Annotated in this window: 68 protein-coding genes; 55 read left to right on the top strand and 13 right to left on the bottom strand. The window is 72.3% G+C overall.

Translation table 11 applies throughout. From position 1 onward, the window contains the following. Positions 1-23: 23 nt before the first annotated feature. From ACI8AX_RS20195 to ACI8AX_RS20185, 3 genes are read right to left on the bottom strand one after another with little or no spacing between them, the layout of a single operon-like run. Positions 24-1508 (bottom strand): recombinase family protein, encoded by a 1485-nt coding sequence (locus ACI8AX_RS20195; RefSeq protein ID WP_456551651.1) that lies wholly within the window; start codon positions 1506-1508, stop codon positions 24-26. Then, on the bottom strand, positions 1492-1950 hold the full coding sequence (locus ACI8AX_RS20190; RefSeq protein WP_456551650.1) for an ImmA/IrrE family metallo-endopeptidase: 459 nt from the start codon (positions 1948-1950) through the stop codon (positions 1492-1494). Before ACI8AX_RS20190 ends, ACI8AX_RS20195 begins: the two co-directional genes overlap by 17 nt. Then, on the bottom strand, positions 1934-2302 hold the full coding sequence (locus ACI8AX_RS20185; RefSeq protein ID WP_456551649.1) for a helix-turn-helix transcriptional regulator: 369 nt from the start codon (positions 2300-2302) through the stop codon (positions 1934-1936). Before ACI8AX_RS20185 ends, ACI8AX_RS20190 begins: the two co-directional genes overlap by 17 nt. A gap of 195 nt (positions 2303-2497) precedes the next feature. Between ACI8AX_RS20185 and ACI8AX_RS20180 the strand changes: the two genes are divergently transcribed. The 16 genes from ACI8AX_RS20180 to ACI8AX_RS20105 all read left to right on the top strand — a co-directional run bounded on the left by ACI8AX_RS20180 (position 2498) and on the right by ACI8AX_RS20105 (position 9359). Further along, entirely contained in the window at positions 2498-2752 is a 255-nt protein-coding gene (locus ACI8AX_RS20180) for a helix-turn-helix domain-containing protein (protein ID WP_456551648.1), read from the top strand. Beyond that, complete coding sequence (locus ACI8AX_RS20175; protein ID WP_456551647.1) at positions 2749-3507, top strand: phage antirepressor KilAC domain-containing protein; 759 nt, start codon at positions 2749-2751, stop codon at positions 3505-3507. Before ACI8AX_RS20180 ends, ACI8AX_RS20175 begins: the two co-directional genes overlap by 4 nt. Then, positions 3504-3689, top strand: coding sequence for a hypothetical protein (locus ACI8AX_RS20170; protein ID WP_456551646.1), 186 nt, complete (start codon positions 3504-3506; stop codon positions 3687-3689). The genes ACI8AX_RS20175 and ACI8AX_RS20170 overlap by 4 nt, the downstream gene beginning before the upstream one ends. An 89-nt stretch (positions 3690-3778) precedes the next feature. After that, on the top strand, positions 3779-4165 hold the full coding sequence (locus ACI8AX_RS20165; RefSeq protein ID WP_456551645.1) for a DUF6197 family protein: 387 nt from the start codon (positions 3779-3781) through the stop codon (positions 4163-4165). Then, entirely contained in the window at positions 4162-4389 is a 228-nt protein-coding gene (locus ACI8AX_RS20160) for a hypothetical protein (protein WP_456551644.1), read from the top strand. The genes ACI8AX_RS20165 and ACI8AX_RS20160 overlap by 4 nt, the downstream gene beginning before the upstream one ends. A 109-nt stretch (positions 4390-4498) precedes the next feature. Further along, entirely contained in the window at positions 4499-5122 is a 624-nt protein-coding gene (locus tag ACI8AX_RS20155; RefSeq protein WP_456551643.1) for an ERF family protein, read from the top strand. Further along, positions 5119-5448 (top strand): hypothetical protein, encoded by a 330-nt coding sequence (locus tag ACI8AX_RS20150; protein WP_456551642.1) that lies wholly within the window; start codon positions 5119-5121, stop codon positions 5446-5448. Before ACI8AX_RS20155 ends, ACI8AX_RS20150 begins: the two co-directional genes overlap by 4 nt. After that, positions 5445-5639 carry a hypothetical protein gene (locus tag ACI8AX_RS20145; RefSeq protein WP_456551641.1) on the top strand — a complete coding sequence of 65 codons (195 nt, stop codon included), beginning with the start codon at positions 5445-5447 and terminating at the stop codon, positions 5637-5639. Before ACI8AX_RS20150 ends, ACI8AX_RS20145 begins: the two co-directional genes overlap by 4 nt. Continuing rightward, positions 5636-5842 carry a hypothetical protein gene (locus ACI8AX_RS20140; protein WP_456551640.1) on the top strand — a complete coding sequence of 69 codons (207 nt, stop codon included), beginning with the start codon at positions 5636-5638 and terminating at the stop codon, positions 5840-5842. Before ACI8AX_RS20145 ends, ACI8AX_RS20140 begins: the two co-directional genes overlap by 4 nt. Further along, positions 5839-6336: a hypothetical protein gene (locus ACI8AX_RS20135; protein WP_456551639.1), complete on the top strand. Its 498-nt coding sequence runs from the start codon at positions 5839-5841 to the stop codon at positions 6334-6336. Before ACI8AX_RS20140 ends, ACI8AX_RS20135 begins: the two co-directional genes overlap by 4 nt. A 95-nt stretch (positions 6337-6431) precedes the next feature. Continuing rightward, the gene (locus tag ACI8AX_RS20130; protein ID WP_456551638.1) at positions 6432-6902 is read left to right on the top strand and encodes a WhiB family transcriptional regulator; all 471 of its coding nucleotides are present in this window, start codon (positions 6432-6434) and stop codon (positions 6900-6902) included. Between the two features lie 52 nt (positions 6903-6954). Continuing rightward, complete coding sequence (locus ACI8AX_RS20125; protein WP_456551637.1) at positions 6955-7659, top strand: helix-turn-helix domain-containing protein; 705 nt, start codon at positions 6955-6957, stop codon at positions 7657-7659. After that, a complete protein-coding gene (locus tag ACI8AX_RS20120; protein WP_456551636.1) occupies positions 7656-7925 on the top strand; it encodes a hypothetical protein in 270 nt (89 codons plus the stop codon). The genes ACI8AX_RS20125 and ACI8AX_RS20120 overlap by 4 nt, the downstream gene beginning before the upstream one ends. Beyond that, on the top strand, positions 7922-8485 hold the full coding sequence (locus tag ACI8AX_RS20115; protein WP_456551635.1) for a hypothetical protein: 564 nt from the start codon (positions 7922-7924) through the stop codon (positions 8483-8485). Before ACI8AX_RS20120 ends, ACI8AX_RS20115 begins: the two co-directional genes overlap by 4 nt. Beyond that, entirely contained in the window at positions 8482-8961 is a 480-nt protein-coding gene (locus ACI8AX_RS20110) for a hypothetical protein (RefSeq protein ID WP_456551634.1), read from the top strand. Before ACI8AX_RS20115 ends, ACI8AX_RS20110 begins: the two co-directional genes overlap by 4 nt. Next, complete coding sequence (locus ACI8AX_RS20105) at positions 8958-9359, top strand: WhiB family transcriptional regulator (RefSeq protein ID WP_456551633.1); 402 nt, start codon at positions 8958-8960, stop codon at positions 9357-9359. The genes ACI8AX_RS20110 and ACI8AX_RS20105 overlap by 4 nt, the downstream gene beginning before the upstream one ends. A 5-nt stretch (positions 9360-9364) precedes the next feature. Here ACI8AX_RS20105 and ACI8AX_RS20100 read toward each other — a convergent pair whose 3' ends face one another. The 3 genes from ACI8AX_RS20100 to ACI8AX_RS20090 all read right to left on the bottom strand — a co-directional run bounded on the left by ACI8AX_RS20100 (position 9365) and on the right by ACI8AX_RS20090 (position 10795). After that, entirely contained in the window at positions 9365-9697 is a 333-nt protein-coding gene (locus ACI8AX_RS20100) for a hypothetical protein (protein ID WP_456551632.1), read from the bottom strand. A gap of 87 nt (positions 9698-9784) precedes the next feature. After that, positions 9785-10318 (bottom strand): hypothetical protein, encoded by a 534-nt coding sequence (locus ACI8AX_RS20095; RefSeq protein ID WP_456551631.1) that lies wholly within the window; start codon positions 10316-10318, stop codon positions 9785-9787. A gap of 12 nt (positions 10319-10330) precedes the next feature. Then, a complete protein-coding gene (locus ACI8AX_RS20090) occupies positions 10331-10795 on the bottom strand; it encodes a hypothetical protein (protein ID WP_456551630.1) in 465 nt (154 codons plus the stop codon). A gap of 275 nt (positions 10796-11070) precedes the next feature. Here ACI8AX_RS20090 and ACI8AX_RS20085 point away from each other — a divergent pair, with 275 nt between their 5' ends. From ACI8AX_RS20085 to ACI8AX_RS20065, 5 genes are read left to right on the top strand one after another with little or no spacing between them, the layout of a single operon-like run. Beyond that, positions 11071-11532 (top strand): hypothetical protein, encoded by a 462-nt coding sequence (locus tag ACI8AX_RS20085; RefSeq protein ID WP_456551629.1) that lies wholly within the window; start codon positions 11071-11073, stop codon positions 11530-11532. Further along, positions 11529-11987: an XF1762 family protein gene (locus tag ACI8AX_RS20080; protein ID WP_456551628.1), complete on the top strand. Its 459-nt coding sequence runs from the start codon at positions 11529-11531 to the stop codon at positions 11985-11987. Before ACI8AX_RS20085 ends, ACI8AX_RS20080 begins: the two co-directional genes overlap by 4 nt. Continuing rightward, positions 11984-12670 (top strand): hypothetical protein, encoded by a 687-nt coding sequence (locus ACI8AX_RS20075; RefSeq protein WP_456551627.1) that lies wholly within the window; start codon positions 11984-11986, stop codon positions 12668-12670. The genes ACI8AX_RS20080 and ACI8AX_RS20075 overlap by 4 nt, the downstream gene beginning before the upstream one ends. After that, a complete protein-coding gene (locus ACI8AX_RS20070; RefSeq protein WP_456551626.1) occupies positions 12667-12972 on the top strand; it encodes a hypothetical protein in 306 nt (101 codons plus the stop codon). Before ACI8AX_RS20075 ends, ACI8AX_RS20070 begins: the two co-directional genes overlap by 4 nt. After that, positions 12969-13316, top strand: a complete 348-nt coding sequence (locus tag ACI8AX_RS20065) for a hypothetical protein (RefSeq protein WP_456551625.1) — start codon at positions 12969-12971, stop codon at positions 13314-13316. The genes ACI8AX_RS20070 and ACI8AX_RS20065 overlap by 4 nt, the downstream gene beginning before the upstream one ends. Here the strand turns inward: ACI8AX_RS20065 and ACI8AX_RS20060 are convergent. Next, positions 13313-13546 (bottom strand): hypothetical protein, encoded by a 234-nt coding sequence (locus ACI8AX_RS20060; protein ID WP_456551624.1) that lies wholly within the window; start codon positions 13544-13546, stop codon positions 13313-13315. The two genes, ACI8AX_RS20065 and ACI8AX_RS20060, sit on opposite strands and share 4 nt — an antisense overlap. Positions 13547-13630: 84 nt before the next feature. On the opposite strand from ACI8AX_RS20060, the gene ACI8AX_RS20055 reads away from it, so the two are divergent. Genes ACI8AX_RS20055 through ACI8AX_RS20040 form a run of 4 tightly spaced genes read left to right on the top strand, consistent with a single transcriptional unit; the run spans position 13631 to position 14944 of the window. After that, complete coding sequence (locus tag ACI8AX_RS20055; protein WP_456551623.1) at positions 13631-13756, top strand: hypothetical protein; 126 nt, start codon at positions 13631-13633, stop codon at positions 13754-13756. Next, the gene (locus ACI8AX_RS20050) at positions 13753-14007 is read left to right on the top strand and encodes a hypothetical protein (RefSeq protein WP_456551622.1); all 255 of its coding nucleotides are present in this window, start codon (positions 13753-13755) and stop codon (positions 14005-14007) included. The genes ACI8AX_RS20055 and ACI8AX_RS20050 overlap by 4 nt, the downstream gene beginning before the upstream one ends. Beyond that, entirely contained in the window at positions 14004-14702 is a 699-nt protein-coding gene (locus ACI8AX_RS20045; protein ID WP_456551621.1) for a hypothetical protein, read from the top strand. Before ACI8AX_RS20050 ends, ACI8AX_RS20045 begins: the two co-directional genes overlap by 4 nt. Continuing rightward, positions 14699-14944 carry a MerR family transcriptional regulator gene (locus ACI8AX_RS20040; protein WP_456551620.1) on the top strand — a complete coding sequence of 82 codons (246 nt, stop codon included), beginning with the start codon at positions 14699-14701 and terminating at the stop codon, positions 14942-14944. The genes ACI8AX_RS20045 and ACI8AX_RS20040 overlap by 4 nt, the downstream gene beginning before the upstream one ends. On the opposite strand, the gene ACI8AX_RS20035 is transcribed toward ACI8AX_RS20040, so the two are convergent. Next, on the bottom strand, positions 14941-15222 hold the full coding sequence (locus ACI8AX_RS20035) for a hypothetical protein (RefSeq protein ID WP_456551619.1): 282 nt from the start codon (positions 15220-15222) through the stop codon (positions 14941-14943). The two genes, ACI8AX_RS20040 and ACI8AX_RS20035, sit on opposite strands and share 4 nt — an antisense overlap. Before the next feature lie 145 nt (positions 15223-15367). Between ACI8AX_RS20035 and ACI8AX_RS20030 the strand changes: the two genes are divergently transcribed. The 29 genes from ACI8AX_RS20030 (at position 15368) to ACI8AX_RS19890 (ending at position 39033) form a co-directional block, all read left to right on the top strand. Further along, positions 15368-15559, top strand: a complete 192-nt coding sequence (locus tag ACI8AX_RS20030) for a hypothetical protein (RefSeq protein WP_456551618.1) — start codon at positions 15368-15370, stop codon at positions 15557-15559. A 528-nt stretch (positions 15560-16087) separates the two neighbouring features. Continuing rightward, positions 16088-16636: a hypothetical protein gene (locus ACI8AX_RS20025; protein WP_456551617.1), complete on the top strand. Its 549-nt coding sequence runs from the start codon at positions 16088-16090 to the stop codon at positions 16634-16636. Further along, positions 16623-17729 carry a hypothetical protein gene (locus tag ACI8AX_RS20020; protein WP_456551616.1) on the top strand — a complete coding sequence of 369 codons (1107 nt, stop codon included), beginning with the start codon at positions 16623-16625 and terminating at the stop codon, positions 17727-17729. The genes ACI8AX_RS20025 and ACI8AX_RS20020 overlap by 14 nt, the downstream gene beginning before the upstream one ends. Then, positions 17716-18360, top strand: coding sequence for a hypothetical protein (locus ACI8AX_RS20015; protein WP_456551615.1), 645 nt, complete (start codon positions 17716-17718; stop codon positions 18358-18360). Before ACI8AX_RS20020 ends, ACI8AX_RS20015 begins: the two co-directional genes overlap by 14 nt. 25 nt (positions 18361-18385) lie before the next feature. Further along, the gene (locus ACI8AX_RS20010) at positions 18386-19861 is read left to right on the top strand and encodes a phage portal protein (protein ID WP_456551614.1); all 1476 of its coding nucleotides are present in this window, start codon (positions 18386-18388) and stop codon (positions 19859-19861) included. Beyond that, positions 19839-20810: a VG15 protein gene (locus tag ACI8AX_RS20005; RefSeq protein ID WP_456551613.1), complete on the top strand. Its 972-nt coding sequence runs from the start codon at positions 19839-19841 to the stop codon at positions 20808-20810. The genes ACI8AX_RS20010 and ACI8AX_RS20005 overlap by 23 nt, the downstream gene beginning before the upstream one ends. Before the next feature lie 31 nt (positions 20811-20841). Continuing rightward, a complete protein-coding gene (locus ACI8AX_RS20000) occupies positions 20842-21420 on the top strand; it encodes an HNH endonuclease (RefSeq protein ID WP_456551612.1) in 579 nt (192 codons plus the stop codon). 50 nt (positions 21421-21470) lie between these two features. Next, a complete protein-coding gene (locus tag ACI8AX_RS19995; protein WP_456551611.1) occupies positions 21471-21746 on the top strand; it encodes a hypothetical protein in 276 nt (91 codons plus the stop codon). Beyond that, positions 21743-22423 (top strand): hypothetical protein, encoded by a 681-nt coding sequence (locus tag ACI8AX_RS19990; protein WP_456551610.1) that lies wholly within the window; start codon positions 21743-21745, stop codon positions 22421-22423. Before ACI8AX_RS19995 ends, ACI8AX_RS19990 begins: the two co-directional genes overlap by 4 nt. Before the next feature lie 57 nt (positions 22424-22480). Continuing rightward, complete coding sequence (locus ACI8AX_RS19985; RefSeq protein WP_456551609.1) at positions 22481-23437, top strand: major capsid protein; 957 nt, start codon at positions 22481-22483, stop codon at positions 23435-23437. Positions 23438-23454: 17 nt separating this feature from the next. Continuing rightward, entirely contained in the window at positions 23455-23748 is a 294-nt protein-coding gene (locus ACI8AX_RS19980; protein ID WP_456551608.1) for a hypothetical protein, read from the top strand. A 22-nt stretch (positions 23749-23770) separates the two neighbouring features. Beyond that, positions 23771-24262 (top strand): hypothetical protein, encoded by a 492-nt coding sequence (locus ACI8AX_RS19975; protein ID WP_456551607.1) that lies wholly within the window; start codon positions 23771-23773, stop codon positions 24260-24262. After that, positions 24259-24609, top strand: coding sequence for a hypothetical protein (locus ACI8AX_RS19970; RefSeq protein WP_456551606.1), 351 nt, complete (start codon positions 24259-24261; stop codon positions 24607-24609). The genes ACI8AX_RS19975 and ACI8AX_RS19970 overlap by 4 nt, the downstream gene beginning before the upstream one ends. Then, positions 24609-24947, top strand: coding sequence for a hypothetical protein (locus ACI8AX_RS19965; protein ID WP_456551605.1), 339 nt, complete (start codon positions 24609-24611; stop codon positions 24945-24947). The genes ACI8AX_RS19970 and ACI8AX_RS19965 overlap by 1 nt, the downstream gene beginning before the upstream one ends. Further along, positions 24944-25387, top strand: a complete 444-nt coding sequence (locus ACI8AX_RS19960; protein WP_456551604.1) for a minor capsid protein — start codon at positions 24944-24946, stop codon at positions 25385-25387. The genes ACI8AX_RS19965 and ACI8AX_RS19960 overlap by 4 nt, the downstream gene beginning before the upstream one ends. Positions 25388-25403: 16 nt before the next feature. Next, entirely contained in the window at positions 25404-25880 is a 477-nt protein-coding gene (locus ACI8AX_RS19955; RefSeq protein ID WP_456551603.1) for a phage tail tube protein, read from the top strand. Further along, complete coding sequence (locus ACI8AX_RS19950; protein WP_456551602.1) at positions 25880-26347, top strand: DUF7426 family protein; 468 nt, start codon at positions 25880-25882, stop codon at positions 26345-26347. Before ACI8AX_RS19955 ends, ACI8AX_RS19950 begins: the two co-directional genes overlap by 1 nt. A gap of 212 nt (positions 26348-26559) precedes the next feature. Next, the gene (locus tag ACI8AX_RS19945) at positions 26560-29844 is read left to right on the top strand and encodes a hypothetical protein (RefSeq protein WP_456551601.1); all 3285 of its coding nucleotides are present in this window, start codon (positions 26560-26562) and stop codon (positions 29842-29844) included. Next, positions 29841-31037, top strand: a complete 1197-nt coding sequence (locus ACI8AX_RS19940; RefSeq protein WP_456551600.1) for a hypothetical protein — start codon at positions 29841-29843, stop codon at positions 31035-31037. Before ACI8AX_RS19945 ends, ACI8AX_RS19940 begins: the two co-directional genes overlap by 4 nt. Further along, the gene (locus ACI8AX_RS19935) at positions 31034-34099 is read left to right on the top strand and encodes a hypothetical protein (protein ID WP_456551599.1); all 3066 of its coding nucleotides are present in this window, start codon (positions 31034-31036) and stop codon (positions 34097-34099) included. Before ACI8AX_RS19940 ends, ACI8AX_RS19935 begins: the two co-directional genes overlap by 4 nt. Then, positions 34096-34338: a hypothetical protein gene (locus ACI8AX_RS19930; RefSeq protein ID WP_456551598.1), complete on the top strand. Its 243-nt coding sequence runs from the start codon at positions 34096-34098 to the stop codon at positions 34336-34338. Before ACI8AX_RS19935 ends, ACI8AX_RS19930 begins: the two co-directional genes overlap by 4 nt. Beyond that, positions 34331-34606 (top strand): hypothetical protein, encoded by a 276-nt coding sequence (locus tag ACI8AX_RS19925; RefSeq protein ID WP_456551597.1) that lies wholly within the window; start codon positions 34331-34333, stop codon positions 34604-34606. The genes ACI8AX_RS19930 and ACI8AX_RS19925 overlap by 8 nt, the downstream gene beginning before the upstream one ends. Continuing rightward, the gene (locus ACI8AX_RS19920; protein ID WP_456551596.1) at positions 34606-35547 is read left to right on the top strand and encodes a hypothetical protein; all 942 of its coding nucleotides are present in this window, start codon (positions 34606-34608) and stop codon (positions 35545-35547) included. The genes ACI8AX_RS19925 and ACI8AX_RS19920 overlap by 1 nt, the downstream gene beginning before the upstream one ends. A gap of 24 nt (positions 35548-35571) precedes the next feature. Further along, positions 35572-35856 carry a hypothetical protein gene (locus ACI8AX_RS19915; RefSeq protein ID WP_456551595.1) on the top strand — a complete coding sequence of 95 codons (285 nt, stop codon included), beginning with the start codon at positions 35572-35574 and terminating at the stop codon, positions 35854-35856. Then, positions 35853-36047 carry a DUF7620 family protein gene (locus ACI8AX_RS19910; RefSeq protein ID WP_456551594.1) on the top strand — a complete coding sequence of 65 codons (195 nt, stop codon included), beginning with the start codon at positions 35853-35855 and terminating at the stop codon, positions 36045-36047. Before ACI8AX_RS19915 ends, ACI8AX_RS19910 begins: the two co-directional genes overlap by 4 nt. A gap of 2 nt (positions 36048-36049) precedes the next feature. Continuing rightward, the gene (locus ACI8AX_RS19905) at positions 36050-36364 is read left to right on the top strand and encodes a putative phage holin (protein WP_456551593.1); all 315 of its coding nucleotides are present in this window, start codon (positions 36050-36052) and stop codon (positions 36362-36364) included. Next, positions 36361-36603, top strand: coding sequence for a hypothetical protein (locus tag ACI8AX_RS19900; protein WP_456551592.1), 243 nt, complete (start codon positions 36361-36363; stop codon positions 36601-36603). The genes ACI8AX_RS19905 and ACI8AX_RS19900 overlap by 4 nt, the downstream gene beginning before the upstream one ends. After that, a complete protein-coding gene (locus ACI8AX_RS19895; protein WP_456551591.1) occupies positions 36603-37100 on the top strand; it encodes a DUF1353 domain-containing protein in 498 nt (165 codons plus the stop codon). The genes ACI8AX_RS19900 and ACI8AX_RS19895 overlap by 1 nt, the downstream gene beginning before the upstream one ends. Positions 37101-37116: 16 nt before the next feature. Continuing rightward, positions 37117-39033 (top strand): GDSL-type esterase/lipase family protein, encoded by a 1917-nt coding sequence (locus ACI8AX_RS19890; protein ID WP_456551590.1) that lies wholly within the window; start codon positions 37117-37119, stop codon positions 39031-39033. 3 nt (positions 39034-39036) lie between these two features. Here the strand turns inward: ACI8AX_RS19890 and ACI8AX_RS19885 are convergent, their stop codons facing one another. Continuing rightward, the gene (locus ACI8AX_RS19885; RefSeq protein WP_456551589.1) at positions 39037-39252 is read right to left on the bottom strand and encodes a hypothetical protein; all 216 of its coding nucleotides are present in this window, start codon (positions 39250-39252) and stop codon (positions 39037-39039) included. Between the two features lie 54 nt (positions 39253-39306). Between ACI8AX_RS19885 and ACI8AX_RS19880 the strand changes: the two genes are divergently transcribed. Next, positions 39307-40248 (top strand): beta-1,6-N-acetylglucosaminyltransferase, encoded by a 942-nt coding sequence (locus tag ACI8AX_RS19880; RefSeq protein ID WP_456551588.1) that lies wholly within the window; start codon positions 39307-39309, stop codon positions 40246-40248. On the opposite strand, the gene ACI8AX_RS19875 is transcribed toward ACI8AX_RS19880, so the two are convergent. The 4 genes from ACI8AX_RS19875 to ACI8AX_RS19860 form a co-directional block, all read right to left on the bottom strand. After that, a complete protein-coding gene (locus ACI8AX_RS19875) occupies positions 40238-41317 on the bottom strand; it encodes an acyltransferase family protein (RefSeq protein ID WP_456551587.1) in 1080 nt (359 codons plus the stop codon). The two genes, ACI8AX_RS19880 and ACI8AX_RS19875, sit on opposite strands and share 11 nt — an antisense overlap. A 63-nt stretch (positions 41318-41380) precedes the next feature. Continuing rightward, positions 41381-41833: a hypothetical protein gene (locus ACI8AX_RS19870; RefSeq protein ID WP_456551586.1), complete on the bottom strand. Its 453-nt coding sequence runs from the start codon at positions 41831-41833 to the stop codon at positions 41381-41383. Between the two features lie 151 nt (positions 41834-41984). Further along, positions 41985-42236: a DUF3263 domain-containing protein gene (locus tag ACI8AX_RS19865; RefSeq protein ID WP_456551585.1), complete on the bottom strand. Its 252-nt coding sequence runs from the start codon at positions 42234-42236 to the stop codon at positions 41985-41987. 37 nt (positions 42237-42273) lie between these two features. After that, on the bottom strand, positions 42274-42471 hold the full coding sequence (locus ACI8AX_RS19860) for a hypothetical protein (protein ID WP_456551584.1): 198 nt from the start codon (positions 42469-42471) through the stop codon (positions 42274-42276). Positions 42472-42570 lie beyond the last annotated feature (99 nt).

Raw genomic sequence — 42570 nt, 5'->3', positions numbered from 1 at the left:
CGAACAGCACCGTGCCGAGAAGGTCAAAAGGGCGGCTGCCACTCCCAGGCGGGCACGACCTGGACGTCGGACCGCCAGGCGCCGCGGGTGACGACGACCCGCAGGAGGGGACGGCAGATGCGGTTGCGGGTGGCGACGGCGACAGTGGGCCAGTCGGCGACGAGGTCGGCGATGTCGCGGCGGCTCGGCAGGTTCGGCGGGGTGCTGGTGATCGCCTGGTCCAGCGCGGCCTGGGCGATGGAGCGCTCCTCCGCCAGCTGGGCGCTGGTGGCGGTGTAGGCGGCTTCGGGGATGACGCCGCGGGTGTACTCGCGGGTGAGCTTGGTGAGCTCGCTGTCGAGCTGGGTGACCGCCCGGGCGAGGCGGGTGACGGCGGCCTTGCCGGCGACGCGGGCGGCCTGGTCGGAGACGTCGAGGGCGGCGTGGTGTTCCACGTCGTGGGCGTAGGCGGTGAGCCACTGCAGCGCGGCTTCCTCCGCGCGGGCCTTCACCACGGAGCTGGGCTGCGGGCAGCCGGCGGTCTCGCACTTGTAGTAGACGCCGGGGCCGCGGGACTGCTTGACGCGCATCCCGTAGCCGCAGGCGCCGCAGCGCACGAGCCCGGCCAGCGTGGTGGTGGGGGTGAGCAGCCGGCGGGGTGTGGTGGCGCGGCGCTCCCGCTCCCGCCGGTACGCGGTCCACGTCTTCGCGGTGATCACCGGCTGGTGGGCGCCGTCGATCCAGGTGCGGCGGCGGCAGGTGTCGGCGTTGCGGCAGCCGCAGGTGGGGTCGTGGACATGGAGGAGGCCGGCGGCGAAGCCGTTGTCGAGGAGGGACCCGACGCCGCGGTGGGTCCAGGCGGTGCCGGTGGCGCGTGAGGGGACGCCGACGGCGGTGAGCCACTCGGCGAGGGTGCGCAGGCCGACACCGTCGATGAACCGCCGGTACGCCTCGGCCACCAGCGGCGCCGTCTCCGGGTCGGGGGCGTAGGTCTTGTCCTCGAGGTACAGGTAGCCGGGCCGGTAGCCGCCGCCGTGCGGCAGGCCCTTGGAGCGGCGCCGGGCGTGGGTCTCCTTCCACTGCTCGCCCTTCACCTCGGACTCCCAGGCGGCGAGCTCGGCCAACATGCCGCGCTGCAGCCGGCCAGCGGCGGTGGACACGTCGACGGGTTCGGTGGCGGACTCGATCGCGCCGCCGGCGACCTCGACGCGGTCGACGGCGACGGCCCAGTCCTTGCGGGAGCGGGACAGGCGGGACCAGCGCCACAGCACGATGACGTCGGCGGCGCCGCTCTCGACGAGGTCGAGGGTGCGCTGCACGCCTGGGCGGTTCCAGGTGCGGCCGGAGATGCCGGGGTCGGCGATGACCTCGGTGACGGTGTAGCTGCGGCGGGCGCAGTAGTCGCGGCAGGCGGTCTCCTGTAGCTCGAGGCTGATGGAATCGTCCCGGGACACCGACTGCCGCAGGTACAGCACCGCCCGGGGGGCGGTCTGCGGGACCGCCCGGAGATTGCTACGCCGCGTGGTCACAGCCGGCCAGCTCCTGCCGCAGCCACGTCTCCTCCGAGGGGCGCAGCGTCTCCAGGCGCAGCTGTAGCACCGGCAGGGTGACGTCGAGCTCGTGGGCGACGGCCTGCGGGTTCCGCGGGTGGGTGAGCATCGCCGCGGCCAAGTCCCGGACGTGCAGCAGCCGGCGGGCGGCTTCCCGGTCGGCGCGGGTCTCCTGCCGTCGGGCCATCCGCGGCCCGTCGGGGCCGATGTGGGCGACCTGCCGGTCGTCGTGGTCGACGTGCACCAACTCGTGCGCCAGCGCGCACCGCTGCTCGACCGGCGCCAGGGAGGCCCGCAGGACGATCAGGCGCAGCCATGGGAGCCACCACGCGTGCCCCTTGCCGTCGGGCAGCTCGTCGAGGAACAGGTCGATGTCGCCGCGCCGCTCCAGATCCGCCCACGGGTCATACCTGCTCGCCACCCCTGTCGTCCCCCCGCTGTCGTTCGAGCCTCTTGACGAGGCCGCGCACGTACTCCTGGTCCTCTGGACTCAGGTGGCTGATATCCACTGGGTCCACCCCCGCACCGACGGGGAGATCGGCCGAGGGTTCGGGATCCTGCGGAGCGGGTGTGACAGTTCCTGCCTCGCCGGGTTCCTGGTCGCCGCGGTCGCGCAGCTTCACGCCGAGGACCTGCTCCAGGCGGGCGAGGCGGTTGCGGGGCACGGACTCGCCGCGCTCCCAGTTGCCGAAGGTCCTGCTGGAGACGCCGACGCGGGCAGCGACCCACTGCTGCGTCTTGCCGGCGCGCTCGCGTGCCTCGCGGATGCGCATGGCAAGCGGTGTGGACACGGCCGGAACACTCCCAGGCAACTAGAGGAAAGCCAAACGGCGTGGCCATAGGAAACAGGCCCGAGCGGAGGGAAACAACAGGCATGTAAGCCAGGCAAAAGCCCTGGTGACACGCTGGTTCAGTCTCTTTCCTGCTCCACCTTGACGTTGCTTCCTGTTCCTTCCTACAGTGTCCTCATGTCACTCCGACGGGCCAACGGATCAGCCATCCGGGCCATCAGAGAGGCCGTCGGCATCAAGCACGGCGACCTCGCTCGCACCGCCGGGATCTCGGCCGGCTACCTGTCCAACATCGAGGCCGGGCGCAAGCAACCCGCCCCCGACGTCATGCGCGCCCTGGCCGACCGCCTCGGTGTCCCGCTCGACGCCATCACCTACGTCATCCCCGAGGCGCGCGAGACCGTCCGGGAGCCCGTCGGGGCTGGCCGATGACCGCCCAGCTCGCCCCGTACCAGTTCGGCGGTCACGAGGTCCGCGTCGTCGTCGGCGCCGACGGTGAGCCGTGGTTCGTCGCCGGCGGCGTCTGCGCGGTGCTCGACCTCCCCAACGTCAGTCAGGCAGTCAGTCGTCTCGCCGAGGACGAGAAGAGCACCATCACCAGTGGTGAGGGTGGCCCGGGCCGCCTGATCGTGAATGAGGCGGGCCTGTACCGGCTGATCTTCACCAGCCGCCGGCCCGAGGCCGAGGCCTTCCGCCGCTGGGTCACCCACGAGGTCCTGCCGACCATCCGCCGCACCGGCTCCTACGGCACCGCTCCGGCGGTGCCCGAGATCGGGCCGGCGTTTTTGCGGCAGATCGCCGAGGCGATGGAGGCCAAGGACCAGCAAATCGCCGAGCTGGAGCCGCGGGCCGCGGTCGCCGACACGCTCATGACCGCCGACGGCGACTACTCGCTGCGGGAGGCCGCGCAGATCCTGTCCCGCGACCACGGCATCGACACCGGACAGAACCGGCTCCTGCGGACGCTGCGGGACCTGGGCTGGGTCGACTACCGCGGCAAGCCCTACCAGCGGTCCATCGAGAACGGGCGGCTGTCCGTGCGGACCCGCACCTACGACCACCCGCACACCGGCGAGCCGACGATCACCACGCAGGTGCGGGTGACCGGCAAGGGCCTGGCGTGGCTGCACGGGAACTGGCCGCAGCCTCGGCAGCCGCTGGCTGTGCTCCCCGGGGGCATGGCGTGACCGCCCCGGCCGAGGCGCTCGCCGAGGCCGGCCGGGCCCTGGCCGCCGGCGTGGCCCGCCGGGACTCCCTCGACCCGCACACCGCCGCCCTCGAGGCGTACGAGCCGGGCGGCCCGTCGGTGGCCGAGATCGAGGCGCTGATCCGCGCCCAGCGGGGCGAGTCCGTCCCGCTCGCGTCCTGACTCACCCCGCAACGACGACGACCCGCCCGGTGGAAGCGGACGGGTCGTCATGCGACCGAACCACCCACCTACGACAGGAGTTCGATCTGATGCAGGTTACGGCCTCTCCCCCGACCACGGCGCCCGGCGTGCTGTACGCCGCGGCCGACTACCTCGAGCAGCCAGGCCACTGGGGCAAGGGCTTCTACGCGCAGGGCGACGGCGCCTGCCGGTGCGCCCTCGGCGCGATCGCCGCGGTGGTCGACCCGGCGTCGGTCGACGTCGACCCGGCGTTCGTGCACCACCCGCTCGACCCGCGCCGGCATCTGGCCAACGACGCCGTGTGGCTGCTGGAGGCGTACCTGGCGCTGCAGGTCGGCTACGTGCAGCCGGAGGACTCCGGCCCCTTCGTGGGCGCGTGGAACGACGAGCAGGAGTCCGCGGACGTCGTCGTGCAGACGATGCGGGACGCCGCCGCGTGGGGGTCGCACCTGTGACCGCCTACGACTGGGTGTGCATGGTCGGCGGCGCCTGGCTGCTGGCCGCGGTCCTGCTGGCGCCGAGCCTGGGGCAGCTGCTGCGCCGCACCACAGCGGCCGCGGAGCCGGCCGACGCCGGCCTGGACGTCCTCGGCGACGCCTTCGACACCCTGCCGCTCGCGGTGCTGCCGCCGGCGGAGCAGGTGCGCCGCCTCGAGCTGCTGTACCGGGACGCCGCGTGAGCGCCCCCAAGCCCTGCTCGGGCTACGTGCTCCGCTCCGGCACCCGCTGGGTGAAGGTGTGCGATTGCCACCGCGGCCAGGTGCTCGTTGCCCCGCGGAAGGCCGCCGCGTGACCACCATCTACGAGGCGCTCGCCGAGGTCATGCACGACGTGCAGGCCGTGAAGAAGGGCGACCGCAACGCCGCCCAGGGCTTCAACTTCCGCGGCATCGACGCCGTCCTCAATGCGGTCGGCCCGGCGCTGCGCAAGCACAAGGTGGTCGTCAGCCCCCGCGTCGACTCGATCGACTACAGCACCGTCGAGGTCGGCACCAAGCGCACGCTGATGGGCCACGTGCGGGTGGTGTGCACCTACACCTTCCACGGGCCCGAGGGCGACAGCCTCCCGGCGCAGGCCGCCGGGGAGGCGATGGACTCCGGCGACAAGGCCACGGCGAAGGCGATGAGCGTGGCCTACCGCACCGCCCTGCTGCAGGCGTTGGCGCTGCCCACTGACGAGCCGGACCCCGACGCCACCGCCTACGAGCGCGCCCCGGCCCGCCCGGCCGCGCCGCCAGCGGACGAGCTGATCGCCCAGGCGCAGTCCGCGGCCAACGGCGACGAGCTGACCCGCATCGCCCGCATGGCCGTGTCCGGCCACCTCACCGACGACGAACTCGCCGCGGTCCGGGAGGTCGTCACCGCCCGCCGCGCCGAGCTCACCACCCCCACCCAGGCAGGAGCCGCAGCATGACAATCACCGACCCGTCGACGGCGCTCGAGCACGCCGACCTCATGCAGGACCTGTTCGTGTCCGTCAGCCAGGCGTGCGTGCACATGGGGCTGCGGCCCTGCGGCGTGCAGGTCATCACCTACATGCAGCCGCCGCAGGTGCGGGTGCAGCTCGAGACCGGGGACACGGCCGCGGTCGACGCGCTGGCGGACGCGTTCGGGCTGCCCGGTGAGGCGGACCCGGAGTGGGTGAACTACGACCGGCAGGGGCCGGCGGAGGTGCACGGGCAGCCGTTCACCCTGCAGGTGTTCACCGGCCGCCCGGCGCCCGAGCAGGTGGCGGCGTGACGGCCCGGCTGCGGGTCGTCCCGGACGGGACGTCGGCGGAGGTCGAGGCGTTGGCGGACCGGCTCGTCGGGCACGTCGCCGAGCCGCAGCGGATCGGCCGGTTCCTCGCCTGGCGGGTGTGGGGCCGCGACGAGGCCCGCGACCTCGCCGAGGAGCTGCTGGCCACCCTCACCGCCCGGGGTGTCCGGTGACCGGCGGCGTCTACGACAGCGTGCGCGAGCGCCTCGACCGTCAGCTGGCAGCCGAGGAGAACGCCCGCGCCGCGCGGATGCGCGCGCTGGACGAGGCACTGACCGCCGTCCTGACCTACGACGACGACGCTCTCGACGCCGAGGACCTGGCCACCCTCAACCAGGCCCAGGCGGTCGTGAACGACCTTCGGAGGACGTGGTGACCGCCCGGGACCTGGCGTCGCGGCTGCTGGCGCTGCGCGTGGTGAAGGACTGGATCGCCGCCGAGGAGCGTGACCTGCGCGCGGCCGCGGCCGGGGACCTGGTCGTCGGTGAGCGGGTCACCGGCCTCGCCGACCCCGACGACAAGCAGTCCGTCCTCGGCTTCGTGCAGCTCACCAAGGCCCGGCAGTCATGGGGCATCGCCGACCCAGACGCGCTGATCGAGTGGGTCGCCGAGCACGCCCCCAGTGAGCTGGTGACGGTGCCGGCGCGGGAAGACGTGCGCGCGTCGTTCGTGGCTGCGCTCGTGGACTCCGTGAAGAAGCACGGCGGCTGGCTGCACCCCGACACCGGGGAGCTGATCCCCGTGGACGGGGTGGAGTGCCGCACCGGTGAGCCGGTGCTGACCGTGAAGCCCACGGCGGAGGCGGACGGGCTGGTGCGTGAGGCGATCGCCGCGCGGCGGCTGCAGCTCACCCCGGGGGGCGCCTCCTGAGCCCTGCACCGCACCACGCGACCGGGATGTAGCTCGACGCCCACGGAGGGGCGCACGGCCCACGGACGGGCCAACTGTCAGGGGGACAGACACCAGTGAATGCACGGGGACAGGGCCGAGCCGCGGCCACCACCAACGACGGGGCGCCGCTGCAGGCGCCGTTCTTCGACGGCACCCAGGTGTGCCGGCAGGTCGACCCGGAGCTGTTCTTCCCGGAGCCGCAGAACGCGCTGCGGGCGGCCGGGGTCGCGAAGGGCCTGTGCGGGCCGTGCGAGTTCCGGGACCTGTGCCTGCAGTGGGCGCTGACCGCGCCGGAGCAGTACGGCATCTGGGCGGGCACCACGGAGCAGGAGCGCCGGAAGATGCGGGACCGGCTGGGGCTGCCGCAGCCGCCGCAGTACCGGTCGGCGGCGCAGATGGAGAAGGCGCAGCGGGCGCAGCTGGTGCGGGAGTTGTCCGCCGCCGGCGTCCACCCGGCCGAGATCGCCGCGCGGGTGGGGCTGTCGGAGCGGCATGTGCTGCGGATCCGGCACTCCGCGGGGATCGCCGACGACCGGGTCGCCTGATGGTCCGGGTGGTTCGCCCGGGCGGTTGTCACAGCGGCGTGACGCTGGGCCGGTGCTGAATGGGGTCGACCGGTACGAGTGGGAGCGCCTGGTGCGCCGGTGCCAGCTCACGGCGCCCACGAAGCTGGTGGCGCTGACGATGGCCACGTACGCGAACGCTGACGGGACGTCGATCTACCCCGGGGTGGCGCGGCTGACGGCGGTGACGGGGCTGTCGGACCGGTCGGTGCGTGCTGCGCTGAAGGCGCTGCGGGATGTCGGCCTGGTGGAGCGGACGGTCGAGGGGTCGCGGGCGGGCCGGCGGGCGCTGGCCGACGAGCACCGGCTGACGGTGCCCGACGACCTGCTGGAGCGGGTGATGCTGCTGCCCCCGGACGAGAAAGCACCGGCACCTGGTGCCGGTGATCGTTCGGGAGCAGCGGCACCTGGTGCCGGTGCCGCGCCCCGATCAGCGGCACGTGCTGCCGGTGATGGGGATGGATCACCGGCACACCCTGCCGGTGATGAGCCCGCCGAGGGCCACGGATCACCGGCACGTCATGCCGGATCACCGGCACGTCATGCCGGATCACCGGCACGTCGTTCCGGAACACCGGCACCTGGTGCCGCGATCACCGGCACCTCCTGCACCCCACCAACCCATGCACCAACCACTCACCAACCCATCACCAACGTGGAACTCCCAAACCGACGCAAGTCACGACCGCGCGAGGACCGCGACGACAAGGTCATCCGCGTCGAGAGGTGGGGACGGTGAGCCCGGAGAGGGCGGCCGCGGTCGCCAACACTGAGCGGGCCATCGCCGACCGCCTCGAGCACCTGGGCGTCGACGAGCCGGCCGACGCCGCGGCCCGGCTCGTGAAGTGGCTGCAGTCCCGCGGCTGGCGAGTTCACCCGGAGTTGGCCAGCGACCTCCCGACCAGGCCGCGCACCGCCCCGCCGGCGGTCGCCAAGGCCGCCCTCGCGGAGGCGCGGGCCGCCGTCGCGGCCAAGCGCGGCAGCCGACCGGAGGCCCAGCGGTGAGCGACGACGTCGACGAGATCGCCGTCGAGCGGGCCTGCAAGGGCGACCGCGCCATCCGCCTCAACCGGGCCGAGGTCGCCGCCGCCGTGCGGCTCTGCGAGCGCCGCGGCCTCTCCGACAACCAGACCGCCGAGCTCCTGGGCATCACCGCCCGCTCCGTCATCCGCATCCGCCACGGGGAGACCGACCTCCCCTACTCGCGCAGAGGGACCCCCATGGACAGCACCAAGGACAAGATCGCCGCCGCCCGCCAGTCGAAGGTCCCGCAGGTGCGGCGGGCCGCTGAGAAGGCCGCGAAGGCGCTCACCGAGCTCGACGCCGTCCTGGCCGAGTGGGACGCCAAGGAGCAGGCGCTGGAGCGGATCGCCGAGCTCGAGCGGGAGCTCGCGGAGGCGAAGGCGAAGCTGCACGGCGGGAAGCCGGCCAAGGCCACGGGGAGCGGGGTGCACGCCCAGGCGCGGGCGTGGGCCCGGCAGCAGGGCATCGCCGTGCCGGCCATCGGACTGGTGTCGCGGGACATCCTCGACGCCTGGAGGCAGGCGACCGGGCGGGCGGCGTGAGACGGACGCCGGTGCCGCCGCGGAAGGTGGGCCTGGCCCGCGGCCCGCTGCAACTCCCCCGCCGCACGCCCCTGGCCCGACAGGTGGCGCCCCGGCAGCCCGCCCAGCCCCGCCCCAAGCCCACCACCCCCGGCTCGGACATCCCCCAGGCCGCGCGCGAGGCGGTGGCGGCCCGCTCAGGGGGCCGCTGCGAAGCCGCCATCGACGGCGTCTGCCTCGGCCCGGCCGGCAATGTGCACCACCGGCGGAGGCGGGGCGTCGGCGACGACCCGCACGCCGTCCACAACCTGCTGCACCTGTGTGGATCCGGCACCACCGGCTGCCACGGCGCCGCCCACCGGCAGCCGGCGCTGGCGATGCACTTCGGGTGGATCGTGTCCGCCTACGCCGACCCGGCCGCGCAGCCGGTGCAGGTGCGGGGGCGGTGGGTGCGGCTCACCGGTGGCGGCTACGAACCCGCGGACCCGCCGCTGTGACCGGCCTGCCCTGTGCCGGCGACCCGGACGGCTGGTTCCGCACCGACCCCGCCTCCGTGCAGGCGGCGAAGGCCGGCTGCGGCGGCTGCCCCGCCCGCGACCGGTGCCTGCAGCTGGCGCTGGCCGAGAGTGAGCAGCACGGGGTGTGGGGCGGCCTCACCCCCGCCGAACGGGCCGACCTCGACCGTCAGCCCGACGAGTTGTTCGCCGCCACCCGCGTCGAGGTGCAGGTCGACCACTCCCGGGCCGCCTACGTCGCTGGCGTGCACGGCGACTGCGCCCGCTGCCGGGCCGCTAACGCCGCCTTCAAAGCGCAGTGGCTGGCCGAACGGACTTCTGTCACTCCACCGGAAGCATCGCCGGCAGAGCAACTCGACCTGTTCGGGAGGACAGCTTGACCGAGCTACTCACTACTCCCCTGGCCCCGTCCGGCATCCCAGACGCCCAGAGCCACCGTTACGGCTGCCTGGGCCAGCAGAGTTGTGAGCATCCTGGTGCGGTTCACCTCGTCGACCACCCACATGCCGCCGAGTGCCATGAGCGACAGCCAGAGCAGCGCGAGACAGGTCAACCCGACCGTCCCCAGCACGAGCGCGATGACGACAGCGCTCGTCCGCGACACCCGGCCACCTCTCGGCTTGTCAGCCATGAAGCGGTAGTGCCAGACCAGCCCGGCGAACAGGAAGACCGGCGAGAGGGTGGCGATCAGGACGTAGAAGTCGGCGTACTCGACCATGCCAGGCAGGCTGCACGAGCGGGTTTCGGTGGGCGGGTAGGCGCGCTACGAGGTGCGCCCCCATCGACCGCTACGGCGCGGACCTGCTCAATTGCCGTCGACGCGCACCCAGCCCGGCGGCGGGCCGTCGACCTCCTCGGCTGGCACCCACCCTCGAGCCCGCCAATAGGCCTCCCGAGCGTCGTCCCGACCCTCGTCCTCGTCCTCGTACTCGTCCTCGTACTCGTCCTCGTCCTCGACGTACTCGTCCTCGTCTGCTGTCGCAGCGAGGTCGGCGTGAACAGCCGCGAGATCCGCGTTCGCGACCGCGAGGCTCCGCAGGCCCACCAGAGCGCCGCCGGCCGCGGCCAAGCACACCAGCGACAGGGCACCCGCTCGAGCCGGGCCAAGCACATCACTGCACGAGGCAGCACGGTCCGCATAGGACTCTCGCGTCTGGTCGCCGAAACCGAGTTCGGTCTCCCAGAAGTTCGTCTGAGTCCCCGACGGGGACTCGTCGGGAACGAAGGCCGAGCCGCACTTCAGCCCGTCGTAGTAGCTGGAGTCCGTCGAGTGGGGCCAGAAGCCCACCGCGAGACCGATCGCCAGGACCACGCCGCAGGCCGCGAACCACTTGCTCATGCCTGGTGCTCGCTACTTGGAGGGGGCGACAGTCGCCGAATTGCCCGTGTCGTCCGCGCCTTCAGTGGCCTTCACCCAGTCGGCGGGCGGGGCGTCGAGCTCCGACTTGGGGACGAACCCCTGCGCCCGCCAATGCGCCTCAGCGGACCGGGCACCGTGCCGACGGACGGCCCACAGCCCACCGACCGCCGCTGCGCTCACCAGTCCACCGCCGACGGTCGTCGCGATGGCGGGGGTCCGGATGTCAGCCAGGACCAGGTTGTTGCAGGCGGTGGTGCGGAACAAGTCGTCCTCGAACAGGATTTGCGCGATGCGATTCTCCGGAACGGAGCCAACGCTGTACTCGTAGGCCGGCGAGGACGACGGGAAAAAGGGCGACCCGCACTCCACGCCACGCACGTCGCTGATCTCGGCGGTCTGCGGCCACAGGCCCAGTCCCAGACCAACCGCAGCGACGACAGCCCCAAGGGCGGCCACAACCCGCAAGCCAGTACGCAATTCTGTCCCCTGTCTTCTCTCCGGGCCCGGGGACGGTATCGGCGGAACGGGGCCGATTCGGTACCAGCTGGCCACAGAGTCCTCACCACGGGTGAGACGTCCCGGTGACCGCAGCCCGGCACGACGGCGACGACACAGGACGGCTGCTTGACCCGATGTCGGTCGAGGCTCACCGAGACGACCTGAGGTGCGGCGCTGGGCCCGGCCCGCGCCCCGCCGTCGCCCGCCAGGACCAGGGCGCGGAGGACGGGGAGGTGCTCCCGCCGGACTGGCACGACGGACCGCCGTGCCCGCACGGGATCGCGGACCGCTACCTCTGCCGGGTGTGCCACCCCGCCCGTGACGCGGTGCTCGCCGGCCTCAACGACGGACTCCGCACCGAAGGCGCCGCGACCGTGCTGCGGGACGCGCTGGTCGATGCCCTGACCCCGTTCCTCGGCGCCTACCTTGGCGCGACCTTCGACATGACGGGCGACTGGCCGGGCGCCGACCTGCTGGCCGAGTCGATCGCCGACGACTGCCTGCTCGACGAGAGCTTCGGGCCGCTTCACGCGCTGCTCGCCCAGGCCGCCGCGGACCGACAGGCAGTCGAGCGGGTCGAGGCGCTGGCGAAGCGGTGGGATGAGGTGGGCGACCAGGCGATGAGCTTGGACGACCGCGGCCTGGTCGCCGCTGCGGCAGCTAGCCTCCGCGCCGCCTTGCGAGGCGACCAGTGACGCAGCAGACGCTCACCATCGTTCCCGTCCGCTTCGAGGACGCCTCCAACTTCGTTGCCGCCTGGCACCGGCACCACCGGCCGCCCGTGGGCCACAAGTTCTCGATCGGCGTCGCCACGCCAGACGGCGTCCTTCGCGGTGTCGCCATGGTCGGCCGCCCGGTCGCCCGTTACCTCGACGACGGGCTGACGCTCGAGGTCAACCGCACCGCGACCGATGGCACCCCGAACGCCAACAGCGCCCTCTACGGCGCCGCCTGGCGCGCGGCTAAGGCCCTCGGCTATCAGCGCCTGCTCACCTACACGCAGGCCGGCGAAAGCGGCGCGAGCCTCAGGGGCGCCGGCTGGCGCGTGCTGGCCGAGCGCCCGGCGCGAAACGGCTGGGACATGCCGTCACGGCCGCGAGAGGACAACGGCGCCGCCTACGTCCAGCGCACGCTGTGGGAGGCGTCGTGAGCCGCCACCTGTCCCCCGAGCCGCCGCGTCGTCCGCTCGCCGCCGCCTACACGCGGCTCGTCGCCACCTACAGGTGGCTGAACGACGAGCGCTGGTGGCCGCACCTCACGGGCGCCCTTGTCGGAGCCGTCGCGTTCTGCTCCCTCACCGGCTGGGGAGTCGCCGCCATGAACGCAGCCGCCGACGACGTGGACACGACCGCCGCCGACGCACCGCCCACGCACACCACCGGGCGCACCGCCGTCGCGTCTATCGAGATCCTGCCACCCGTCGTCCCGTCCGTGGGGGCCGTGGACGAGGGGAAGGCGCCCGGTGACGTGACCGAGGAGGTCGACGGTGTGGCGGCTCCGACGACTCCGAATCGGGACCTGGGCACTCGTCCGGCTCAGACCGGCACGCCCGCCGCGACGAGCAGCCCTGCGCCGGCCACCACGGTGACCGTCACCGCCACCCCGCTCGACTGCCTCGACCCGATGGTCGAGTGCGCGTGCGACCACCTGGCGCACGACCCTGACCGGGACTGCGACCCGACGACGTCGTCCATCCCGACAGCGCCGGCCACCACGCCGACCGAGACGACTACCGCCACGCCGACCCCGACCAGCAGCGGCCCGGCGCCCGAACCAGCCCCGACGGAGACGCTGCCGTTCGTCGACGACCTCCTCGAGGTGATCGCGCCGTGACCGCTGTCTACGACGCGCCTGCCGTCGACGAGCGCACTCTCACCGAGCGGACTCGGGACGCAATCCTCAGCCGCGTCTTCTGCGGCGGCATCGACGGGCCGCTCGACGCAGCGGTTCGGGTCCTCGCCGACCCCGAGCTCCGCGACGCCCTCGACCTGCGAGACCAGCTGCGGGCCCGCCACCACTTGGTCGTCCGAGACACCGGCCCTGGCTGGCGCGAGGTGTGCTCCTGCGGCGCCCGCTGGGACGCCTGCGACGACGCCGCCCTCGCCTGGGGCCACCGACCCGAGGAGCGCCGGTGACCTGGTGGCAGATCGCCGCCGGCCTCGGCTCTGGCCTGCTGTTCTTCGTCGCCGTCGTCGCCATGGCGTCGGTACGTCGTGACCTTAACGAGCTGCGCGCCGACCTGGACCAGCACCGCGAGGACGTCGGCGACGTGCGCGGCGACATGGTGGATCTGGGCGAGTGGGCGGAGAAGGCGCAGGAGTGGATGACCGACGCCGACCGACACCTGCCCGGCCGGGACGAGCCGACCATGCCGCAGGGCACCGTGGTCGAGGCGGATCTGCAGCGGGTGCTCGAGGAGACGCCGCGGCCTAGCCCCACACCACGGCCACGGGGCCGGCACGCGGCCCCGGACAGCTAGCTGGTCTCCCGCGGCCTCAGCTGCTGCACGGTGCGTGTCCCCAGGTGATTGCCGTGGCCTGTGCCGTCCTCCCGCGGCTGAGACCACGACACCGACGCGCGCCACTCCTTCTCGCCGGAGCCCTTCACCCAGCCGTTGACGTAGCCGGGGTGCCACTCGCCGCCGGCCTCAACCCACACCGGGATCGGGGTCTCCTCGCGGCGCACCTTCGCCCGGAACCCCTCAGTCACAGCGACGACAGGCTACGTGCAGGCGGTGGGGCGTCCGAGGGGAAGCGGATGTCTCACCGCCCCACCACGACGAGGGGGGACGGGATGACACGGCTGGGAGCCCTGGTCGCCACCGCGGGGCTGCTGGGCGCCGCCGGTGCCTGCGCGGCTGTGGCGGCGGTGTGTGTGCTGTTCGGCCGGTGCGCGGCCGAGGGGTGCTGCGAGGCGTGACCGTGCAGTACCTGCGCCGGCCTGGCGCGAACGTGCAGGCAGTGCAGCTCAACGCCGCGCACCTGTTCCAGATCCGCCGGGAGCTGCGCCGCCGCGGCATCCGCTACGAGGCCCACGGCCACGGGCTGCTGCTCACCGGCAGCCGCGGTCAGCCCCTGCCCTGCCACTGGGGCGACTGGGTGGTGTTCGACGGCGACGGCTACTGGGACGTGTACGGCGACGTCGTGGTCCGCGGCTGGGAAGCGGCATGAACCGCTGCGTCCGCGGCCGCCATTGCTACGCCGCCGAGGCCGACGGCGACCAGCTGGTCGGCGCACCCACCGACCGGCCGCTGTGCCCCGTGTGCGAGCAGGCCGTCGCCCGCGCCCTCGACGACGCGCCGGCCCTGTACGTGCGGCTGCGTGGGGCAACCCTCACGCGCGGCCAGGGCGACCGCGGCCCCCAGGTGTCCATCTCCCGCGGCTCCCCCATGCCGCTCAACGCCGCCGCCCTCCACCTCGGCGAGGAACTGCACTGGCTGCTCACCACCTGGGAGGACGAGGTCCGCTCCATCGCCGGCCTCACCTACCCGCACCGCGACGGCAAGCGCGAAGGCCGCCAGGTCGCGGACGCGGCCCGGCTCCTGTCCGCGTGGCTCACCGCCTGGACCTCCGCCCCGCCGACGGAGCTGGCGACCTCGAGGTGGACCGACGACGTGGAGCAGTCCGGCGCCCAGGCCGCCGCGCAGCTCCTCACCTGGCGCGCCACCGTCCGCCGACTCCCCGGCCTGGACGTCACCGCACCGAAGGCGGTGCGCCGCTACGAGCAGCGCTGCCCCGCCTGCGGCGTACGCGCCATCACCCACCGCGCCGGCGACGACCTCATGCACTGCCAGAACTGCGGCGCCACCTCCCCGTACCTGCCCACCCTGCCCCGCGAAGCCGACTACCAGGAGGCGGCGTCATGAGCCACGAGCCGATCGGCCCGGACCTGCCGTACGACCTGCACGAGGACCTCATCGACTACCCGGAGGCGGCGCGGCTGGCTGGTGTGCCGGAGCCGACGGTGCGGCAGTGGAAGTCCCGCCACCACCTGGACCCCGCGGGGAAGGACGCGCGTGGCCGGCCGCTGTTCCGACCGATCGACGTGCTGCGCGCGGAGGCCCGCACCCGTGCCAACGCCCGACGCCCGAGACGCGGCGCGGCCTAGTCGATCAGCGGGACCACGATCGCCGCGATTGCGGCCAGCAAACTGAGGATCGTGATCACGTACTGACGACGGTTACGTGTGTCAGCGTCTTCTTCGCGCTTGTGCGCGGCCTCGGCCAGCGCGAAGAGCCGGTCCTCCCGCAGCTTCGCCTCCTGCTTCTCCCGCTGGCGCTCCTCGGCGTTGGCTCGCAGCTCCGCCCAGAGCTCCTCCCGAAGCCGCTTCGTCTCCTCGTCCTCGGGCCCGAAGGGTCTGAACACCCGCCGCTCGCCACCGCTCACCACCCCAGGATCCCGCATCACCGCGCGCCCACCTTGCGTGACGTGGCGTGACACGTCACGCTGCTGCCAGCGGATGACGTGTCTCCGCACCACGGCCCCCGACCTCACGACGAGGCGGGGGCCTTCTGCTGTCCGGGAGGCAGCGATGGCCCACCTCGCCCAACAGCTGGACCTGGTCGACGAGATCGACCTGGACCTGGCCCGCGCCTGCATCCGCCTCGGCTCCGCCCGCACAGCCCTCGCCGGCAAGGACAGCCCAGCCAACCGCGGCGCGGTGGCCGCAGCCCGGGCCGAGGTCGACCGACTGCTCGACCTGCGCAACGCTGCCGCCGCCTGATGCCCCGCGCCCTGCGGGTCTGCCCCACCCCCGGCTGCCCCACCCTCACGCCGGGCGGACGGTGCGACCGGTGCCGGCGCGCAGCGGACAGGGCACGGGACCGCCACCACTACAGCGACGCAGCGCACCGCGCGTTCCGCACCGCGGTCCTCGACCGCGACGAGGTGTGCGTCCTCTGCCAGCTCGCCGCCGCCACCGTGGCCGACCACCACCCACACTCGAGGCGCGACCTCGTCGCCATGGGCCTCGACCCGAACGAGTCCGAGCACGGCCGCGGTCTCTGCAAGCGCTGCCACGACCGCGAGACCGCACGCCACCAGCCAGGCGGCTGGCACGCCGCTCACGCTCCGTGACCCCAGCCTGTGGACAACCCGGTGGACCACGGGGGGTGCCCCCCGCCCGACCAAGATCACAGGGCCGCGGGTGAGGTCCCTAGGACGTGCGGCGGGTTCAGACATCCGAGGGGTGGGCGCAAGGCTCACTCCGTGTGACCGACGCGGCGCAACGCCGCTGAGGGAGATGAGCACCATGCCTCGAGGTGGAGCGCGGAACCGCAGCGGCCCGCCGGCGGACGAGACGTCCGGCCGATCGGAGGCCCGCGGCTACAAGCTGAGCGCGCTGCCGGCGGAGGGCTTCAAGGGCCGGGTGCCGAAGTTCCCTCTGCCGCAGCGGGTGGTCTACCGCTGGGAGACCGAGGACAAGCGCCGCTACCAGGTGCTCGACGACGAGGCGACCAAGCAGGTGGCCGCCCGGGAGCTCGAGCTCTGGAAGTGGGCGTGGCGGACGCCGCAGGCCTGCGCCTGGTCGATGCCGTCGGAGCGGTGGCGCACCTACACGGTCGCGATGTGGGTGCGGACCGCGGTGCTGTGCGAGTCCTCAGACGCCACGGCGGCGGACAAGGGGTCGCTGCACCGGTTCGCCGACCAGATCGGGCTCACCACGGCCGGGCTGCGCGAGATGGGCTGGAAGGTCGCCGTCGACGAGCTCGCCGCGAAGGCCGCCGACCGCCAGCAGGCCACCGCCGCGGCCGCGCCGGCCACGAAGCGGCTGCGGGCGGCCGGCGATGGCGGCCGCTGAGTTCGTCGTCGACTTCCCCACCCTCGGGGACCTGGGCGACGCCTGGATCACCCAGCACTGCCGCGTGCCGGACGGCTTCGCCCGCGGCCGGCCGTACGCGATGGCGGACTGGCAGTTCTGGTGCCACGCGAACCGGTACCGGATCCGCGAGGACGCCGAGTTCGTCCACCCGGAGGACGTCGGCCCGGACGACCCGCCGGTGCTCAACCAGGCGTTCACGTACCAGCAGACGCTGGTCGTCGGGCCGCAGAAGACCGGGAAAGGCCCGCACTCGGCGTCGCAGGTGGCGTTCGAGTCCGCCGGGCCGTCGGTGTTCGCCGGCTGGGCCCGGCGGGGCGCCGAGTACCGGTGCGAGGACAACGGCTGCTCCTGCGGCTGGGGCTACGCCTACGAGCCGGGCGACCCGATGGGGATGCGCCACCCGTCGCCGCTGATCCAGCTGACGGCGACGTCCGAGGACCAGGTCGACAACATCTACCGCCCGCTCAAGGCGATGATCAAGCTCGGGCCGCTGAAGCAGCTGCTGGCCGTGCGCGAGGGCTTCATCCGGGTCCTCGGCGGCAGCGACGACCCCGACCTGGACCGCATCGACGTCGTCACGGCCTCGGCGAACAGCCGGCTGGGCAACCCGATCAGCGACGCGGAGCAGGACGAGGCCGGGCTCTACACCACCTCGAACAAGATGATCGCGGTCGCGGACACGCAGGCCCGTGGCGCGGCCGGCATGGGCGGCCGCACGCACCTGACCACGAACGCGTGGGACCCGACGGAGAACTCCTACGCGCAGCTGGTCTACGAGGGCCGTCACGACGACGTCTTCGTCTACTACCGGAACCCCGACGTCGTCCCGGAGCTGCTGGACGGGCAGGGCAAGCCGATCGACTTCATGTCGGCGGCCAACCGGCGGCGGATCTTCCAGTACGTCTACGAGGGCTCCTGGTGGGTCAATCTCGACTCGATCGAGGCGCTCACGCGGAAGCTGCTCGAGCGGGATCCGGCGCAGGCCGAGCGGTTCTTCGGCAACCGGCTCGTCCGCGGCGCCGGCTCGTGGCTGCCCGACGGTCTCTGGGACCTGGCGTATGCGGCCGCGTGAGTGGCTGCCGAACCCGCCGAAGGGCACCTCGGTGTGCGGCGGGTTCGACGGCAGTGAGAACGACGACTGGACCGCGATCCGGCTGGAGACGGCGGCCGGCTTCCAGTTCACCCCGCGCTGGAAGGCCTCCGGCGAGGCGATGGTGTGGAACCCGGCCCGGCACGGCGGCCGGATCCCGCGGCTGCAGGTGCACGACGCGTGGGCGGAGCTCGCCGAGACGTTCCAGCTCGAGCGCGTGTACTGCGACCCCGGGTTCAACGACCCGCACGACCCGACGTCGTGGATCTCGGAGATCGAGACGTGGGACCGGCTGCACGGGCCGGAGACGTTCGTCCCGTGGCAGATGGGCGGCCAGACCCGGGTGCGCGCGGTGCACGCGGCGCTGGTGCGGTTCGAGGCCGACCTGCGGTCCGGGGCGCTGCAGCACGACGGCTGCCCGGTGACCACGACTCACGTCGGGAACGCCGTGAAGGTCCCCAAGCCCGGCGACCGGTTCGTCCTCGGGAAGCCGGCGCAGTCCCAGAAGATCGACGCCGCCGTGACGTCGGTGCTGTGCCACGAGGCTGCGGCCGACGCCCTGAAGACCGGGTGGGGAGCCAAGCCGACCGCCGAGTACGCCTACTTCGCCTGACCTGACCTGAGGGGGTCCCGCGCGCGTGGAGACCTCTGAGGCCCTGCGGCTGGTGGTGAAGCTGCACAAGCGGCTGAGCGACCGGCAGCGGGAGATCGACCGGTTCGAGGCCTACTTCCGCGGCGACCACCCGCTGTCCTACGCGTCGAACGCGTGGGCCGCCGAGCACGCCGCCCGGTACAAGGGCTTCTCCGACAACTGGTGCGGTGTCGTCGGCAAGGCCGCCGCCGAGCGCACCCGCGTCGCGGGGATCCGTTTGGGCGAGGACACCCGCGCCCCACTCGACGACGACGAGCGGGCACTGTGGCGGGACTGGTCGGCCAACGAGCTCACCCTCAAGTCCGCGCAGGGCTTCCTCACCGCCTCGGTGGCACGTCGGTCCGCCGTGCTCGTGTGGGGCAATCGCGACGACGAGCCGGTCGTCACCTGGGAGCACCCCGCGCAGGTGATCGTCGACTACGAGCCCGGCACCGGCCGGCCCCGGTACGCGCTGAAGGCCTGGGCGGACGAGGACCAGCACTTCGCGACGCTGTACACCGCCGACCAGGTGTGGAAGTTCCAGCGCCGCGCCGCGTACGCGGGCATGGCCGGCGGGGTAACCACCTCCGGGCTGTGGGTGCCGAACGGGTTCACCGCCGGCAACACCGGCGGCTGGGAGCGGCGGCAGCCGGCCGAGGACAACACCTGGCCGCTGGCCAACCCGCTCGGCGAGCTGCCGGTCCGCGAGCTCGAGCACAAGCCGCAGCTGCGCGGAGAGCCGCTGTCCCGCATCGACGGCACCATCGCCATGCAGGACGCCATCAACCTGCTGTGGGCGTACCTGTTCGTCGCCGCCGACTTCGCGTCCATGCCCGCCCGCGTCGTCATGGGCCAGGAACCGCCGAAGCTGCCCATCCTCAACGAGCAGGGCCAGAAGATCGGCGAGAAGGCCGTCGACATCGGCGAGCTCGCCCGCGGCCGGATGCTGTGGCTGACCGGGCAGAACGCCAAGATCGGCTCCTGGGACGCCGCGAAGCTCGACGTCTTCACCGACGTCGTCAAGGTCGCCGTCCAGCACGTCATGTCGCAGACCTCGACCCCGGCCTACTACGTCAACGGTGAGCTGGGGAACACCAACGGCGAGACGCTGAAGGCGACCGAGACGCCGCTGGTGATGGACGTCCGCGACGACCACGAGTTCTACGCCGCGCCGATCCGCGGCATGTTCCGGCTCATGGCGATGGTCCGCGGCAACACCCGCGTGGCCGACGCCTGCCGCACCGCGACGATCGGCTGGAAGAACCCCGAGATCCAGAACGAGGCGCAGCTCGCCGACGCCGCGCTGAAGGACCGGCAGGTCGGCTTCCCGCTCGAGTGGATCGCGCAGGACCGCTACGGCATGTCCCAGATCGACGTCGACCGCGTCCTGGACATGGTCGCCCGCGACCCGGCCGGGTCCGGGGTCCTGAACGGCGTCCTGGCCCCGTTCGCCGCCGGCGATGACGGCACCGACACCGCCTGAGCCGGCCGCAGCCTTCTACGCCCAGGGGCAGACGGTGCTGGCTGCGGTGCTACTGGCGCTGCAGAACCTGTGGGCCCAGTTCGACCCGGCCAACATCAACGCCTCGTTCGCGGCGATGCTGCAGCAGCTCGGCTCGGTTCTGGCGGCCGGCCAGGTTGCCGCGGCCCGGCAGGCCAGCGACTACGTGCCGGCACTGCTCGGCGAGCTCGGCCTGGACGACGGGCGCCCGCAGGGCGTGATCCGGCCGCCGGCGTTCGTCGGCTCCTCGTCCGGGGTGACGCTCGCCGAGACCCTGGACACCGTCCGGCTGCGGGCGCTGCACGCGGCCGCCGAGGGCCAAGACCCGGCCGAGGCGGGGCTGCGGCTGCTCACGGGCGTAGCCCGCACTCAGATCGCCGACGCGGCCCGGCTGGCCACCTCCACGGAGATCGCCGTCCGCCCGTGGGTGACCGGCTGGGTTCGGATGATCAACCCGCCGGCCTGCGACCGGTGCATCCTGCTCGCCGGCCGCTTCTACCTGTGGTCCGACGGCTTCGAGCGACACGAGGGCTGCGACTGCCGGCACATCCCCGCCGACGAGGACCACGCCGACGACCTCCGCACCAGCCCCGACGCCTACTTCCGCTCCCTCACCGAGGACGAGCAGAACCGGGCGTTCGGCAAGAACCGCGCGCAGGCCATCCGCGACGGCGCCGACCTGTCCCAGGTCGTCAACAGCCGCTCCGGCGTCCGCACCGCGCAGGTGTATGGGCGCCCGCTGCGCATCACCTCGTCCGGGACGAGTGCCCGCGGCGCGTTCGGTCGGCAGCAGCGGGACCTGGCCAAGCGCAACGGCTCCCGGTACCGCGTCTCGAAGACGCCGCGGCTGACTCCGGAGTCGCTGTACAAGATCGCGAAGAACCGGGACGACGCGATCAGACTGCTCCGCTACTACGCCTACATCACCTGAACTGTCGTACTGACCAGCTACTTTCCGAGACGTGTCAGGGCGTCCGTGCGTCATCTGCGGCAATGCGATCACCACCGGCCGCCGTGACCGCAAGGTCTGCTCCCGCGAGTGTCACGACGAGCGGGCCCGGCGCCGCGCAGCGGCCTGGCACCTTGAGCATGGCGACCGCGTCGAGGTCCTGGGGCGCAAGGCTGTGGCGAGCAGGCGGCGCTACGAGAAGGTCGCGGCCGATCCGGAGCTGCTGGCCGCCCAGCGGGCCATGACCGCCGACTGGCGGACTCGCAGCCGCGACACAATGCGCGCCCAGGAGCGAGCCTGGCGAGCCGCGAACCCGGAGGCGGCCCGCGCGAAGGTCCAGCGACGGCGTGCCCTCAAGCTCGCGGCGTTCGTCGAGGACATCGACGTGAAGGCGCTCTGGGAGCGCGACGGTGGGCTCTGCGGGATCTGCGACGAGCCGATCGAGCTCGAGCTTCGCTGGCCCGATCCGATGTGCTTGACCGTCGACCACGTCATCGCGCTGGCCGACGGCGGCCTGCACGAGCCCGCGAACGCGCAGCCGGCGCACATGCGCTGCAACGCCCGCAAGGGCGCACGCGTGCAGCGGCCCTAGACCCCCGACGCCCGCAAGGGGTGTCGGCCTCTCGCAAGGAGAGACACCCCATGTACGAAAACGACGGCGAGGCCATGCCCGCCGACCAGGAAGTCGACCGCCGCGTGCTCGCCATGCAGCGCGTCGTGGACCTGGAGCACCAGCACTCCTGGGCGCAGCGCGACGCCGACGAGCGGCAGAAGAAGGCCGCCCTGATCGGCGACGAGCTGGCCGAGGCGCGCGACGAACTGCACAGCCTCCTGGGCCTCCCCAGCAGGGCCATGAACGTGTCCGCCATGTCGCGGGAAGAAGCGAAGCGCATCGCGGCTGATCGGTTCCCGCGATGAGCCGCCGCAGCCTGAACCTGGCCGAGGCCCAGGTACTGGCCGCGCGCTTCCTCGCCGAGCGCAAGGCCCGGCACGGGGACCTCCGCATGGAGGCCGGCGACGACGGCGCGGACGGCGGTCAGGACAACGGCGACGACCAGCAGGACGGCCAGGACGACGACGGCGCCGGCCAGCTCGGCGACGCCGGCAAGCAGGCCCTCGACCGGATGAAGACGCAGCGGAACCAGTTCCGCGACGAGCTCCGCCCCTGGCAGTCCCTCGGCGTCACCCCCGACCAGGTCCGCGAGCTCCTCGGCAAGCAGGGCGCCGGCGACGGCCAGCCCGACCCGGACGAGATCCGCCGACAGGCCAAGGCCGAGGCCCGCGCCGAGGTGCTGCGCGACCGGGTCGTCGACCGGATCGAGGCCAAGGCCGCCAAGGACTTCGCCGACCCCGAGGACGCCGTCGCGATCCTCCTGCGCACCCGCAAGGCCGACGACTTCCTCAACGGCGACTCGATCGACGTCGAGAAGATCGAGGACGCGCTGAAGGCGCTCCTCAAGAACAAGCCCCACCTGGCGGCGCAAGGCCGCCGGTTCCAGGGCGACGCCGACGGTGGAGCTCGCAAGGAGACCGCCAAGCCCGAGCCGGCCCCCGGCCTGGGTCGCCTGCGTGCGGCGTACGCCGACAGCAAGTAGCTCTCCACCCGTCCCCGCCTGGGCTGACGGGCCACTCCCAGGAAGGAACCCCGTCCCATGGCCGTGACCCTGGCCGAAGCCGCGCTCCTGTCGCAGAACAGCCTGCAGCGCGGCGTCATCGAGACCTTCGTGCAGGTCTCCCCCATCCTCGACCGCATCCCGCTGATGCCGATCGAGGGCAACGCCTACGCCTACAACCAGGAGGCCACCCTCCCGGGCGTCGCCTTCCGCGCGGTCAACGAGGCGTACACCGAGTCGACCGGCACCGTCGTCCAGCGGACCGAGTCCCTGGCCATCCTCGGTGGCGACGCGGACGTCGACCGCTTCATCGTGCAGACCCGCGGCAACCTCAACGACCAGCGGGCCACCCAGACCGCGATGAAGGTCAAGGCGGCGTCCTACAAGTTCCAGGACACTTTCTTCAACGGCGACGTCACCGTCGACACCAAGGCCTTCGACGGCCTGAAGAAGCGCCTCACCGGCGCCCAGGTCATCGATGCCGGCGTCAACGGCGCCCCGATCGTCGGCAACGGCGGCACCGACACGCACGCCTTCCTCGACAACCTGGACGCCCTCATCGCGGCCGTCCCGGGCATCAACGGGCAGAACGGCGCGATCTACGCCAACGCGTCGGTCCTCGGCCGGCTCACGTCGGCGCTGCGCCGCCTGGGCGGGGCCGACTTCATCCGCGAGGACCTGACGCAGAAGCGGGTCCTCACCTACAACGGCATCCCGGTCCTCGACCCGGGCCAGACCGCGGCCGGCGTGAACATCCTGCCGCAGACGGAGACCCAGGGCTCCAGCTCCGCGGCCTCCAGCGTCTACGCCGTGAAGTTCGGCCAGGACGAGGGCGACCAGGCCGTCACCGGCCTGACCAACGGCGGCGTGCAGGTCTACGACCTCGGCGAGCTGCAGGACAAGCCCGCCTACCGCACCCGCATCGAGTTCTACTGCGGCCTCGCCACCTTCGGGGGCAAGGCCGCGGCCCGTCTCCGCGGCGTCCTCGCCGCCTGATCCCGGAGGAACCGACCATGGCCACCAGGACCACGAAGAGCGTGTCCGTCCCCTCCGAGGTGGAGCCGGGCGACGCCCCGTTCGACACAACGGACCCCTCCGAGCGGGTGTCCTCGGTCAGCCCCGACAAGGCCGCCGCGGCGGCCGCCGGCCACGGGACGGTCAACGCCGTCGTCCCGCTGCCCGAGCCGGAGCAGCCGAAGACGGAGGCGCGGAAGGCGCGGGTCGAGAAGTACGACGTGCTCGGCCCCGACGGCAAGTACGTCTCGGTCGAGCACAACCTCGAGACCGGCGAGACCAAGCGCGCCTGAGCTCGAGAGGAGGTCGGCCACCGTGGTAGCACCCTTCGCGACGGTGGCCGACCTTCAGGTCCGCGGTCTCACCGTCGCCGACGAGGAAGTCGCCGAGCAGCTGCTCGAGGACGCCTCCGACGTCCTGCGGGACGAGATCGGCTGGCAGGTCTACCCGACCGCCGAGATCACCGTCCCCGCGGTACGGGACCACCTGGGACGCCTGGTCGTACCCGGCGTGCCGCGGAGCGCCCTCACCGAGGGCACCGCGGCCGACGGAACCCCGACCGTCACCTACACCGTCGGCTACACGCAGCCTCCCAGCGCGCTGGTGCGGTGGACGTGCGTGCTCGCAGCGCAGATGCTCGCCGAGCTCGGCGACGGCCGCCTCGGCGGCGGAACCCCGGCATCGGAGGCGCTCGCCGAGTACCGCATCACCTACTCGGAGCGGCAGCAGATGGGCGACCTGCCCATCCCGCCGCGGCAGCTCGAGCGGCTGCGGTCGACGTACGGGCAGGCGGTGTACGTCGCGTGAGGATCCCGGCCCGCTGGTTCGCCGAGCCCATCACCGTCGAGACGCACCAGGGGCAGGGCGCCTACGGCGACACCTTCTCCGACCCGGTGACCGTCCTCGGGCACGTGTCCGGCGGCCGACGGCTGCAGCGCAGCGCCGCGGCCGAGGAGGTCGTGTCGCAGCGGCAGGTGCTGCTGCCCAACCCGGCCCGCCTAGCCGACGGGTCCGGCACCGTCGACCCGGTCGAGGTGCTCACCCCCGAGTCGCGAGTCACCGCCGCCACCGTCGTCGCCACGGTCGGCCAGGTCACCCCTCACGTCCAGCCCGGCACCGGGGCCGTCGTCTACGTCTCCGGGGAGCTGACCTGATGGCTCACGTCGAGATGAACTGGCACGGCGAGCAGGCCGAGGCCGCTGTGGACGCCGGCATCGCCCGCGGTCTACGCCGCGGCCTCGACATGATCGCCGAGCGGTCCCAGGACTACGTGCTCGTGCACACCGGCGAACTGAAGGCGTCGCAGGGCACCTCGGTGGGCGGCGACACCGGCAGCGTCTACTACACCGACTCCAAGGCCGTCGGCGCCCACGAGAACCTCACCGTCACCCCGCGGGCCGGGAAGCGGGCGAAGTTCCTCGAGCTGGCCCTGGCTGAGCGCGGCGACGAGGCGCTCGACGCGATCGGCGACGAGGTCCGGAAGGCGCTGTGAGCTTCGCCAGCGACCTCATGGCCGGCGTCGCGCAGCTCCTGGCCGCGGCCGAGGTCGGCACCTGGCAGCCGACCGGCGTCTACCCACCTAGCGCGGTGCGGCCGATCTACATGCGTGCAGTCCCCGCGAAGCCGGACCGGCTGATCACGGTCTCCCACTACCCCGTCGCTGGGATCGCGGGCGCTGCGGACACGGTCGAGGGCATCCAGGTGCGCAACCGCGGGCCCGCCACCGACGACCCACGCCCGGCCGATGACGACGCCGACGAGATCCGCGCCGCCCTCGACGGCCTCGAGCATGTCGACGTCGGCGGCTGGCACGTGTCCCTCATCCGCTGGCAGTCCGGCGGACCCCTGGGCCAGGACGCCAACCGGCGCTGGGAGATGACCCAGAACTTCTACCTGCACACCGTCCGTCTCCGCGCGACCACCACCGACTGAGCCAGGAGGCCCAGACATGACCGCACCCCTCGTCACCATGCTCGCCCGCAAGTGGCGGCTGGAGATCGACACCTCGGCCACCGCCACCCCCACCTGGACGCAGGTCAAGGGCATCACCAACTTCACCCCCGGCCTGACCCCCACCACCCAGGCCACCGACGACTACGACTCCGACGGCTGGGGCTCCGACGAGAAGACCATGCTCAAGTGGTCGAACACGGTCACGCTGCTCCGCAAGGGCGAGGACGAGGCAACCCCCGACCCCGGCCAGGAGGCGCTCCGCGCCAAGTCCGACCAGTTCGGCGTCGCCGGCACCGCCCACATCCGCTGGTACGACCGGAACGGCGGCCCCGAGGCCTACGAGGGCTACGCCAACGTCTCGTGGGAGCCCGGCGGTGGCGGCACCGCCGACACCGAGTCCGTGACGGTCAACCTCACCGGCAAGGGCAAGCGGATCGACATCACCAACCCGGCCGCCGACGAGACGCCCTGATGGCCCTGGAGGAAGCAGCCGCCTGGCTGACCGGAGACCTCCTCCTCCCCATCGCCGGCAAGCAGTACCGGGTCCCCGAGTACTCCGCCGAGGTCGGCGTCCGGGTGGAGATCCTGCTCGCCACCGGCCGCCGCGTCCTCGAGGGCGGGCAGCCGCGCGAGCGGGACCGGCAGATGCTCGACGACGAGCAGGAGCAGGACCTGTACCGCGACGTCCTGGGCAGCGCCTACGACCAGCTCCTCGCGGACGTGTCCTGGCCGATGCTGCGGCACTGCGCCCTCACGGCCATGTACCACTTCAACGTCTCCGAGCAGGTTGCCGAGGCGCACTGGAACAGCGGGGCGGCGGAGGCGGGAAAAGCGGCCAGCCGCAGCTCCCGTCCCGCGACCCGCAGGACTACGGCCGCGGCGACTACGACGAAGCGACGGGCCTCTGGGAGTGGTACGAGGTCCCGCCAGAGCTCCTGAGCCCGTCCTTCTCGTGGGCCGACATCCTCGCCCACTGGAACCTAATCCAGCTCGACCTGCACGACCGGTTCGGCATCGACTGCGGTGACCGGGCGCTGCTGCGCGCCCGCCCCTGGTCCTGGCTGCAGCTGCGCATCGTCGACCTCCTGTCCAAACCGGACGCCCGCCTGTTCCGGGTGCTGCGACCCACCTGACGCGGAAGGCGGTGCTGCGTGGCCCTCGTCGTCGGCGAGCTGACCGCCTACCTCAACGTCGACAAGTCGGGCTACACCGCCGGCCTCCGCGACGCCAAGGGCGACATGCAGGGCCTCGCGCGGGACGCGAAGGTGTCCGCCGACGGCGTCGGCACCCAGACCGAGCGGATCGTGCAGCAGGTCGGCCAGTCGATGACCCGGCTGACCCGCGACGCGTCGGGGAAACTGCGCAACGCCCGCGGCCAGTTCGCCACCGACCTGGAGATCGCGCTGGCCGGCCTGGACCCTGTCGCGGAGCGGCGCGGGCAGGAGTCGGGCGGGAAGCTGGCGCAGGGGATGCGCCAGTCGATCGTCCGCAACTCCCCGCTGATCGTCGCCGGCATCGCCGGGGCCCTGGCGGCGGGTGCGCCGGCCGCGATCGCCGGGGCCACCACCCTGTTCGGCGGCATCGGCATCGTCGCCGCCGCTCAGAACGAGAAGGTGCAGGCCTCGTGGGCGGCGCTGTGGCAGGACATGAAGAGTGGCGCCCAGCAGGACGCGGCCGCGCTCGTGCCGGTCGTCGAGGGCATGGCCGACAAGTTCGGGCAGTCCTTCCAGCGGATGCGCCCGGCCATCCGGGACGCCTTCGAGGCGTCGGCGCCGATCATCGACGACTTCACCGACTCCCTCACCCGCGCCGCGGAGAACGCCCTGCCCGGGCTGGTGCGGGCCGTGCAGGCCTCCGGCCCCGTCATGGCCGGCCTCGGGTCGATGTTGGAAAGCGTCGGCACGGGGCTGACCGGCTTCTTCGACGCCATGTCCGCCCACGCGCCGGCCGCCGGACAGGCGTTCGCCGCGATCGGTGACATCCTCGAAGCGCTGCTGCCGATCCTGGGCGAGCTCCTCGGCCAGGGCGCCGAGCTCGCCGCGGTCGTGCTGCCGCCGCTGGCGTCGGTCCTCGGCGTCGTGGCCGACGCGCTCAGCTCCGTCGGTGGCGCGCTGCCCGCGGTGATCGCCGGGTTCACCGGCATGAAGATCGTCAACGGCCTGTCTAGCGGCCTCACCTCACTGTCGACCCGGCTCGGGGAGATCGGCGCCCAGGGCGGTATCGCCGCCGGCGCCGCCTCCCGCCTGTCCGGCTCCGTAGGCGGGGTCGCCGGCGCGCTCAGCCGGTTCGCCGGCCCCGCTGCCGCGGTCGCCGCCGGGGCGCTTCTGGTCGCCACGAACTTCGAGAAGATGGAGCGGGACGCCCAGACGGCGGCTCGCGGCCTGATCGAGGGCGGCAACGCCGCCCGTCAGGCCGCAGACCTCATGGGCCCCTCGATCGCCGGCATGAACGCCGGCTGGGTCGACGCCGTCGACGGCGCCATGCAGTACGCCAGCTACCTGCCGATCGTCGGGCAGGCCAGCGAGTGGGCGTGGGACCTCATCACCACCACCTCCCAGGAGTCCGCCGAGGCGACCCGGCAGGCCTACGACGACATGATCGGCGCCATGAGCCCGCTGCAGCGGGCTCAGGCGGACGTCACCTACTGGACCAACGAGCTCGCCGCCGCGCAGGGCAACAGCAACTACGTCATGAAGGACAGAGAGGGCAACGTCGTCACCCTCGCGGAGGCGCAGGGCCGTCTGGCCATCGCCGAGCGGGACGCGGCCCGCTACGCCGCCCAGCTCGACCAGGACGCCACCGGCATGAGTCGCACGCTGGCGCAGGCCGCGGAGGCCGCCGACGAGCTGCAGAGCGCCCTGGACGCGCTCAACGGCGGGCAGCTGGACCTCAACGAGGCCAACCGCGAGTACCAGCAGAGCCTCGCCGACATCCAGGAGCGCCTGGCCGGCGCCCGCGAGGGCATCGAGGGCTACGGCATGACCCTGGACCTGGCCACGGAGGCCGGCCGGGCGAACTCGCAGGCCCTCGACGACTTCGCCGCGTCGGCCGCCGCCTCGGCTGACGCCGTGTACCGGCAGACCGGCAGCTACGACCAGTTCACCGTCGCCATGGTCAACGGCCGCAATGCCCTGTACGACTCTGCGCGCGCCTTCGGCATGACCGACACGGCCGCTCGGGCCTACGTGGACTCCGTGCTCGGCATCCCGCCGGTCACGGCGATGAACATTGAGACGAACACGGACACGGTCCGCGCCGAGCTCGACAGGCTCATGGGCCAGCTCACCGGCCTGCCGCCCGGCCAGGCAGTGGTCACTTGGGCGTCGCCCGAGGTCATCAGGATCCTCGACCAGCTCGGCTACGACATCGTCGGCCTGCCGTCGGGCGAGGTGCGGATCACCGCTACTGACGAGGCGACGCCCATCACCGACGAGGTCCTCGTCCGGATGGGCCTGATCGACGCGACGACCGCGACGGGCACGATCGACGCCGACAACACCGCCTTCACCGGCATCGCTTCGGCCGCGCTGGACACGCTGGGCTTCATCGCAGCGCAGCACCCGACCCCGACCCTGGACGCCAACGGCGCCCCGCTGCACGGGGCCGCCGACGCCGCGCTCAACGCTCTGCTCGGCGTCGACCAACAGCGCCCGACGCCGGTCGTGAACGCCAACCCCGCGCCGTTCAACAGCGCCATGGCCGCGGCCAACGCCGCGGTCGCGGGCCTGGCCGGGCAGCGCCCGACCCCGGTCGCCGGTCTGAACAGCGGCCCGTTGCTGGGCACCGCGAACGGCGCCATCAACGCCCTGGCGAACTTGGGCGCGCAGCGGCCGACCGCGGTGGCGTCGCTGGTCGACAACGCGTCGGGCATCGCTGGGCGGATCGCCGGCGCCCTCAACTCGATCCCCCGCAACATCACCTCGACGGTGACCACGATCCAGCGGACCGTGCAGACGTTCGCCTGGGCGGCGGCCAGCGGCGGCAAGGCCACCCCGAGGGGCGTCTTCCCCGTGGGTCCGCGCTTCGACCGCGGCGGGGAGATCAGCGGCCCGGGCGGCCCGACCGACGACCTCGTGCAGGCCTGGGGGCCGATGGGCCCGCTGCGGGTGTCGAACAACGAGTGGATCATCCGCGCCGCCGCGGCCGCCCTGTACGGCGACCGCAAGATGGCCGCGGTCAACGCCGGCACCGCGCAGATCATCCTGCCGTCCGAGCGGCCCCGGGTCCGCGCCTTCGCCGACGGCGGCCCCGCCGGCGGCACGAGCTCGGCCGTGGCCGAGGCGGCCGGCACTGTCATCGAGGTCCGCGGCGACGTCGTCGTCAAGGTCGAGACCCCGCTCAACCTCGCCAACGACCGCGACCTCCGCCAGGCCGGTGAGCGCATCCGCAAGGTGCTCGTTCAGCTGGACCGGGAGACGGTGGGGGCGCGCTCGTGACGGTCGCCGTCGGCGGCATCGCCCTGCAGGAGACCCGCACCGCCGACCAGGACGGCTCCGGCCTGACCATCGTCGGCCGCGAGGCCCACCCGCCCGTCGCCTACCTGGTCGAGGGCTGGGAGGCGGCGGTGCTGGCCGCGCACCGCAACGTCCTCGGCCTGCAGGGCGCCGCCTGCGTGCCGGTGGTGTTCGACGACAAGGAGCAACTGACCGGCTTCTACCGGGTCGACGCCGCCCGGTCGCAGCTGACGAAGGCGGCTGGCGGGCAGATCCTCAACGCCGTCTGGCAGCTGCAACTGACCCGGCTGGGCAACGGCGCGGACGTCGAGTTCGAGTCGCTGGTGCCGACGATCGCCCGGGCGGACGAGATCGCCGGCACGCAGACGCCGGAGTTCTGGCACGCCCCGCCGCCCGGCACGAGCTCGTACTACACGGGCGCCACGGTGCCGACCGGGTCCACCGCGCGCGCGTCCGCGGAGGGCGCGCTCACGGTGTACCGGGGGCTGCCCAACAACACGCCGCCGCGGTGGACCGTGCCCATCGCCGACTACCTCAAGGGGTCGGCGCGGCTGCTGTTCGACGGGTTCCGGCACGCCGGCCTCGTCACCCCGCCGCACTCGACGTGGGAGCTGTCGAACGCGCTCCTGCGAGTGACCGGCGACGGGCCCGGCATCACCGTCGCCGGCCTCAACGGCGCGGGTGCTCCCGTGTCGGCGAAGGGCTACCGGTTCACCGCAGCCGGGTCGAACGTCGTCGGCTCCCCGGAGGTGACGGTGCTCCGCTGCGACCCCGAGGAGTGCCGCCTGCGGCTCACCTGGACCACCAACCCGGGCTTGGTCGTGGTCTACCTGAACCTGCGCAGGGGGGCCCGTTTCGTCACAGGCGTGATGAAGCGGCACGCGGCGGCCACGCTCGGGGTCACCCGATCGGCTGCAGAGGCCGCGACCGCTGCCACCGGCGGCCTGCGGGCCACATCCGCGGACGGCGACGGCAACCGGTTCGTCATGGGCTCCTCCCGGACCCTGACCACGACGACGGCGACCGCATCGATCGCCAAGGCGGGCGTACGCGAGTTCGACTTCTTCCTCGGCCACGAGGTCGGCGCCAGCCCGGCGGCCGGTGACGCCTTCGCCGACCTGCTGGCCCAGTACCTCGGGACCGAGAGCGACCGCACGAGGCTGGTCCGCCGGTGACCGTCACCCAGGTCCTCGGCGGGCTCGGCTCCTGGACCTTCCAGCTGAAGGACGACACCCCCGACGAGGTGCTGTCGAAGCTCGGCTTCTTCGGGCACGTCGCGATCGTCCGCGGCCCGGTCGACGTCGCCGCCACCTCCCCGTACCTGCTAGCCGCCGCCCGCTACGTCGGCGTGCTGCTCGAGCTGTCGAAGGACCGGCGCACCCTGTCCGGCGACGGGATGGTGCACTGGCTCGGCGATGAGGACGGCAAGCCGATCCTCAAGACCGCCGTCACCCTCAACGGCGCCAGCCTGGCCACGGCGGTCAACGCCGTCCTGCCGCCCGCGGTGCACGCCGGCACCATCCACGCCGCGGCCGGCACCTTCTCCAAGACCTTCCAGTACGTGTCCCGGCGCGAGGCGCTCGACGCGATCTGCGACGCCTTCAACGTCGAGTACCGGGTCAACGGCGACGGCACCATAGACGTCGGCACCCAGGCGCAGCTGTACCGAACCAGCCCAACCACGATCGTCGCCGCGAAGAACGCCGGCGCCGACCTGGACCTCACCTCGCTGGGCGCCAGCTTCGACGTCGACGAGTCCGCCCGGGACTACACCGACGAGGTCGTCGTCCTCGGGCAGCGGTACGAGGGCGAGACCTCCACGACCTTCGTCGAGGCCACCGCCACCGCCCCCTCGGTGCCCTACCTGGACCTGTTCGGCAACCCGGTGAAGAAGACCCGGGCCATCTCGAAGTCCGACGCCGACGAGACCAACGCCCTGGCCGTGGCGAACCTGAACCTCAACCGGTTCAACCGCACCGCCGTCGCGCTGAAGGTCACCGCCGACGACTACTCGGTCGGCGCGACCGGCGGCGGCACCCCCACCTTCAACGTCGGCGACAACGCCTACGTGTACGACCCCGCGAACGGCATCTTCGACCCAGCCCGCACGATCGACTTCCGCGGCGAGCGGATCCACCCCGACGTCGTGCGGATCACCGGCGCCACGTGGCCGGTCAGCGAGGCCCACACGGTGGCGTTCCGCACCCAGGCCGGAGAGTGGGTCGACCTCACCCCGCACGTGGTGTGGGAGATCGGCGGCGGCGAGATCACTGTCGGGGATCTGCCGAAGTCGCTGACCGGCGGCACGAGCAACCCGATCCTCGACCGGATCGACACCCTGCCCGACACCACCACCCCGTCCGCGCCGACCGACCTGGATCTGTCCACCTTCGCCGTCGTCGAGCCGACCGGGCAGCTGTCGGCGGTCATCCGCGCCGAGTGGACCGCGCCCGCGCTCAACACCGACGGCAGCGTCGTCAACGACCTGTCCCACTACTTCGTGCAGTGGCGGATGGTCGCCCCCGGCATGGTCTTCGAGGCCACCGCCGTCGACGGCACCTCGATCGACCTGCAGGGCCTGGTCCCCGACTGGGACTACGAGGTGCGCGTCGCCGCGGTCGACCGGGCCAACCACGTGTCGGCCTACACGGCGGCGCTCGGCATCCACACTGCTCAGGACGACATCGCCCCGCCGGCGCCGTCCGACCCCACGGTCTCCAACTACCTGGGGCAGCTGCGGATCTACTGGGACGGGAAGACGAACACCGGCGGGGAGCAGCCGCCGGACTTCAACCGGGTCGACGTCCACGTCTCGGCCACCTCTGGGTTTACCCCCTCAGCGACCACGCTTGTGGCGTCGCTGTCGACCGCCGGCTACGCCTACGCGACCGCCCTCTACGGCGCCACGCGGTACGTGAAGCTGGTCGCCTACGACACCGCCGACAATCCGTCGGCGCCGTCGGGACAGGTGGCCGGCTCCACCTCGCAGGTCGTGTCGGCTGACATCTTCAACAGCGCCGTCGGGTCGGCGAAGCTCGCCGACCTCGCCGTCATCACCGCGAAGATCGACGACCTCGCGGTCAACGACGCCAAGATCGGCTCGATGTCGGTCGGGAAGCTGACCGCCGGCGTCATGACCGCCGACGTCACCATCTCCGGCCGCTTCGCCACCGCCCTGACCGGCGCCCGCGTCGAGCTCAACGCGCTCGGCGTGCAGAAGTGGAACGCCAGCAACCAGCTCATGGTGTCGATCACCGGCACCACCAACCTCATCACCGGGCAGATCCAGTCGGCCCTGTCCGGCGAGCGGTTCATCATGAACCCCGGGGGCGCCAACCCCAGCCGGATCGACCTCTACCCGACCTCTGGCAGCCAGTTCGCCTCCATCGAGGCCGAGACGGTCGACAGCCAGGCGGCCGTGACGATCAGCGCCAACAACGCCCAGAGCGCCGGCGTCTCCGGCGTCCTGCTGGTGCGCCGCGGCTTCGCGCACCTGTTCTACGGCCGCAAGGACTTCTCCGAGGTGTGGACGGAGATCTACACCGACGTCGGCACCGCCCGCATGACCGCGCCCATCGTCGACGTCATCGTCGACGGCGCCCGCAACGCCCCCGGCGGCGACCGCTTCTCCATGGTCGTGAAGAACGCTTCGGGCAAGGTCGCCTCCACCCAGCTCAACTACTGGAACTCCGACGACGCGACCAACCACCCACTGCTGACTGCGGTCAACCGGGACTCGGGGATCCTCTTCACGCAGGGCGCGGTCAACATCGTCGGCAACGCCTTCGGCAATCGCCGCGACCTCAACGTGCAGTCAGTCTTCTACACCGGGGCCCTCGTGCCCGGCTCGTCCATCGAGATCAAGGACGAGGTCACCCCGCTCGAGACGGTGCTCGACGTTCGCGGCGCCTTCCGCAAGGCCAAGGCCCGCAGATACCGGATGCCGCACCTGGCCGAAGCGGGACGTCCGGCGGACGACCGCACCGGCCCCGTGGAGCCACGTCAGGCGCCGCGGCAGGTCGGACTCATCGCCGAGGAGCTGCCGGCGGCGGTCCAGCGCCAGGCGGCAGGTCCGGTGCCGGGCGAGTCGGTGCTCGGCTACGACCTCGGCGGCGTGGTGGCCCTCAACTGGCAGGCGACCGGCGACCTGTTCAACGACGTCGACGCGCTGCGGGCGGAGATCGCCGCGCTGCGTGCCGCGCTGCCTCCCACCACACCCCCGAGAGGACGCACGTGAGTCGACGCCCCGACGGCACCTACAAGTGCGACCGCAGCGGCCACGACGTCGGCAACGCCGCGGTCACCGAGTGCGCCATCGTCTCGACCCTCGTCCTCGACGCCGACGGCAACCAGCAGCTCGAGGTCCTGCACTTCTGCCGCATCCCCAACCCCGGGGCGCCCGAGGGCTGCGCCGAGCACCTGCTCGTGCCCTCGAACCTCGCCGACTACCTCGCCTCGAAGGAGACCAGTGGCTGACCTCGCCCCAGACGCCAACACGATCATCCAGAACCTGTCGCAGCAGATCGCCAACCTGATCGTCGAGGTCGCCGTCCGCGACGACGCCCTCCGCCAGCGCGTCGGCCAGGTCAACGAGCTCGAGCCACGCGCCGCCCGCGTGCCCGTGCTCGAGCGGCAGCTGGCCGAGAAGGACGACGCCATCGCCACGCTGACGGCTCGCATCGCCGAGCTGCAGCGCGGCGACGACGACGGTCCCGCGGCCGCTCCCGTGCCGGTGGACGCCTGATGGGCGCCTACCTGACCGACCGGCCACCGGTGGTCCAACAGTGGTACAAGACGCGGAACCGGCCGCTGACCGGCTGCACCGTGCTGCACACCGCCGAGTCCGTCATGGACACCGTCGGCCCCGACACCGGCGCCGAAGCGGTCGCCGAGTTCATCCGCGGGCGCACCACCCCCGGCAGCTACCACGACCTCGTCGACTCCGACTCGTGGATCCCGCTGGTCGACCTCAAACACGGCGCTTTCCACGACGGCACCGGATCCAACAACTGGGCGCTGTCGCTCTCGTTCGCCTGCCGCACCAGCGACTGGCGGGCCATGTCCCTGGCCAAGCGGGCCGGCTTCCTGCACCAGGGCGCGCGGGCGTTCGCCAACCAGCAGCTGTACCGGCGGTCGATCAAGGCGCCCCTCACCCGGCTGCGGCTCATCTCGAAGGCGCAGTCCGATCGCGGCGAGTCCGGCTGCACCTACCACGGCTACCGCGACCCCGGCCGGCGCTCCGACCCCGGCGTCGCCGCGCCCAACCTCTTCCCGATCGACGAGTTCTTCGCCGCCTGCCGAGCCGAGCTGGCTCGGGTCATGCCCGACCACCCCGACGCAGGCGGCGCGGTCACCCCTGCCCCTGCCGCCCAGGAGGACGACATGCCGTACAAGCCCGACGAGATCGCAAGGTTCGCGTCCGACGGCGTCGCCAACCGCGGCATCGGCCCGCGGCCCGGCAACGCCAAGGAGTCGATGGAGGCGTGGGAGGCGTGGCTGGACTCCGCGCACTACTCCTACGCCGCCGCACAGCAGATCGCCGGCCTGCGGGCCGCCGTCGACAAGCTCGCGGGCGCCGTCGGCAGCCAGCAGGGCATCGACCCGGAGGCGCTGCGCACGGTGATTCGCGAGGAGATGGCCAAGGTCGTCGAGGTGCAGGTCTCCGTCACCGACCGCGACACCTGACCGACCACGGCGAAGGGGGACGCCGTGGGGGCACTGCTCGAGGGCCTGCCCGTCGGCAACATCGGCGCGGGGGCTCTCGTCTGCCTCATCGTCCTGCTCATCCTGACCGGCCGGCTCGTGCCCAGGCAGCAGATGCTCGACCTGCGCGAGGACCGCGACAAGTGGCGCGCGTCGGCCGAGGACCAGCTCAAGGCCCTGCACACGCTGGGGATGGCCGTGGAGAAGCTGACGATCGTCACGCAGGCGACCAACCACGCCCTGGTCGAGATCCAAGAGCTGCCGCAGCGAGTGGCCGAGGAGCGGCCGTGAGGTGGCCGTGGCGCCGCCGGCCACCGTGCGCCTCCGAGGAGGCCAACGCCGCGGCCAGCCACGCGACCCGCGCCTTGCAGGACGCCCGCAACCTGGCGTCCCGGGCCGACAGGGTCTCGGACGACCTGGCGGCGACGCTGCGGCGCAACCACTTCGCCGCGGCGGTCGTCGAAGCGCTACGAGGAGTCTGACCATGCCGTTCTACGCGGACCTGACGTTCTGGATGTACGTCGTCGCCGGGGCGCCGTACGCGGCGTTTGTCGGCTTCTACGCCGTGCGCACCCCCTCGTGGCGGCGGACCCCGGTCGGGCGGGCGCTGATGTCGCAGGCCGTGTCCCTGACCGCGGTGTTTGCCTACATCTGCCTGCTGCTCGCCGTGCCAGTCCCCGAGGAAGTCAAGGACCTGCTGCGGGCCCTGCTGATCGGCGGGGTGACTATCGCCGGCGCCCTGATGTTCAAGAACCTGCTGGTCGAGCAGGCCCGCCGCGACCGAGCGGGGTCGCCATGATCCCGCTGACCACTGCCCGGAAGGCAACCGTGGCCGGTGCGATCGCGTTCGGGTCACCGTTCTACGTGCTGCTCCAGTCGGAGGCGCCGATCACCTGGCGGTCCGCGCTCGCCTGCCTGGTGTCCGGGGTGATCGGCTACCTCAGCACTTACGGCACGTCGAATACCCAGCCGGTCAACCGGCCGCGGCCGGCGCCAGTGGCCGCCCGGCACGCCGCCCCGCCGGCGCGGGAGGGCTGATGCCGTTCACCCGCGGCCCCAACCTGTACTACCCCGGGGCCGGCCAGTACGTGACCGACGGCGTCACCGAGTACGAGGGCCGGTACGGGCGGCTGCGCATCGCCCAGGGCTTCCCCACCGACCTCGCCACCGTGCCCCGAATCTTCTGGGCGCTGCTGCCGCCGCAAGGGGTGTACGAGCGGGCCGCCGTGCTGCACGACTGGCTGTGCGTCGAGCTTGCCCGGGCGCACCGCGACCGGCGGCCACCCATGGTGTCCTCCCGCGACGTCGACGGCCTGTTCCGCCGCGTCATGCGCGAGTGCGGCGTCGGCTTCGCCACCCGCTGGCTGATGTGGCTCGGCGTCCGCCTCGGCGCCGCCGCCAACCCCGTTCGCCGCGCCGGGCTGCTCCGCGACCTGCCGCTCATGGCCGCCGTCGCCGTCCCGGCGCTGCTCCTGGTCGCCGCCGTACTGCTCGGGCTCGGGTGGCTGCTCGCGCTCGCATCCCCGCTCTACTGAGAGAGGACCGCCCCCGATGGCCGTCGCCGTCTTCCGCAACCCCCGCACCGGCACCGAGATGCGCGTGTCCGGCGCGAACATCGGCATCCTCACGGCCTGGGGGTGGGAGCGCCTGGACGACGGGGCGCCGGCGACCCCTCCTGACCCGTTCCCGCAGTACCTGTCCGAGGCCGAACTGGCGACCGAGATCGGCGACTCCGCGTCGCCGGTCGGAGTGGCACTTAGGGCGGCCTTCGTGCCAATTCCGGCGGGCGGCGCGGACGGGCAGGCGCTCATCAAGGCGGGCAACGGAGCGGCATGGGGGACGGTCTCCGGCGGCGGATCGACCACCCGCGCCCCGACTACCAAGGCCCTGGCCGTCCTCCGCGCCGGCCTGGCCGCCCGCGCCACCACGCCCTGCCGCATCGTCTTCGCCGGGTCTTCCACCACCGCCGGGCAGAACGCCAGCACCGCCGCGAACCGCTACGTCAACCGCCTCGTGGCCGCGCTGCAGGCCGCCTACCCCTCCGGCCTGGGCTCCGAGACCGCCGTCGTCGCCTCCACGACCGCAAGCTGGGGCACGGTCAGCTCCGCCGCCGGGGTGCACGGCTACAACGCCGGCGAAAGCGGCACCACCGCGGCGAACTACCTGACCTCCGGGGAGATCGCGTCCGCGGCCGCGCTCAACCCCCGCGCCGTGCTGCACATGATCGGCACCAACGACTGGTCCGGCGGCGTCGCCCCCGCCACCTACAAGGCGAATGTGCAGAACGTCATCGCCAGCCTCAAGGCCGCAACCTCCGGCCCCTGCGTGCACATCCTCGTTGCCAGCTACGGCCTGGCCGGCTCGCCCACCTACCCGTGGTCGCAGTACATCACTGCCATGCGCGAGATCGCCGACGCCGACCCGGACCACGTCGCCTTCATCGACCTGTCCGAGGCGTACGCCCTCGTCGGCGTCCCCGGCTCCGACCCGCTCGACCTGCTCGACACCGACGGCACCCACCAGACCAACGCCGGACACGCCTACATGGCCGACCTGCTGCGCAGCGCCCTGGTCAACCTGCCCCTCGGCGAAACCTCCACGACGCCGACGACGCCGGACACGACCGCCCCCAGTGTCCCGACCAGCCTCTCCGCTACCCCGGGGGACGGACAGGTCGCGCTGTCCTGGGCAGCCTCCACCGACAACGTCGGGGTCACTGGCTACCGGGTGCGCCGCGGCGGCTCGCTCATCGCCTCCCCGACCGGCACCAGCTACACCGACACCGGCCGCACCAACGGCACGCAGTACAGCTACACGGTCAGCGCCGTCGATGCCGCTGGCAACGAGTCCGCGCAGACCTCTGCGGTGACCGCCACCCCGGTCGCCGCTGGGCCGGTCGCCATCACCGAGACCTTCGCCGGCTCCGGCTCGATCGCCGGGACGACCACCGACACCGGCGGCAAGACGTGGTCGGTGCAGTCCTCCGGCGCCGACACTCCCGTGTTCACCGAGTCCGGCGGCGTGGGCGGCTGGACCACGGTCACCAACACCGCCATCGCCGTCGTGGACGCCGGCTCCCCCGACTTCACCATCGAGGCCACCCTCGCCGCCCTCGGCTCAGGACCGGCCAACCAGGGCGGCGGCCTCGCGATCCGCTTCACCAACGGCCTCAACGGCTACTGGCTGTCCACCCGCCTCACCGCCAGCCAGGCCGGCTTCGTCTTCTACAAGTACGAGGCCGGCGGCATTGGCTCCGTCGGCAGCCAGGCCACTAGTCCAGTCCCGACCGTGGGCCAGCGGCTCAAGGTCGTCGCCTCCGGGACGACGCTGACCGGCTACGTCGACGGCGTCCAGGTCTGCCAGGTCACCGGCGCCACCTTCAACCAGGCCGGGCAGCTGGCCGGGTTCTTCTCCAACACCTCCGGGCTGGCGACCCGCTGGGACGACCTGAGCATCACCACCCCCTGACGGTCAGAGCGCCTGCTCTTCCTGGTCAAGAGCGGCGTGCTCCTCGGAGCAGAACACCAGCCCAAGTTCGCGCCAGCCCGCGCCCGCAGGCACCAGGACGTTGCAGCTGTCCTCATTGCCGGGGCGGGTTCCGTACATGCAGGGATGCGCCTCATCGCGCCGTGGCCCTCGCAGGGCGTCGTACAGGGCTCCAAGGGCTCGGCCGATCTCATCCGCCACAGCGACAGGCTAGCCCCCGAAGGTCCGGCCCATACGGACACATAGGGTTCGGAAGTGGCCCTCACCCAAGGTAGCGACCACTCGTACCTGCTGCTCCTCCACAGCGACCTCGCCCAGGCGGACCGGCTCGTCCAGCTACTTGCAGCCTCAGACAGTGCCCGGCTCGCCATCCACCTGGACGCGACGGTCGACACGGCGGAGGCCCGTCAGCACCTGCGTCAGTGGGCGGACATGGGCGCCGACATCGTCGACCAGCGAGTGCCGTGCGCCTGGGGCGACATCAGTCTCGTCGACGCCACCTTGAGGTTGATCGACATCGCCTTGGACCGGCACGACTTCCACCACGCCAGCCTGCTCAGCGGCAGTGACTGGCCGGCCATGCCCCTTGAGCAGATCACACAGGAGCTCCTCGAGGACCCCGGCGATCGCATCGAGGTGGACCCTCTGCCCAAGGTGAACTGGGCGGGCGGCGGCCTCGACCGCGTGCAGTACCGGCATCTGGCGGGGGCCAAGGAGGGCGCGCGCTACAAGGTCGACCGGCTCGGCGTTGCCCTCCAGCGGCGCCTTCGGCTGGACCTTCCGGATGACGCGGTGAGCGCCGCCTTCGGGCGGCCGGTCGCGTGGGCGGGCGGCTCCCAGTGGTGGACCCTGCAGCGCTCAACGCTCGAGGCCTTCATGGACCACCGCACGGCGCGAGCGGCGCTGCGCCACCGCCTGCGCCATGCATGGGTGCCCGACGAGCTCTACTTCCAGACGCTGCTACGCACTGTCCGAGGCGACTCGGCGGTGACGGGGACCCTGCGGGACTCTTCGATGACCCGCCGGTACATGGACTTCTCGAAGCCCGTGAAGCCCGCTGTCCTGACCACTGAAGATCAGGTTGTCGCGGCGGTGACGTCCGGTGCCTTCTTCATGCGCAAGGTGACCAGCGACAGCCTGCCGGCCCTGCGAGCGGCTGCTCCCTCGACCGGCCTGCCGCTGCCGCTCACCGTCTGACCGGTTCCGCCCCCGGTTGGGCGGTGGCGCTGAGCCGCCGAGCGAGCCAACGAGGCGACTCGTACAGGCCCGGCACGGAGTTGAAAGCGCGGCCGAGCGCTCGCGCGAGGACGACGGTCGCCGAGGCCAGCAGCAGCGGCAGGATCAAGCCCGCCCGTCCAGGCAGGTCGTCCGCCACCGGGATGACCGCCGCGGTCAGGCAACCGAGCACGATCTCGTGGGCCACGTAGATCGGCAGGGTGGCGCGACCGATCGCACCGAGTGGGCGGTGGAGCATCGAGCGGGTCAGCACGACAGACAGCGCGATTCCTAGACCCACCACCAGCAGGCTGACGAGCAGCCGGACGCCGGGCAGGTTCATGACCTCACTGACGGACGCCGAGGTCCAGTAGGCGCCGCCGGCCACGGCCCCGAAGACCAGCAGGTAGATCGGAGCGATGAGGCCGATCCTCTTCGGCGTGAACCACGACTCCGCGGCCGCCACGACAGCGGGGAACCTCGCGCCTAAGGCGAAGAAGACGAAGTACCGGCCCATCTGGTCGATCGCGAAGTTCCCGGAGGGGATTGCCTCCGTTCCCACGGCGGCCGAGAGAACCGCCGCCACGCCGACGACCGCGACGGCGGGCAGCCGACGGGTCAAGAGCAGCACCACGAGGAAGACCGCGAGGGCATAGAGGTACCAGAGGCCGTTAGTGGGCCACCCGACGATCCCGAGCAGGTCCCACGGCGAGTCAGCCGGTGGGTTGTCGCGGCGCCACTCGACAATTGAGAAGACGGCCATGTTGATCAGCGACCAGATCAAGTAGACCCACAGCCAGCCACCGACCTTCGGCCGGGCTGTCGCCGGCGGTCGGTCGAGCGCCTTAGCGACGAGGAATCCTGAGATCAGGAAGAACAGAGGCATCCGCAGCACGGAGAGGAACCGGTTCGATGTCGCCCAGGGGCCGACGTCGAGTTCCAGGCTCTGCGTGAACAGGATCGCGTGATACAAGATCACCAGCAGGATGGCGATGCCTCGCGCTGTGTCCAGCCACGCGATGCGCTGACGCGTGGCGCCTCCCCCCGTCACGCGGGGTGACTCTACTTGTGGTCTTCTTCGTCGGCCTCCCACCAAGGAGGCACATAGGGGGCGCTAAGACGCACCCGAAACTCGCCGGAGCTGGCCACCGACTCGGCGCCAACGGCGCCCGGCGGCGTCGGTGAAAACCACTCGGACGCGCGCAGCATCGACGCCTGACCACCCGAGGTCCAGTCGTTCCTCCAGGGTGAAGCCGGCAGTCCCGCCCGGTTCCAAGTCGGCGTACTTCCAGTCGTGCGGAGCCGGGCCGATGTCCTTGTCGTCCAGGGTGACGAGCCGAGCCGAGACGTCCGTAATCAGCTCGTCGCTCAGGTTGCGCACCTGGAAAGGCACCCGGACGTGATAGCCGTCGGGCGTGACGACGACGGCGCCAGACCAGGCCGACACCTTCCGCGCCTGCTCCTGACGCCGGTCACTGACGGACTGCCGGAAAATCGTCAGCGCGACAGCGAGCGCTCCCACCGTTCCAACAGCTGAGAACCAGCCAGGCACGTCTCCCCAGTCCATGGCTCCGGATCATGCCTGGCGCAGGCAGCCCCGCCCGGCTGGATGCTCAACCGGGCGGGGCGCACGGTCCGCCGTGCCCACGCCGCCCCCTGATCACCCCACGCACGACAGAGCCCCACCCGCCTAGCGCGGGTGGGGCTCTTCGTCGTTCTCAGACCGCCGGCTTCTCCTGCCGCCCGACCCGCCAGCCCCGGGCCGCGCGCTGCCGCCGCAGCCGGCCGACCACCAGGCCGCCCTGCGCGATCGCCTCCGGCCGGTCGATCAGCGCGTTCAGCCGCTGGTAGTAGGTGACCGGCTCGACGCCGAACCGGTTGCGGATCTCGACGTCCTTCGCGCCGGCGCGCTTCCACCAGCGCTGCTCAAACTGCAGCATCAGCAGCTCGTCGGCGGTCAGGTCGGCCACGCCCCGCAACGTACGAGCCGGTTGTGACAGGAGCGGGTCAGCCGCCCGCGGCTTGGTTCGCCGAGATTGCCCAGATCACCAGCGCCACGGCGACGAGAACTAGCAGCACCGTCAGCGCCGACTGGATGTTTTTCTGCGTGGCGTTCTGCCGGTACTGCTGCTCCATCATGAACCGGCGCCACTCCTCATCGCGGCGCCACTGCTCATCTGGAGTCGAAGGCTGCTGGTCCGTCACGTGATCCCCCCGAGTTGGTTGTGGCGGCAGTGGATCACAAGAACTCCTCGGTGGTGGTCAGCAGCGGGCGAGTGCTAGTCCTTTCGGTACGGCGTCGAA

This window comes from Blastococcus sp. SYSU D00813 (assembly GCF_054050735.1).
This window is presented reverse-complemented; position numbering and strand designations above follow the sequence as displayed.

Bases quoted from the DNA above. Each gene is read 5' to 3' on its own strand.
- ACI8AX_RS20185 (WP_456551649.1), bottom strand. From the start codon at position 2,302: ATGCGCATCCGCGAGGCACGCGAGCGCGCCGGCAAGACGCAGCAGTGG.
- ACI8AX_RS20180 (WP_456551648.1), top strand. From the start codon at position 2,498: ATGTCACTCCGACGGGCCAACGGATCAGCCATCCGGGCCATCAGAGAG.
- ACI8AX_RS20175 (WP_456551647.1), top strand. From the start codon at position 2,749: ATGACCGCCCAGCTCGCCCCGTACCAGTTCGGCGGTCACGAGGTCCGC.
- ACI8AX_RS20165 (WP_456551645.1), top strand. From the start codon at position 3,779: ATGCAGGTTACGGCCTCTCCCCCGACCACGGCGCCCGGCGTGCTGTAC.
- ACI8AX_RS20150 (WP_456551642.1), top strand. From the start codon at position 5,119: ATGACAATCACCGACCCGTCGACGGCGCTCGAGCACGCCGACCTCATG.
- ACI8AX_RS20100 (WP_456551632.1), bottom strand. From the start codon at position 9,697: ATGGTCGAGTACGCCGACTTCTACGTCCTGATCGCCACCCTCTCGCCG.
- ACI8AX_RS20095 (WP_456551631.1), bottom strand. From the start codon at position 10,318: ATGAGCAAGTGGTTCGCGGCCTGCGGCGTGGTCCTGGCGATCGGTCTC.
- ACI8AX_RS20055 (WP_456551623.1), top strand. From the start codon at position 13,631: ATGACACGGCTGGGAGCCCTGGTCGCCACCGCGGGGCTGCTGGGCGCC.
- ACI8AX_RS20045 (WP_456551621.1), top strand. From the start codon at position 14,004: ATGAACCGCTGCGTCCGCGGCCGCCATTGCTACGCCGCCGAGGCCGAC.
- ACI8AX_RS20040 (WP_456551620.1), top strand. From the start codon at position 14,699: ATGAGCCACGAGCCGATCGGCCCGGACCTGCCGTACGACCTGCACGAG.
- ACI8AX_RS20030 (WP_456551618.1), top strand. From the start codon at position 15,368: ATGGCCCACCTCGCCCAACAGCTGGACCTGGTCGACGAGATCGACCTG.
- ACI8AX_RS20025 (WP_456551617.1), top strand. From the start codon at position 16,088: ATGCCTCGAGGTGGAGCGCGGAACCGCAGCGGCCCGCCGGCGGACGAG.
- ACI8AX_RS20020 (WP_456551616.1), top strand. From the start codon at position 16,623: ATGGCGGCCGCTGAGTTCGTCGTCGACTTCCCCACCCTCGGGGACCTG.
- ACI8AX_RS20015 (WP_456551615.1), top strand. From the start codon at position 17,716: ATGCGGCCGCGTGAGTGGCTGCCGAACCCGCCGAAGGGCACCTCGGTG.
- ACI8AX_RS20005 (WP_456551613.1), top strand. From the start codon at position 19,839: ATGACGGCACCGACACCGCCTGAGCCGGCCGCAGCCTTCTACGCCCAG.
- ACI8AX_RS19995 (WP_456551611.1), top strand. From the start codon at position 21,471: ATGTACGAAAACGACGGCGAGGCCATGCCCGCCGACCAGGAAGTCGAC.
- ACI8AX_RS19990 (WP_456551610.1), top strand. From the start codon at position 21,743: ATGAGCCGCCGCAGCCTGAACCTGGCCGAGGCCCAGGTACTGGCCGCG.
- ACI8AX_RS19985 (WP_456551609.1), top strand. From the start codon at position 22,481: ATGGCCGTGACCCTGGCCGAAGCCGCGCTCCTGTCGCAGAACAGCCTG.
- ACI8AX_RS19980 (WP_456551608.1), top strand. From the start codon at position 23,455: ATGGCCACCAGGACCACGAAGAGCGTGTCCGTCCCCTCCGAGGTGGAG.
- ACI8AX_RS19965 (WP_456551605.1), top strand. From the start codon at position 24,609: ATGGCTCACGTCGAGATGAACTGGCACGGCGAGCAGGCCGAGGCCGCT.
- ACI8AX_RS19955 (WP_456551603.1), top strand. From the start codon at position 25,404: ATGACCGCACCCCTCGTCACCATGCTCGCCCGCAAGTGGCGGCTGGAG.
- ACI8AX_RS19950 (WP_456551602.1), top strand. From the start codon at position 25,880: ATGGCCCTGGAGGAAGCAGCCGCCTGGCTGACCGGAGACCTCCTCCTC.
- ACI8AX_RS19920 (WP_456551596.1), top strand. From the start codon at position 34,606: ATGGGCGCCTACCTGACCGACCGGCCACCGGTGGTCCAACAGTGGTAC.
- ACI8AX_RS19905 (WP_456551593.1), top strand. From the start codon at position 36,050: ATGCCGTTCTACGCGGACCTGACGTTCTGGATGTACGTCGTCGCCGGG.
- ACI8AX_RS19900 (WP_456551592.1), top strand. From the start codon at position 36,361: ATGATCCCGCTGACCACTGCCCGGAAGGCAACCGTGGCCGGTGCGATC.
- ACI8AX_RS19895 (WP_456551591.1), top strand. From the start codon at position 36,603: ATGCCGTTCACCCGCGGCCCCAACCTGTACTACCCCGGGGCCGGCCAG.
- ACI8AX_RS19890 (WP_456551590.1), top strand. From the start codon at position 37,117: ATGGCCGTCGCCGTCTTCCGCAACCCCCGCACCGGCACCGAGATGCGC.
- ACI8AX_RS19870 (WP_456551586.1), bottom strand. From the start codon at position 41,833: ATGGACTGGGGAGACGTGCCTGGCTGGTTCTCAGCTGTTGGAACGGTG.